Below are 57,671 nucleotides of genomic sequence, written 5' to 3'. Positions count from 1 at the left end.
GCCGCCTTCAGGCAGCTGCACTATGGTAATGTCACCTGACGGAATAGAGACCTCGCCTTTGATATCTAAGCTGTCATTGTCAAACACCAGATGCAGATCAGGAGAGAGATCGATGAGGGCGAGGGGCGGTTGAATGATGGCGAGTTTCTCACCTTTAATTTTGATATCGCCCTTAACCCCTTTATTGCGCCAATCAAGATCGCCGCTAAGGTTAGCGGTACCACCTCCCATTTTCCATGTGCCGGCCACCAGCGCTTGCTGCTGATCTAGCATCAGCTCAACATTAATGTCTTCAATTAGGGTCGGGTTTGCTGTGGCCATAAACTGGCCATGTTTTAGGCTAATGCTGCCTTCAACATCCGGGTCGTTAAGGTTGCCGCCAATGGACAGTTCACTGGAGATATGGCCGCGCAATGTTTCTAATTGCGGAGCCAGTTCAGATAGGGCATCTAAATTGACTTCGGTAATATTCAAGTAACCATCAAGCCTGCGCTCTGGATCAACACTGATACTGAGTTGGCTATCTATCGCTGCGATATCGGCAGATTCAAAGGTGAACTTACTGGCTAGCGCTTGCTCGTCAAGTAACATGGCCAGGTCTAATGCCTTGTAGTTGATATCAATATTACGCCCATTTTGGTTACGCAAAATTATTTCACCTGGGCTTAGCGTCAGTGTTAACTCGCCTTGAGGTTTTTGCTCTGGGCTCCATGCAAATTTAGCTTGCGCCGATGCAGGGCCGTGCCAATTTAAGGTTTCAGGCATGATGGGCGCGAGTAACGCCCCTATATCGGCATTTAGGCTTAATTGGGTATCGCCTAGTTTTGCCAGCTCAGTTTTGTCGGTGACACACAGCTCGGCATGTTGGTGAATCCAGCAAAAGGGCGTCACTTGACCTTGCTGTTGGAGGTTATCCCAGCTCAGCGCGATAGGATTATCTAACTGCCAAGGGCCTAGGCGCGAGTCTAAATTTAAGCGTAAGATCTGCGCATCTATGGTTTGCTTGTCTAAATCAGAAGTCGATTTTACGGATAAGTCGAGCTTAAAGTCGCCAAAGCTCTGTAAAGTTGCTTTTTGCTTAAATTGGTCACCTTTGGAGCCAAAGGTGACTGAACTCAGTGTTAACCCTGCTTGTTTAATCAGTGAAGATTTTAACGATAATGCATAACGATGTTCATCAAATGGGCTATAGAAGCCTTTGAGCTTGGATTTCTCAATATAAAGATCGTTAAAGTTCACTTCAATCACATCGGCCGTGACGGCGATATCTGGTTTTTCGTTATCACCAGAGACAAATATATCTGCCGAAATTGCTCCGCCAGCATCGGGATGCCAAAGGCTAATATCTGGCACGTCGAAATGGGCATTTAAGGTCCAATCTTCTTCAACATTCCCTGAGATCTGCAATTTAGATTGTAATGCATCAATGTTGAGGTTGTTGGCGTTGAGGTGCCAACTTTGGTTCACGCTAATATCGCCGCTTAAGGTGAAAGGGTAGTCATCAATATGACCGCTTAAATTAGACTGTTCAATAGCCACTTGCCAGTTGTCGCCAGCGACGCTGCCATGGCTGCTAATGTCACCGGTTATTGCAGATTGTGGTAACAGGTTATCGGCATCAAAAGTTAATTGTGACAGATCAAAAGATTGACTGCTAAATTGGGTTTGCCATTGCCAGTTATCACCATAACTAACCTTGCCTTGTGCATCTAGATTGCCAATTTCTCCGTTGATCACCAGCTGAGAAACATCAATGTTGTGTTGCTCACTTTGATGAACAAATTGGGTAATGATATCAATCGGCGTGTGGTAGGGCGTGTCAAAATGGCCGGTTAAATCAACTTGCTGCTGCTTTAGGCTGCCTTGACTCACTAGTTTGCTATTGTTAGCGAAATAGATAGGTTGCAGCAACGGCCAAAATAGTGTCTGGGCATTGAGGTTTAACTGATAATCTAAACTTGGTTTAGCGAGGCTAATGTCACCGCTAAGTGTAAATTCAAGTTGTTGTTTGGCATCGATGTCTACAGTGAGTTTGTTAAATCCACCGTTAAGTTTGATATCAATGTCTTGATTTTGCAGGCCGGGAACTTCAGTGACCTGCTGCAGTTGACTGCTTAAGTTTACCTGCATAGGGTAATCCTGTTGCAGCGCTAACTGGCCATTTAGCTGAGCTTTACCATAGTCATGGATGACATCAAGCTTGTTGACATTGATTAAGTAGCGATGATAACTACCAACTAACTCAATGTGCATAAATTGGTCTTGTCGCTGGCCAAGTTTAAGCAAACTTTGTGCCAGGGTAGATTGCTCTACAAATACCGGAATCGGCATGAACACTGTCGGTAAATTGGCCATGGCCCAATCTACATCGGAGTCGTTATTTTTCTGTATTGTACTGGTTTGGCTAGCTGTCTTGTTACCAGTCGTGTTAGCTGAGTTAGCGCTTATTTTATCGCTTGTCACTGCAGTGGTTTTAGGATCTGTATCATCAATTACTGGGTCACCTAAGGGGATATCAACATAGAGTCCATTGCTGGTAATATTATTGACTCTGATGCCCGTTTGTTGCCATTGTGCGGCTAACGTGAGGTTATCTGCATTGAAATGCATGTCATTGACCCGCACGGTAACGCCGCTTAAGTCGCCATCAAGTAATACAATACCAAAAGGTAAAGTAATTTCTGTTTCATCTTCAACGCTAAGTCGCTCGTCGGGTTCGACTTCATTGTCTGGTTGAGGTGATGTGGCCACTGTCGTTAGATTGGGGGGGATATCAGCGGTTTCGGTATTGGTGTCAAGGTTAGTGTCATCGTCATCGTCACTAAATGCTGCGGTATCCACCTCGACGTTGACTTTGCTGGTATGCAAAGCATTCACGCAAAGCTGTTTTTGTAGTAAACATACCGGGCGCCATTCAATCATTAAATCATCAACTTCGACCTTCACGCCATCCATTTGCCATGCCGCATAATTGAGACTCAGTCTTTTATTGAGCATGCCTGAGCGGTAATCCAGTTCAAGATCAGGTACAAACTGATTGGCCAGCATCACACCAACACGGCTTCCAAACGGAGTACCGATGACCAGTGCTAGGGCGACTAACACGACAATGGGTAAATACAGTGCGACCCTAATTAGGTTTTTGCAGGTGGTGATAATAGGTCGACGTGGCGCTGCCAGGTTATCTGCTTGCTGGGTGTCTGTGTGTGTAGAGGGGGATGCTTGATTCATATCTCAGCCCCCATAGTGACATGGATACGCCAAGACCGGTCAACGGTGTCAGTTTCTTTTAGGCCCACACCCAAATCGAGCTTAATTGGACCGATGGGGGAGATCCAGTGTATGCCGCCACCAACAGAGACTATTGGCTCAATTTGGTCAACATCAAAAGCATTACCTGCATCGACAAAGGTTCCTACTCGCCATGTTGGCGTTAAATAGTACTGATACTCGATGCTACCCACTAAAAGATAGCGCCCACCAACGACTTCTCTGGCAAGCTGACCGTCATCATTGATGTACTCAATATAAGGACCCAGCTCTTGGTAGCTATAACCCCTAATACTCTGGTCGCCACCGGCGAAATAGCGCAGTGAGGGCGGCACAAAAGGTAAGTCTTCTTCGGCGACGATGTTGGCAGCCATATCTAATCGGCTCACAATTCGGTGCTTCTTGAAAAATGTCTCAACGACTTTAAAGTTTGCGGCGAGCCTCGTTAAGCGTACCGACGATGACAGTTGCGGGTCAGCATATTCGATACTGTATTGCTGGAAAAAGCCTGATTTGGGGTCGAGGGTATTATCGCCACGCTTAGTTTTGGAAATACTGGTGCCCAGCAATAAGAATCGCGGATCATAATTAGTGTCCGATTGGGTGTAACTTTCATTCATGGCCTCTAAGGAATAGGTCCATACCCAATTACTCTTTAGCCGTTGTTGGCGAATCACCCCTAAGGCCATTTTGGTTGATTCCAGCTCGCCAGTTTTAGTGTAATCGCGCTTATCTGGATCATAAACTTGGGTTACACCGTATTTATCACGCAGCAAGCCCACCCGGAGCTTTAACTGATCGTCTAACGGATGTGATAACGGGATGGTATAGGTAGTTAAAAACTTTGGTCTGTCTGGTGACCATTCAATACTTGATTCTTGAGAGTGGCCGTATCGATTAATCTGCGGTGTTCGCAGATTAACTTTGATTCGAGGCTCAATGCCATCGTTGGTTGAATTCCCAATCTCGGCACCGACACCGAGCTCAAGTGAATGGCTAGGGCGATTGAGTAATTCAACTTTCACCGGTACATCAACGCCATTAATTTTGTCTAATTGCGGTAATACTTTAATGCTGGAGAAGTAGTTGGTGTCTAATAACTCGCGATTCAGCTCACCCAGTTTAGCCGTGCTGTAAGGGGTTTGGCTTTCAAAAGGAATAAGCTCAGATAATATATTATCGTTGAGCGTGTGGCCTTCAAATGAGACGTCGCCAATATGGTAGCGAATCCCTGAATTGTAGTGCAAAGAGATCTGTGCTCGCTTACGGTCGCGATTGATCACAATATTTGATTGGGTGTATTCACCATCAAAGTAGCCCCGTGCTAAGGCGAGGGTAACCAATTGTGATTTTACATTTTCATAAGTGCCATGGTTTAACACATCGCCGGGCTTTATGGTCAGCTGATTAAGCCAGTTGGTCACCATGACATCATTTAAGATCTCACCTTTAAGCTGGAGATCGACCCATTCAATGGTGGTTGGCTCCCCAGGGGTAATATCCACAACCAATGTCCACGGGCCCTTATCGGCACGTTCAATGCTTTGGTTGACCTTCGCATGATAGTAGCCAACGGAGTGCAGCGCTGAGCGGATATTATCTTCGGCATTAAAGATATAGGCACGGCGTTGGTTAGCCGATTTGGGTAGTTCGCCTAAATGGGCGTTGATATTACGCGTCAGTGATGGACTCGCGCCAGTGACAGAAACCTTAAGATAGTTATCAGCAATGGCGGGCAAGGTTATTAGCATGATGCTAACAAACAGGAAGACCAACATGATGATGCGCAAAAACGAGTTCAAAAATAATGCTCTATCTTATTATATTTCGGGGACAGTTTATTGTCGCAGATAATCAATTGCGTGCAAGAAGATGATTGTAATTATAGGTGAAAATGGTTACAAAGAGAGCAACTTCATGCATTAAGGATTCAATGTGAATTTTAATTTCCATAAAACTGCGTGTTTATTGGCCGCGAGCCTATTATTACCGCTGAGTGCACAAGCCAATGACAAACCCTTTAGTATCGCTATTCATGGTGGTGCTGGTACGATTTCAAAGGCAAAACTCAGCGATGAGCAGCAACAAGCCTACCGTGACAAATTAAAAGAAGCGATCGATGCGGGGTATAAAGTGCTAAATGATGGCGGTGACAGCGTCACTGCGGTCACTACCGCAATTAATATTTTAGAAGATAGCCCGTTGTTTAATGCTGGTAAAGGCGCGGTGTATACCTTTGATGGCGGTCATGAACTCGATGCATCCTTGATGGACGGTAATACGATGAATGCAGGCGCGGTAAGTGGGGTTAAACACATCAAAAACCCGATTGACCTCGCAAAAGCGGTAATGGATAAGTCGGTACACGTGATGTTGTCGGGTCAAGGAGCAGAGGAGTTCGCCCTTAATCAAGGCTTTACTCTAGTACCTAACCAGTATTTCGACACCAATGCGCGTTATCAACAATTGTTGGATGCGAAAGCCAAAATTTACAATCAGCAGCAAAAGGGCATGGACTACCAAGCTGCACATCAACAGTTAGATGATAATTACAAATTTGGTACTGTGGGTGCGGTAGCGTTAGATAAATCTGGTAATCTCGCTGCGGGCACCTCAACTGGCGGTATGACGGCCAAACGTTTCGGGCGTATTGGTGATTCGCCGGTTATTGGTGCGGGTAACTACGCCGAAAATGGGGTTTGCGCGGTATCTGCAACGGGTCATGGTGAGTACTTTATTCGTTACCACGTTGCTGGCGATATCTGTGCGCGGGCCAAATATGGACAAAAATCCTTATTACAAGCGGCTGATGAGGTGATCAATCAACGCCTGATCACTGCCGGTGGTACAGGTGGCGTGATTGCTATTGATCATTTAGGCAATATTGCCACACCGTTCAATACTGGCGGCATGTATCGTGCGACCCGTAAGAGCGGAGAGCCTGCACAAGTGATGATTTGGCGCGATAAATAAGCCTGAATTTTACCCCAAAAAAGGCAGCTAAAACGCTGCCTTTTTTTGTGGACGATTAGTCATCTTGAGCCCAAAAGTTAATCTGGGCGCGTGATTACTTGGCTCTGATGGCTTGCACACGTTGCCTTACTGCGGTGAACTGATCTAGCAGTTTTAATGCTGATTGCTTAAACACTGGCGCTAAGGTTTTTTCAATGCCGCGGTGAATTAAGTACGCTAAAACTAGCATGACCGCTGTGGTCAACAGCACTAAATAACCAATATTATTTTCATTGCCGAATGTGTTAAATACCATGTAGCCAATGTGCTGGTGAATGAGGTACAGCGGGTAGGTCAAAATACCAAGAAAATACGCCATCTTGGTTCTAAGCGGGTGACTTTTACAAAGCGACGTAATACAAAAGCTAAAGAAGAACAAGCTGTTGAGCACTGCCAATACGCCGCTGTCGAAATCAATCGCAAACCATTGGCTCATCAGTTCCCCAAACAGTATCGACTGTTTGACGACAAACAGATACCCCAGTACTAGCAAGGCGGCTGTGACAGGGTTAAGGCCATCGCGTTTGGTTAAGTAAAATAAGCAGCCCAGTGCAAAATAGCCGCTCCAATGGGGAAAGATACCGTGCCACATATCCACCGCTGCGGCCCAGTCGGTAAATAGCGCCACCGTTGAGCCGATAAGCGTTAATGCGATTAAGTGCAGAAAGTAACGGCTCAGCTTTAATTGCAGAATGAGTAAAACAACAAGATAGAACTGCAACTCAATAAATAGCGTCCAATAAGCACTATCAATGGCGCTGTGACCGAAAAGCGGGTTGATCATGGTGATGTTGGCGAAGAATTGCATAATGGTCACTGAAAAGGTGTCACCGCCAATGAGGATTGTCACAAAGGTAGTAAGCCACAGAGCAAACCAGTAGGCAGGAAACAGTCTGCTAAAGCGTGATGCAAGAAACCGATTAGCATTGTTATCGGCAATGCTCATAAAAATAACAAAACCACTAATGATAAAGAAAAAATTGATCCCTACGTAGCCGTATTTGGTGAACTCTCTTAGATGGGGAAAGTTGGCTATGGTAGCAAACCCTTCCATATAGCCTGTATAAGTATAGTGAAAAATCACCACTGCTAAAGCGGATAAAAATCGTAAAATGTCTATTTCGTAAAACCGAGTATCCATACTGCTATTAATCCATGTTTATCGGGCTAAAATCCTATTAATACAACCTGTTTTAACATGCCCAAAAAAGCATAGCTATGCGACTAATGACCGAGATTCTACCTGCTTTGTTGAGTTTTGAAGTAATGATGAGGTGTATGCAAGCTAGACTAGCTAAAGTAGTAGGATAGATACAATTATCTAGTTATTTCTGTTGATAATAATTTGTAGAAAATTGAATTTTAAAGGCAATACAATAACCCGCATTGCACGAGTATACAAACGGTCAAAATGGCGCTTTTGGGAGCAGAGCCTAGCGGTGACAATTTCGCTAGGCTCTAGCCAATTAGCTTAGTGATATTTCTTCCATAGCATGTAGCCACCCACAATGATCACCGCCAATACAATGGGCAGGATATCTTGCATATGATGGAACAAGCCTACGCCGTCATGACCTGGATGGGCCAGCGCAACCCCTGGCAGCATAGTGGCAAGTAATAGGGATAGTTTTTTCATTGTTAACTCCATTTTATGTCTATTATTTTTACATCAAACTGGTTATATGCCGTCGTTGGCTAAGCTTGTTCCATTTCTAATTGCATCAGTAACATCTCTTCGCCGGCAATAATTTGGGTGTCAAAGCTGTCACATTGAGGACATTTGACTGAACGCTCTGCTATTTCAACTTCGGCCTGGCAATGATGACATTGCAATATAATCGCCTGTTGCTGAATGACTAACTTGGCGTCATAGGCAACCCCTTCAAGTTTGAAGGTCTCAAAAGCCGTGGCAAATAAGCTTGGCTCTACGCCACTAAGTACGCCTATTTTCACCGTCACTTGAGTGATCTTATTGACCTTATTTTCAACAGCATATTCATGACATTGCTCAAGTAATGCTGACACTATCGAGTACTCATGCATTAGCAGATCCTAGGTAGTAGTTCTCCTTGGGGGAGGTCAACAAACCTTGAACTGCCCCAAGGGGTATTTAAGATAACTTTGCCTGGGTGACTTTCGTTTACGTGACCGATAATGGCAGCTTGTTCACAATGGCCATATCGTTGAATAATCTCTAATATGCCGTCGGCTTCGTGTTGCGGGACAGCCAATACAAACGTGCCTTCGTTGGCCAAGTCATGGGCTTCAAAGCCGTATAATTCACATAAACCTTTAACTTCGTCAGTAATGGGTAGCGCTTGCTCATCTACATGAATGGCCACATTCGAGGCTATCGCCCACTCATTGAGCACCGCCGCCAAGCCGCCGCGGGTTGCATCTCGCATAGCATGCAAGGTGACGTTTGATGCGATCAATTGCTCAACCACCGGCCACAAGTTGGCGCAGTCACTGATAAGCTCTGACTCTAGAGTGAGTCCTTCTCTGGCCATTAAAATGGCTGCGCCGTGACGGCCAATATCACCGGAGACGATAATGGCATCACCTTGCTGGATGTTTTTTACGGAAATATCAGGGTACAAGATACGGCCAACCCCAGTGGTGTTGATAAACACGCCGTCCGCACAGCCTTTGGGAACCACTTTAGTGTCACCACAAACGATACGCGTGCCACTCTTATGCAGTTCTTCAGCCATGGTTTGTGCAATGGTTTTTAAATCATCTAAGGGAAAGCCTTCTTCAATAATGAAGCTGCAACTTAAAAACTGTGGCTCAGCCGCCATCATGGCTAAATCGTTGACGGTACCAGCAATGGCCAATTTACCGATATTGCCACCGGCAAAAAAATGCGGCGCAACCGTAAATGAATCGGTAGTAAACGCACAATTGCCAGTAAGGCTAATGGTCGCGGCATCTTCTTCTTGGCGCAAAATAGGGTTATCGAACGCCTTAAAGAACACATCCTTAATCAAGCGGTTCATCTCTTTGCCACCGCCACCATGAGCCAGTTGTACTGCTTTGTTTAGATTTGCCATCGTTAGACTCCGTTATAACGGTAGTATGCGTTGCAAGCGCCCTCTGAGCTCACCATGCAGCTGCCTAAAGGGGTTTCTGGGGAGCAGCCGCGACCAAATACCTTACAATCTTTAGGCTTAGCTAACCCACGTAGAATATCGCCACATTGACAGGCTTTATGATCATCAATATCGGCTACAGATAACAGCGCCTGATAGACAACTTCTGCATCCAAATGGGCGTACTCAGATCTAAGCTGCAAGGCTGAGTCGGCTAACGGGCCAAGCCCGCGCCAGCGAAAGCTGTCGCGTACGTGGAGGTATTTATCAATTAACGCTTGGGCGCTAAGGTTACCTTGCTCGGTGACGGCGCGGCTGTACTGTACATCCAGCTGGGCAATGTTATCGACTTTTTGCTGCACAATACGCAGTATCGATTCCATGACATCGACCGGTTCAAACCCAGACACCACCACAGGCGTTTGATATTGTTCAACCGCAGGTCGATAAATCTTTGCGCCACTAATGACGCTCACATGGGCGGGACCAATAAAAGCATTAACCTTAGTTTGTGGGTCCGCCATGACCGCATCAATTGCCGGCGGCACCAACACGTGGTTGATGTGAAATAGCAGGTTGTCGATTTTCCTCGTAAGGCATTGTTCAATCAAAACAGCGGTCATTGGAGTGGACGTTTCAAAACCAATGGCGAAGAAGATCACCTGCTTATCTGGATTTTCTGCGGCAATTTCAAGTGTATCGAGCGGGTCATATATGGGGCGAATATCGCATCCTTGGGCGCGGTACTGCGCCAAGCTGCCTTTAGAACCAGGCACGCGGATCATATCGCCTAAGGTTACCAAAATTACGTCGCTTTGCTGGGCTAATAGGGCGGCATGATCGATACGCTCTTTCGGCATGATGCACACCGGACAGCCTGGGCCATGAACAAACTCAATGTTAGCGGGTAACAGCTGGTTCAAACCATATTTCATGATGGTGTGGGTATGGCCGCCACACACTTCCATCACATAAAGTGGCTGACTAAGCTTTTTGGCGGCAGCCTCAATCTGTTTGGCCAATCGAGCGATGGTTTTTGGGTCTCGAAATCCCTGATATAAGTCCTTTAGTTCAATCATGCAGTGGTTGCTCCGCTTGATTTAACTTAGCGACGATTTCCCGGTACAAGGCTAAACTTTGCTCGGCATCTTTTGGATCAATTTTATTCATCACAAAACCAATGTGGATCAGAACATAGTCACCAATGGCCAGTGGCTCAGCCATCAAATGACTACTGACTTTGCGTTTTACGCCCATAGTCTCTACTGTGACAGCTTGTTCATTAGTATGTAACTCAACGACTTGAGATGGAATTGAAAGGCACATAGCTAGCTCCTACAATGCTCAGATAACCACTCGGCAAACCGGCGCATGCTGTGACTGTCTTTGACAGATAAGGTGATAACTTGCGCTTTCGGGTTCAGTTTCTTGACCTGCTCTGTGGCCCCTTCAATACTGAAATCGAAGTGAGGCAGTAGATCGGCTTTAGTGATTAGTACCACATCGGCTTTACGAAACATCACCGGGTACTTTTCAATTTTGTCGTCACCTTCGGGAACCGAAACCAGCACCACATTAAAGTGGGTACCCACATCGTATGAAGCTGGGCAGACTAAATTGCCGACATTTTCCACAAAACAGATGTCAAGCGGGGCTAAATCCACATGATGCAGTGCACTATGAACCATAAAAGCATCAAGATGGCAGGCCGAACCGGTTTGAATTTGATAGGCATCGATACCTTTAGCAACCAGTCTGTCGGCGTCTCTTGAGGTTTCTAAGTCACCCTCAATTACGGCATATTTTAACGGGGTATATTCTTGTAAGTGCTCTAGCAGCGTGGTTTTACCGCTACCAGGGCTACTCATAAGATTGAAGGCTGTTACTTGTTGGCTTTCGAAATGCTGGCGGTTGTGCGCCGCTTCATGATCGTTTTTATCAAGAATCTTGTGAATGACGGACAAGGTTTTTTTATCATTCAGTTGGGGGTTAGCGTGTAGGTTGGCATCATTGTGCTCATGGCTATGCCCGACGTGATGATGGTGCTCATGGCAGTGGTCAGCGTTATGATGGTGCTCATGGCTGTGCCCGTCATGATGATCATGCCCATGGCTGTGAGGCCGGGTAATTGAGCAGCCGCAATCTTTACACATAGTCAAACTCCGTTTCCCTATCAGTTAACTTACTATGACCTAGCGGCACAGGTGCCGCTTTGATGCGGGTCATTTTTAGGTCAATTGATATTGGATAAATCAATATGGTTATAGGCGTCTTTTATTAAGTCTTAGTGCGCCAACAGCATAGTTATTGCCTTCAAGCTCTAACATCTGGTTCGTGATTAGCTTGAAATTTTTACCTACTCTCAATTGCACTCGCTGGGCTAACATGCTGTTTTGCCAATCGTTACCAGTAATGGCAACGTGTTTGACACCCACATTTTGATCTAAGTGCTCAATCCAGTTCGCTAAATAGTCGGCAAAAGAGTCATGGATACCAAAGGCCAATTTTTGTTGGCTATTTGGGGTGTCATCGGCCAACCGAAAACTGATCAAACTGCCTAGCATGCGACACCAGTTTAAACTGCGGTGCGCTTCGCCTCGGGTGAGCGAAAAATCTACCCGTGGTGCATTGGGACCGCGATGACTTAAGGCGGCTGCAATCAGTGCGTCACTTAGGGTTGTACTGTCGAGTGTGTCGGTCTCTAGGCCCAAAATAACCGCTGATACGGCCAGTAAGCTGCTAAAACTATTGCGCTTAGCGGTTAGTTTTAGATCGAGTAAACGCAAGTAATCGTGGGGGAATTGTTGCTTAAACTTGTGCAATACCGTTTGTTGAGGGCTTTGCTCTAACTGATGGTAAATCTCATAGCCTGACAGGGGCAGCTCCGGCACCGCAAAAAACAATTGTGACTGCTTTTTACTGTCTAAGGTGTGGATCTGTCCGCCGTAATCGCGACTAAAAAATACTTGGGCGGCATTTTTATCAATCTGATGTTCCAGTAGCACACTATTAAACGCACAGCGTGCCATCTCCTCATCATTGAGCTTTAATGAAGGTATGGTCGTTGCTCGGGCCACTTGATAACAATCGTGTTGATGTTTGGCGAGGTAATTTTTGCCAGCGGGCAGTGCAATACAGGCTTGGTCATGTAAAGGTTTGAGTTTACTGCAAACTTCAGTACTGTGGCTGGCGTTTTGATTAACTTCTACCCAATGGTTATCGATAAAAGCCATGGCCTCAGGCCGCTGCTTGTCATCAATAAATACCCAATCTAGACCTTGCTGCCTTAGCATTTCGGTAATGATCACTAACAGACGATCGCTGGCAAAACACAGATCATAAAGCGGCTGTTTAAGCTGGGGGTGTGCATCGATTGGGCGCGCGGTAATATAGGGTTTTTCTATGCTCGATAAAGCCAACACTTGGCGATCACTTAAATGAAACTGCGCGTTAATGGTGTTGGGGTTGCAAACCAGCAGTGCAGGGCGGTTATCGCTGTGAATAGGACGCATCGACAGACTAAGCTGCTCAGTTAATGCGATTTGCCCGTTGGTGATCAGTTGTTTACTTATCGCGGCTAAATCATCCGTCGTCATTGCCAGTAGGTGATCTGCTAGCTGCTGCTCGCCATGGCAGTGTGTACAAACAAGACCTATTTGGCCAAACTCGGCATGTTGGTTGTCGCCAAACCTCGGCATACAATGCTCACAAAATGGCATTTCAGCTGCTGGGCAAGGTATTGCAGTCTGGCTTCCTTCACGTTGCTCGATTAGCGCAATGCTAGAGTCCTGTAACCAGACCGACATAAGGAAATGTGTCGCAATGTCATCAGCAAGTTGTTCAAGGCACTGCTGCTCGCCACTGGCTTCAATAACATAACGATTGCAATCCACATTGATGGTGATATCGAGCTGCGGATAATCTAAATACTGGTTACATAAATAGGCGTATAGCGGCACTGGCCGCGAGCAGACAAATTCGAATTTAACGATGTTCATCAGCGGTAACTCCGCGTTTATAGGAACTGGGGATCAGTGAATCAATGCTGACTTGATTCACGCGCTCATTGTCAAAGCCTAATGCGGTTAGGTGATTGAGTAGTGTTTGCTCCATGAGCGGGACGGCATTTGCTACCCGCTCTGTTAAGCCTAAAGTCATTGGCTCTAATACTGTGGGTGTACAGCCTAGTACATAGGTTTTGGGGCGATCGCCCACCAGTTCCATCATCATCAGTGTTTGCAGCATTTCGACTTCATGGGCGCTGCCTTGCCAGTCTATCTCGCTAGGGGCTTTGTCGAAGTCAAAAAAATAGACTTCACCAGGTTCAACACCATGAGCATTGACCGTGTCGACGACAATCAGATAATCATATTGGCAGATTATGGGAATTAACCCTTGGGCAAGGGTACCGCCATCCATCATGGTGAGTTGGTGCTCTGGATGACGAAAACGATAATTTTCATTGAGGTAATTAACAAAATGTACGCCGATACCTTCATCGGCGTACAAGACATTACCAATACCAAGTAACAGTATTTTCATGTTGACCTTAAATCAGTGCTTTTTCGGGTGGTAGTCATAACCAGACACAATCGAATCAACCGAGTTGTGTTTGAATCGAATACCGGTCCAAACTGCCATATACACATGTACTACAACAAAGATGATGAACACCCACGTGAAGTAATGGTGCCAAAGCCTAACTTGCGCTAAGCCACCCATCTGTGCAGTAAGCCAGGCGGCGCTATCCCATAACATGCCACCAAGACCGAGGTGATATACATTGGCATAAAGCACCAGTCCTGTAATGCAGATCAGCGCGGCAATGACTGAAATCGCAAAGTAGGTCACGAACTGCAGTGGACCATAGACGCCTTTTTTGTCTAAATGTCCCATCCATAAATAGGACTTCAGTTGTGTGATCCAACTGTTAACGTTGGTGACGTCCTTAAATGAGCGACGTTCAATATCACTTTTACTGAAAAAGAACAGATAGGCACGGGCCAAGGTAATAGCGCAAAGCAAAAAGCCAAACACTAAATGGGCAAAGCGGATCCATCCTTGTACCAGTACATCTGAACTGCTTGGCGCGACCAAAAATGGCCAAGCAATGTAGAAGCCTGTTACAACGAGAACCAATATGGCCAGAGCGCGCAGCCAGTGGAAAATCCGTATCGCCGCGCTAAAAATAAAGGCTCTCTCATAGGGTACATGTTGTGTATCCATGAGTTACTCCTTAACTATTGCCGTTAGGGTCAATTCGAAACTCACTCAGCGACTGACCTTGATAATCCATCACGTGTACAGAACAGGCCATACAAGGGTCAAATGAGTGAATAATACGAATGACTTCGAGCGGTTTGGTTGGGTCTTCAAGTTTGAGTCCGACCAATGACGCTTCATAGGGACCCACTTTGCCGGCAGCATCAACAGGGCCAGCATTCCACGTGGTAGGTACCACAGCTTGATAGTTCTCTACCACGCCATTTTTGATACGGATCCAGTGGCTTAGCATTCCCCGCGGTGCTTCAATCATAGCGTGACCGACATATTCGCGGCTGGGGTCCAAATCTGGGGTGACATAGGTACTGTCATCAACTTGAATATTGGTGAGCAGCGCATCAAAGGTTTTTAAGCCTTCCTCGGCCACAATGACGGTTTGTAGCATCCGCGCCGCGGTGCGGCCTAATGTGGTAAATAGCGCCGCTACCGGCAAACCCGTCACAGATAGCAGCTCATTAACGGAGTCGACCACCACTTTGTTGCCTCTGGCATAGCTCACTAGCAAACTCGCTAATGGACCCACTTCCACAGGCTCACCATTGTAGCGCGGCGATTTAACCCAAGAGTACTTGCCATCACCGTCAAGGGTGGGCAGTTTGCCATACACGGTATCGCGTTCCACAAAGCCGGTGTAATTGGGTACAGTGGTACCATCATAAGGGTGCTGTGGCCCTTCGGCGTCGTACCAAGCATGGCTGACATCTTCTTTAATGAACTCAGGGTTTAGGTCGCTCACACCCGCTAAGTCGCCGTTCATGATCACGCCTTGATCGAACATGTATTGACCGTCAGCAAGTATAAAATCATTAGTGGCCAAGAAGTTACTTACATTGACACCACCTAACACGCTCGGTTCAGTGCCAAAGGCTTCAGCTGCCATGACAATATCGGCTTTATAAGCACGGTGAATAAAGTCAGTAACAATGGCATGCTTTTGCTTCCACTCTTGCAATCTTGCCGGGCTGAGCATATCGCGTACAGAGGTAACACCGCCGACAACCAGTGATTGTGGGTGCGGTGACTTACCACCAAATATCGCCAGCATCTCTGCGGCTATGCGCTGTACTTCTAGGGCTTTTAGATAATGTGACAGGGCAATCAAGTTTTGCTCTGGGGTAAACTTATAAGTGCCATTGCCCCAATAAGCATTGGCAAATGGACCGAGTTTACCGGTTTCAACAAAGCCTTTAACCCGCTCTTGTACCGCTCGCAGCTCACCTTCACCTGCGGCGATGGGTTTGTCACTGTATTGCATAGCAACTTGCGCCGCTTTGGCTGGATCGGCACTTAAAGCGGACACAACATCGACCCAATCTAAACCATGTAGATGGTAGAAGTGCACAATGTGGTCGTGCATATACAGCGATGTTTGCATTAACGATCTGAGGTATTTGGCATTCAGTGGAATATCAATACCGAGTGCATTCTCCACCGCTTCTGTACCGCAGCGGTAATGGGAGTAGGTACATACCCCACAAATACGCTGCACGATTAATCCCACATCCATGGGGGTACGGCCTTTAAGAATGACCTCAATACCGCGCCATAATGTAGAGGAAGACCAAGCTTTTTGAATGACATTGTTGTCATCCACTTCCACTTCAATGCGCAAATGGCCTTCAATTCGGGTAATAGGATCGATTACGACTCGTTTGCTCATTGACTTAGCTCTCCTCTGATTTTGCAAAAACGCTGGCAACAGCATGGGCACCAATACCGATAGCGGTGGCACCTAAAATGACAGCACCTATAGTGTCTGCGGTGGCATCAAGTCCATGAAGCAGTTGTCGTCCTAATGGTTTTTCAAAGTCAGCCATATCATCCCAGAAGTTTGGCTCCGAGCAGCCCATACATCCATGGCCGGCTAGTACTGGCCAACTGGTGTGATGATTAAAGCGCTCGGTGGGGCAGTTGTTATAGGTGTAAGGGCCTTTGCAACCGACCTTGTAAAGGCAGTAACCCTCTTTAGCACCGTGGTCGCCAAAGGTTTCAACAAACTCACCGGCATCAAAGCGGCCACGACGTTCACAATTGTCATGCACTCTGGCACCGTAGGCCCATTTAGGGCGATTAAACATATCTAAAGCGGGGAGTTTGCCAAACATGATGAAGTACATCAGTGTACCAACGATATTCTTTTCGCTGGGTGGGCAGCCACCGAGGTTGATGACGGTTTTGTTGACTACCTCAGCAACTCCTTTAGCACCGGTTGGGTTGGGCGCCGCGGCTTGTATTCCACCAAATGCTGCACAAGTACCCACGGAGATGATGGCCGCAGCCCCATCGGCAGCATGTTTCACAATATCTAGGCCGGTATGGCCTTTACAGCCAACGGTCAGGAAAGCGCCATTGTTGGCGGTAGGAATGGCGCCTTCTACTGCTAGTAGATAGTTGCCTTTGTAAGCTTCCATTGCATGCTCAAGATTTTCTTCAGCTTGCCAGCCTGAAGCGGCCATTAACGTTTCGTGGTATTCCAGTGATACGTGATCAAAAATCAAAGTATCGAGGTTAGGCGTATCAGCGCGCACTAATGACTCAGAACAACCGGTACATTCAGCCATGTGTAACCAAATCAGCGGAACGCGGTCTGCTAGTTCAGCAGCTTCGGCAACTAAGGTACTAAAAGGGAGGGGGAGTGCGAGCATGCTTGTGACCGCAGCACTCCATTTCATAAAGTCACGACGTGAAATGCCATGCTGTTCCATTTTATCTTTCAGCGAATCGACATGGCGTGGTTTCAAGCTACGCAGTTTCGCCAGGCGTGCTTGTCCCTGTTGGTATAGGGCTGCATGTGTGTCCATGGTTAAACCTTTGTTATAGTAATGATCGGATTTTGTTTTACTGCTCCACGTTTTAAAGTTTAAGCTCCAAGTTCTAGCTAATTATTGACGTATATCAAGCTTTACAATGCTTGTGATGTTGCGCGGAATCTAACCACTATCAACATGAGCTAGATCATAGTTTTTTGAGCAGTTGAGACAAAATGTCGCAAATGTAGAGTAAAAGTTGCTTGAGATCACAGTTTTAAGGCAGGCTTTAGCTGGGCTAAACAACGAACGCCGATTGGGGTAATCGGATAAACTCTGTAGCAAGTGTTAAATTTTGGTTTACACTCAAAGTGAAGCGGTTAAATAAATAAAGGCCTTTTATTTGAGGTCATTGGGAGGTGTTGCTATGGATTCTATTAAAGTTGCTGAACATATGGATCGTCATCCGGTGTTGCTAGAGGCAAACATGAGTCTCGCTACTGCGGTAGATAATCTGCTAAAAAATAAGAAACTCGGCGCGCCAGTTATCGACAATAGCGGCCAATTGGTAGGCTTTTTATCCCAACAAGATTGTTTAGCCGTTATGCTCAAAAGTAGTTATCACTGTGACTTAGTGGCTAACGTAAGCGACTGCATGAAATCCGAGGTATTAACGGTCACGACCGATGACAATGTGTTGCAACTGGCTGAACAAATGTTGCAAAACAAACCGAAGATCTATCCGGTTTTAGACAATAACAAAGTGGTCGGTACCATTGATCGCACCGCGGTACTGCAGGCCATCAATGTGTCGATGCAAGAGTGCTATTTGGCGCCAGTGTAATCTGCTTGGTTATAAAATTAGCGAATTGCCGTAGCACTTGCTAGCTGAGCTAATTTCTCGTATCAAAAATCGCCGTTCCTTGGTAGGATCGGCGTTTTCGTTTTTAATATCTGGGAAATGGATTTGAGTTCGCAACAGCATCCCCTCTCTAAAGCATTCTTAGCAACCTGTTACCAAGCTGATGCCTCCCGTATTCGACGTCGTTTATTTCGCCTCAATAAAGAGCCGGAGTCAGCTGAAAAAACAGCGACCTTAGCCAAGTTAGCCGAGCAAGCTGAGCGCGCGGCACAAAAGGCCGAGTTACGCCGCCAGAATCGTCCGACTATCAGTTACCCTGAGGCGCTGCCTATCTCGCAAAAGCGTGATGAGATTGCAGCGGCCATTGCCGCCAATCAAGTGGTGATTATTGCCGGTGAGACGGGATCAGGTAAAACCACCCAATTGCCTAAGATTTGTTTAGAACTTGGGCTTGGGTGTCGTGGACTTATAGGTCATACGCAGCCTCGACGCTTGGCGGCCCGAAGTGTGGCTACGCGCGTAGCAGAAGAATTGAATTCGCCCCTTGGTGAAGCCGTGGGCTTTAAGGTGCGTTTTGCCGATGCCATTAAGCCTGAGTCCTACGTCAAGCTGATGACCGACGGTATTTTGCTGGCGGAGTTAACCTCAGATAAATTTCTAGACCAATACGACACCATCATTATTGATGAAGCCCATGAGCGTAGCCTAAATATCGACTTTATCTTGGGCTATCTAAAAAATGTGCTTAAGAAGCGTCCTGATTTAAAAGTCATTATTACTTCGGCAACCATTGATTTAGACCGATTCTCTAAACATTTTAATAATGCACCTGTGATTGAGGTTTCAGGGCGAACCTATCCGGTAGAAACCCGCTATCGTCCGCTGCTGCGTGAAGAAGATGAAGATCTGGATCTTACCGAAGGTATTTTTGCTGCCGTTGAAGAGTTGATGCAAGCGGGCCCCGGTGACATTTTGATCTTTATGAACGGGGAGCGCGAGATCCGTGATGTTGCCGATCAACTCAATAAGCAGCAGTATCGTGATACTGAAGTTCTGCCGTTGTATGCAAGGTTATCTTACGGTGAGCAGTCGAAAGTGTTTAAGTCTCACCGAGGCCGGCGCATTGTGTTAGCCACTAACGTAGCAGAAACGTCATTGACTGTGCCGGGGATCCGATATGTTATCGATCCCGGTACCGCCAGGATCAGCCGTTATAGCTACCGCACTAAAGTGCAACGACTTCCCATTGAACCAGTGTCACAAGCAAGCGCTAATCAGCGCCAAGGGCGTTGTGGTCGTGTAGGTCCGGGGATCTGTATTAGGCTGTACGATGAAGATGATTTTAATAATCGTCCTGCATTTACCGATCCAGAGATATTACGTACCAACTTGGCATCGGTTATTTTGCAGATGCTGTCTATCGGCTTAGGCGACATTGCGGCGTTTCCATTTATTCAGCCGCCGGATCAGCGCTATATCAAAGATGGCTTTTTGCTACTTGAAGAGCTGCAATCAGTGCAGCAGCGCAAAGGTCGCTTACAACTCACGCCTATGGGGCGTCAGTTAGCGAGTATTCCGGTCGATCCACGTTTAGCCCGTATGGTGGTGCAAGCCAATGAATACGGCTGCTTACATGAAGTACTGGTCATTGTGGCGGGGTTGTCGATTCAAGATCCCCGCGAACGTCCAATGGACAAGAAACAAGCCAGCGATGAGTCCCATAAACGATTTGTTGATAAAAACTCGGACTTTTTGTCGTGGGTTAACCTGTGGGATCATATTAAAGCTAGCCAGAAGCAGCACAGTGCCAGTCAATTCCGCAAGATGTGTAAGCGTGAGTTTTTAGCCTATTTGCGCGTCAGAGAGTGGCAAGATCTCTATATGCAGCTGAAACAAGCGGTGCACGATCTTAAATGGAAGCTCAATAGCGAACCGGCCGACTATGAATTGCTGCATAAATCGCTGCTAACGGGCTTGCTGAGCCACATTGGTTTTAAAGATAAAGACAATGAATACCTCGGTGCCCGTAATCGACGCTTCTTTGTGTTTCCGGGATCGCCACTGGCGCGAAAAGGTCCTAAGTGGATTATGGCGGCAGAGTTGACCGAAACCTCACGCCTGTTTGCCCGTTGTTGTGCCAAAATCCAGCCTGAATGGATAGAACCGATGGCGCAGCATCTGGTGAAGCACAACTATTTTGAGCCTCATTTTGAGGCGAAACAGGGCAGTGTGGTCGCGCTGGAAAATCAGGTTTTGTATGGATTAACCATCGTTAATCGTCGTCGAGTGCAATATGGCCCTGTCAATGCGGTTGAAGCCAGAGAGATTTTTATTCGCAGCGCGCTCGCAGATGGCGAACTGCGTACCAATGAAGCGTTTTTTGTTAACAACCGCAAGCTGGTAGAAGATATTGAGGCGCTAGAACATAAGTCGCGTCGCCGCGATATCTTAGTTGATGAACAAGCGCTGGTGGATTTTTATGAGCCGCGGATCCCCGAGGGGATCTACAACGCGCCTAAGTTATTAAAGTGGTGGAAGCAGGCTAAACGTAAGCAACCTGATTTGCTTGATTTTAAACGCGAAAGCCTAATGCAGCGCGGCGATGAGCATATCTCTGCGCTGGACTTTCCCGACAACTGGCATCAAGGCAATTTAGTGTTGCCCATAAGCTATCACTTTGAACCCGGTAGCGAAGATGATGGCGTGTCGGTACACTTGCCGGTGGCATTATTAAATCAGGTTGATAACCAGGGGTTTGATTGGCTGGTACCTGGGTTACGCGAAGAAAAGTGCGTGGCGCTAATTAAGTCTTTGCCAAAAACCTTAAGGCGTAACTTTGTACCCGCGCCAGACTACGCCAAGGCCTGTCTACAGGCGATGAACGATCAAAGTGTGCCAATGCTTGAGGCGATGTGTAAGCAGTTGCTGCGTATGAGCGGCGTGCGGGTACAAGCTGAAGATTTTGATGTGGCGCAATTGACGCAACATCTTAAAATCAACTTCAAAGTGGAGAATGACAAAGGCAAACTGGCGGCGCAATCGCGAGATTTAGACGGCCTTAAAGACTCGCTACAAGGGCAGGTGACTCAGGCAATACGTAAGGTCGCCAAAAGCGGTATCGAGCAAGAAGATATTATAGAGTGGAGCTTTGGTGAGTTACCTAAGCAATATGAGCAGCGCAAAGGGAATTTTGAAGTCAAAGCCTATCCGGCGTTGGTGGATAACGATACTAGCGTGTCGATCAAGCTGTTTGACGACCATAACGAAGCCGACCGAATCCATCGTGCCGGTTTACAACGCTTGTTATTGCTAAACATTCCCTCTCCGGTTAAGCACTTGCAGCAATCGTTGCCCAATAAAGCCAAACTGGCGATGTATTTCAATCCATTCGGTCAAATTAACATCCTGATTGATGATATCTTGTCCGCGGCGGTGCAGCAGTTGCTGGATGAAAAACAGCTAGATGTGCGCAACGAGCAACAGTTTATTGCTGCAAAAGATTGGGTACGTCAGGAGCTTAATCCTACCGCGGCCAAGATTGCGTTAAAAGTAGAAGCAATTTTGACTTTATATCAAAAGGTTAAGAAACGCCTTAAAGGTAAAATTAGCCTCGATATCGCCTTTGCGATGAGTGATATTCAAACTCAGCTTGATAACTTGGTATTCAAGGGCTTTGTTGAGGCCTGTGGTTGGCAGCGGCTTGATGATCTAAGCCGTTACCTTAAAGCAATTGATACTCGCCTAGACAAGCTACCTATCGATCCTAATCGTGACCGATTACACATGCACAGTATCAGTAACGTACAAACTTTACTTGATAACCAACTCGCTAAAATTCCGCGTACTGCTACCGTGCCTGATGCGTTGTTAGAAGCCCGTTGGATGATAGAAGAGTATCGGGTATCGTGTTTTGCGCAAGTGTTGGGCACCGCTTATCCGATTTCTGAGAAACGCATTATCAACCGCATTAACGAAGTCTAAGTCGTAACTCTAGTCTCTCGCGTACCTCCTTTTGGGAGGTACGCAAAAATCTCTCTCTACCTCTAAGGGTATATTTTCCCTCTATTCACTTGTCTGTTGTCCGAAAAACCACCTATATTGGTTAATAAATTAGTACATTATGAATAGCTAAATAATTAATCTTGTTTAGTTCTTAATCGGAATACACACCTTAAATGGGTGATCTAGCTAATAATCATCTGAAAAGCATGATCTGGATCAACCGAGTATTAGGATTACCGATTTTGAGGTATACATAATGTTAACAAACCATTGATATCATATTGTCACAGGATAAGTCTTAGCGAATTGCTTGATTTATAAGCGCTAAGACTCTCACAGAATTTACCAAGAAAACATTGAAACAATTGCTCGACTCGCTGGAGGATGCATGAGTTCAACATCAAACGAAGAGAAAAGTCTGGAGTTAAAAATATTTATATTTTTAACGGTTTTTCTTGCGCCACTGCTGTCGGCACTACTGGTTTCGGCCTTGGGATTTGCAATTTGGTTTAGCCAAATCCTAACTGGACCACCTGGTGTCGGATAACAAAGATAATTAATTAAAAAATTAATAATTAGAGTAAATACATAATGAGCAATGAACTTCACGTAACCAGTCTTGTGGTGCAAGTCCAACCTGAGCAGATGGCTGAGGTAAGACAAACCATCATGAAAATGGAAAAGGCCGATTTATCCGTGAACAACGAAGTCAAATTGGTAGTGGTGCTCGAAGGCAGCAGTCAAAAAGAGTTAATGGATGGGATTGAAACCATTAATCGCTTACCTGGCGTGCTTTCAGCAGCAATGGTTTATCACCAAAGTGAAGTGCTTGAAGAGGGTGAAATATGAAGATGAACAGACGTGAGTTTATGAAGGCCAATGCAGCAATGACCGCTGCATCGGTGGCGGGCTTAGCGCTTCCTGCGACAGCAAGCAACCTAATCACAAGCTCTGAAGAAACAAAACTTGAGTGGAACAAAGCGCCTTGTCGTTTTTGCGGTACCGGTTGTTCAGTGATTGTGGCCACTCGCGATGGTAAAGTTGTCGCGACTCACGGTGATGCCGAAAGTGAGGTCAATAAAGGCCTTAACTGTATTAAAGGCTACTTCCTATCAAAAATTATGTACGGTAAAGACCGTCTACAAACCCCCATGCTGCGTATGACCGATGGTAAATACGACAAGCACGGCGAATTTACTCCAATCACTTGGGATCAAGCATTTGATACCATGGCTGATAAGTTCAAGAAAACCATTAAAGCTAAAGGTCCAACGGCCATTGGTATGTTTGGTTCAGGCCAATGGACTGTGTGGGAAGGCTATGCTGCTTCAAAATTAATGAAAGCAGGTTTTGGCTCAAACAATATTGACCCTAACGCTCGTCATTGTATGGCGTCTGCGGTAGGTGGCTTCATGCGTACCTTTGGTATTGATGAGCCAATGGGCTGTTACGACGATATGGAAGCGGCAGATGCGTTCGTATTGTGGGGCTCTAATATGGCTGAGATGCATCCAATTCTATGGACCCGTGTCACCGACCGTCGTTTAAGTGCACCGCATGTTAAAGTTAACGTGCTATCGACCTTTGAACATCGCTCATTTGACCTTGCCGACTCCGGTATGGTGTTTACGCCAAACACTGACTTGGCCATTCTCAATTACATCGCTAACTACATTATTGCTAACGATAAAGTGAATTGGGACTTTGTAAATAAACACGTTAATTTCCGCCGCGGCGAGACCGATATTGGTTATGGTTTACGTCCAACGCATCCATTGCAGAAGAAAGCTAAGCACGTTGATACAGCGGGCAAATCATACCCAATGGAGTTTGAAGAGTTTAAGAAATTTGTTGCTGATTACGATGTAGAATCGGTGAGTAAATTATCCGGTGTACCAGAAGATAAACTGATTGCACTAGCGGAAACCTATGCTAACCCAGAAACCAAAGTGACTTCTTTCTGGACCATGGGTGTTAACCAGCATACTCGTGGTGTGTGGTGTAACAACCTGATTTATAACATTCACTTGCTTACCGGTAAGATCTCAACGCCGGGCAACAGTCCGTTTTCACTGACAGGTCAGCCCTCAGCGTGTGGTACTGCACGTGAAGTTGGTACCTTCTCACACCGTTTACCTGCGGACATGGTGGTAGCGAATCCTAAGCACAGAAAGATCGCCCAAGATATCTGGCGTATTCCTGAAGGCATCATCCCACCAAAACCCGGCTATCACGCGGTAGAGCAAAACCGCCGCTTGAAAGACGGTGATATCAATGCCTATTGGGTGCAAGTAAACAACAATATGCAAGCTGCACCTAACATGAATGAAGAGGGCTTACCGGGTTACCGTAACCCAGACAACTTCATTGTGGTATCTGATGCCTATCCAACGGTAACGACGCAAGCTGCTGATTTGATTTTACCGACAGCGATGTGGGTAGAAAAAGAGGGCGCTTACGGTAACGCTGAACGTCGTACTCAGTTCTGGCATCAAATGGTGAAAGCACCGGGCGAGTCTAAGTCTGACTTATGGCAGTTAATGGAGTTCTCTAAGCGTTTCACAACTGACGAAGTATGGCCAAAAGATGTATTGGCGGCTAATCCGCAATACAAGGGTAAAACCTTGTTTGAAGTGTTGTACGAAAATGGCAACGTCAATAAGTTCCCACTAGAACAAGCCGACCCTAAATACCTCAATGACGAAGCTAAGCACTTTGGTTTCTACATTCAAAAAGGTCTGTTTGAAGAGTACGCCCAGTTTGGTCGCGGACACGGTCATGACTTAGCTGACTTTGACACTTACCATGAAGTACATGGTCTGCGCTGGCCTGTGGTTGACGGTAAAGAAACCAAATGGCGTTACAGAGAAGGTGCAGATCCGTATGTGAAACCAGGTAAAGGTTTCGAGTTTTATGGTAAGCCAGATGGCCGCGCGATTATTTTTGCACTGCCATATGAAGCGCCGCCCGAGTCGCCAGATGAAGAATACGATATGTGGCTATCGACTGGTCGCGTATTGGAACACTGGCATTCAGGTTCTATGACCCAGCGCGTACCAGAACTATATAAAGCTTTCCCTGATGCCGTGTGCTTCATGCATCCAGAAGATGCCAAGAAACGTGGCCTGCGCCGCGGTGATGAAGTGAAAGTGATTTCAAGACGGGGTGAGATCAAAACCCGTATTGAAACCCGCGGTCGTAACAAGCCGCCAGTTGGCTTGGTCTTTGTGCCTTGGTTTGACGCCAGTCAGTTAATTAACAAAGTGACCTTGGATGCAACGGATCCACTGTCTAAACAGACTGACTTTAAGAAGTGCGCCATCAAAGTGGTTAAGGCATAAGGGGAATGACTATGAATATCGCTAAGCTAGTTTCACTGACTGCTGTGATTGGTTTAAGCCTAACTACAGCCTTTATCGCCCAAGCGGAAAGTGTTTCTGATGAAAAGATCGCTACTTTAAGGCTGGCTCCGTTAGATGTTGAACCTACGCCACCTGTGATGCAAAAAGTGCTCAATACTGACATCAAGCAGGTACGTAACTATCCTATGCAGCCACCGGTTATCCCGCATAAGATTGATGGGTATCAGGTAGATTTAAAGGTTAACAAGTGTATGTCGTGCCATGCGCGTAAGCGTACAGGAGAATCTCAAGCGCCTATGGTGAGTGTGACTCACTACATGGACAGAGAAAATAACTTCCTGGCGGATCTGTCACCACGTCGTTACTTCTGTACCCAATGCCATGTACCGCAATTGGATGCGAAAGAGTTAGTGGGTAACGATTTTGTCGACATTGACCACTTAATTAAAGTGAAAGCCAAGCAGCACTAGGAGTTAACCTATGTTAGATAAGTTAAAAAAGATCTGGCAGGTCCTAAGAAAGCCCAGTGTGCATTACAGTTTAGGCTTTCTGACGTTAGGTGGGTTTGTGGCAGGGGTTATTTTCTGGGGTGGATTTAACACCGCCTTAGAAGTGACTAACCAAGAAGCCTTCTGTATTGGTTGCCATGAAATGGAAAATAATGTGTATGAAGAGTTGAAAACAACGATTCACTTTACTAACCGCAGTGGTGTCCGTGCAACTTGCCCAGACTGTCACGTTCCACACAATTGGACTGATAAGATTGCACGTAAGATGCAGGCATCAAAAGAGGTGTGGGGTAAAGTCTTTGGTACCATTAACACCAGAGAGAAGTTTGAAGCTAAGCGCCGTGAACTGGCTGAGCATGAGTGGGATAGGCTCAAAGCTAACGACTCACTAGAGTGCCGTAACTGCCACAACTTCGACTACATGGACTTTACTCGTCAATCGACTCGCGCAGCGAAGATGCACTCAACTTCATTGGCGAGTGGTGAAAAGACCTGTATTGATTGCCACAAAGGTATTGCTCACCAATTACCTGACATGGCAGGAGTCGAAGGCTTCTAAGCCCAAACGCTCAACCACTATCTCCAAACCCGCGCCGATGCTCTCCACATCGGCGCTTTTTATTACCTGAACCCAGTGCGATTCCTCTCATCTTGTACCTTAGTCTAATGGGCTGTTTAACTAAATATTTGCTTGAGTAACAGCGAGATAAACCAGCCGATAGTGTTTTAGTAGCGTGTTTTTGCTGCTGCTCAAAAAAACACCTTGTAGGTAAACATTAGTGCTGGCGTAAGCCGTTGTTTTATACCATAGTTAGCTAATGCTCTATATTTGTGTTGCCATGTTCGAGGGAGCGAATTGCAGACAAGAAAACTCAGTAAGTACCTGCTTGCTATCTTAGGCTATTTCAGTATGTATTCGACTTGCTATAGCGATATTGCAAGTGCGCAGTGGTGGCTGAAAAATGAACTGACACCGTCAACCCTATCTTATCCGCAACAACTAGAAGAAATGCAATGGTTTATCGATGCTGCTAAACCCTATCAGGGACTGCAGATTCGTGTGGTATCTGAGCGCATTGCAACTCATCAATATGAAGCTACTGTATTAGCTAAAGCGTTTTATGAGATCACGGGCATTCATGTGGTGCATGAGCTAACCGGTGAAGATGATGTGATTAAGAAACTGTCTGCGCAAATTATGACAGGGCAAAACCTTTATGATGCTTACGTAAATGACAGTGATTTAATTGGTACTCATTTTCGTTCAGGTAATGTGGTGGCGTTATCTGATTTTATTCAGAACCAAGGCAAGTCAGTTACCTTACCGAGCTTAGACTTAGCCGACTTTATTGGCTTACAGTTTACCACCGCGCCGGATGGCAAATTATACCAATTACCCGATCAACAATTTGCCAATTTATACTGGTATCGCCATGACTGGTTTAGCAATGTCCAGTTTCGCACTGAGTTCAAGCGCCTTTATGGTTATGAACTGGGCGTACCGCAAAACTGGCAAGCCTACGAAGATATTGCCGAGTTTTTTTCGGTCCATGTTCGCCGCATAGACGGTCGTAAAGTCTATGGCCATATGGACTATGCTAAAACGGATCCGTCTCTGGGCTGGCGCATGTCTGATGCGTGGTTGTCGATGGCGGGGGTGGGTGACAAAGGCTTGCCCAACGGACTGCCAGTAGATGAGTGGGGCATTAGAGTAGAGCAGTGTAAACCGGTAGGTGCCAGTGTCAGTCGTGGTGGGGCGCTTAATGGGCCTGCTGCCGTATATGCAATAGATAAATACGTTGATTGGCTGAATCGGTTTGCACCGGCTGAATCGAAGCAGCTGAATTTTACCCAAGCAGGAGAGTGGCCGGGCAAAGGCGTGATTGCCCAGCAAATCTTTTGGTATACCGCGTTTGTGGCGGACTTAAGCCAGCCAGGCTTACCGGTAGTGAATAGTGACGGCACGCCAAAGTGGCGAGTGGCTCCATCACCTGTGGGTAAATATTGGCAGAGCGGCATGAAATCGGGTTATCAAGACACGGGCGCATGGACATTACTTAACAACACCCCGATAGATCGCCAAAAGGCCGCTTGGTTGTATGCCCAATTTGTGGTGTCTAAAACGGTCTCTTTAAAGAAAACCTTGGTAGGCCTAACGCCAATCCGCCGCTCAGATATCGACTCTGAGGCTATGACTCAGCAAGCGCCTTATTTAGGAGGCTTGGTTGAATTCTACCGTAGCCGGGGCCGTGACGTTTGGACACCCACGGGCACCAATGTGCCAGACTATCCTCATTTAGCCAATTTTTGGTGGCGGCATATTTCGCAAATTGTTGAAGGCAAAATTACCACTCAACAAGGGCTCGATGCATTTGCCGCCGATGTCGACAAGCACCTGCTTGCGTTAAGCCAGCACCCTCATCCCTGTAGTCCCAAATTAAACCCAGAAAAATCTGCGGATTATTGGTTAGCACAACCTGGAGCACCCAAAAATAAAATAACCAGTGCAGAGAAAGGTCGCACTTTACCTTATCAAGAGGCCATCAATGTTTGGCGTTAACCGCCATTGGGCGACGCGGCTTATCGCGGCCTGTGGCTTGCTGAGCTGTTTTGCAGTGCATGGGGCAGATATAGAGCTTTACACCTACGAAGTAGCACCTTTTGCAGTGTATGAAAATGGTAAGCCCAGTGGTTTACTTATTGAGGTATTAGATGAGCTATTTAAACGCAGTGACTTAAGTTATCAAATACAGTTTGTGCCGTTAAAACGGGCGATGATCACTGTGCAGCGCCAAGCGCATAAATGTGTATTACCCGTTGCTCGTAGTCAGGAGCGAGAGGTGCAATTTCAATGGATAAGTCCGGTATTGATCACCCGATTTGGCTTATATAGCAAACCCGAGCAATCGTTTCCGCTGACAACGTTAATTGATGCTAAGCCCTATCGAATTGGCAGTTTTTTGGGCAGTGGTATTGGTGAGTATTTAGCTAACTTAGGCTTTACCGTTGAGTTAAGTAGTACCACCCAGCAAAATTTTGCCAAGTTAAATCGCGACCGTATCGATTTATGGGCCGCAGAGCTTATTAGTGCCAAACATATCGCCCAGGCCAATGGCGTGTCGCTGGAGCCACAATTGGTGTTTTACACCGCGTTAGGAGCAATGGCTTGCAATCACAATATGCCACAAGCGCAGATCCAGTTATTACAAACCCAGCTTAATATGATGTATCAGGACGGCTTTATGGGTAGGCTTTATCACAGTTACGGTGTTGATATTTAGACTCGTTTTAATCGGTTTATATATTGCGGAAATATAAAAGGCAGCCATAGAGCTGCCTTTTTTGTGCCGTGTTATTGCTGGTTATCTGCTATTGGGGCTAGCGGCCTGAGGTTGTATTTTAAATACCCCGCGACCATCAATACCAATATAAAGATAGCCGTCTTGGCCTTGATGTAAGCTACGTACGCGGCCAAGGTTTTGCATTAAATCTTGTTGCGAGGCGATGTTATCACCATCAAGGCTAACACTAATTAGCTTGGCAAATTTTAATGAACCTATAAGCAGCTGATTGGCGAGCTCGGGATAGCGCTCACTGGTGACAAATACCATTGCCGATGGCGCAATGGATGGCACCCAGTAGGTAATTGGCTGCGCCATGCCATCTTTTTCGGTTAAATCAGTGAAGCTCGTACCACTGTAGTTAACTCCATAGCTGATCACTGGCCAGCCGTAGTTAGTGCCTTTTTTGATGATGTTGAGCTCATCGCCGCCTTTAGGGCCGTGTTCATGGGCCCAAATGGCTTGGGTATGGGGGTTAAGCGCCATGCCCTGTGGGTTACGATGGCCGTAACTGTAGATGGCAGTTTTTGCGCCTTTGGTATCAACAAACGGATTGTCTGCCGGTACCGTGCCGTCATCGTTTAGGCGATAAATTTTGCCCGAGTCGCGACTAATATCTTGCGGGTTCACATCGCGCTGGCCACGATCGCCAATTGAAAAATACAGGTAGCCTTGTTTATCAAACGCAATACGGCTGCCATAGTGCACCGCACCACTGGCATAAGCGTCTGCCATATAGAGAATTTGAGTTTGGCTTAAGCTTAACGCATCACCTTGCAGCTTAAGCTTCGCGCGCATAATCGCAGTGTTAGATGCATCTTCAGTACCTGCGCTGTAGCTGATATATACCCAGCCATTTTGCGCATATTGAGGATGCAACACTACATCAAGTAATCCACCTTGACGCTGAACCACAATATTAGGCAAGCCGCTTACTGAAGTTGATTTTCCTTTAGCATCGACGTGATATAGCGCGCCTTGGCGATCGGTGATCAGTAGGGCGTTATCCGGTAATTGAGTGATCCCCCAAGGAATGGTGATCTGCTCGTTAATCGGTTCAAGTTCATAGTTGGCTGCATGAAGCGGCAGACTTAATGCTAAATAAGTGACAGCACTAATAAGCACTCTAAACATGATGGTAATTCCTTTAATTATAGTGTGGCAGCAAGGGTAAACATAAACAGTCTTTCTGGCCCTGGCTCGTAATAACGACCGCCAAAGGCGTTGATTCTTATATTGTCATCATAGTATTGATTAAACAGGTTGTTGACCGTTAATGATAAAGATACTGACAGCGGCGCTAGTTCAAACGCTTGGCTAATTCCCGCATTGGTCAGCCAATAGCTCGGCGCTGACTCGGTATTACTGTTGTTGGTGTACCGTTGTCCAACATAAAGCAGTTCAAGGTTGAATGAAAGGTCGTTATCATTTTGATACACCAACTGACTTGCACCTTTATGGCGAGCGACGCCGGGTTGAGTTTTACCACTGTAATCTCCTTGTGGCGTATCAAATTGATCGTAACTAAAGTCGGAAAAACTGTACTGATTAAGCCAAGAAAAATCACCGCCTAGCCTATGCTCAGTGCTAACCTCTACGCCTTGGCGAGTCGCAGCGCCGGCATTGCGGTAGTAGGTGACCTCGTCATTGCTGTCGGTATTAAAGTAAGGCGTGATGGCATCGGTGATATCAATATAAAACAAGGCGATGTCATAGTTATGTTCCTCAAACAAGCTGCCTCTAAACCCAAGCTCGTAGTTAACCGCAGTCTCTGCCTCTAAATCAGGGTTAAAGCCACCGGCGAGGGAGCTGATACCAACGTTGGGGTTGGCTAGCTCTGTTGTGGTCGGAATTTGAAACGACTGACTCACCGTTGCGTACGCTACTGTCGATGCGTCTATCTGGTAACTGCTACCAATATTGGCGCTGCTGTTGTCCCAATTGCGGTGCCCAGATTGGTCGTCATCTTGTAAATACTGATCGTTAACTTCAACTCGATTATGCTCATACCGTAAGCCTAAATCGATAAGCCAGTTTTGACTGGGCTGAGCGGATATTTGTGCATACAAGGCACTAGAATCGATTAGTTCTTGTTGCGCGAGTGCTAAGTCGCCGCGCACGCCACCTTCAAGGTTATCAAATCGTCGACGCTCATCGTCTTGGTACTGTATATTTGCCCCCAACAACACTTGGCTGTTGTAGTGGCTCAGCCAGTTGGTGGTGGCATATTGCACATTAGCGCCGTAAAACTGCCGTGCTAGTTCAACTTGGCCACCAGACTCAAAGGGCAGGCGGTTATCAAAGTCTTTATCAAAATAATAAAACTGGCCATTCAACTGGCTACTGTCGGCAAACTGATACCGACTAGCGAGGGTATGCTTTTGCTGTTTAACAGATTCACCCGCTTGATAGATGACATTACGATCTCGCGCTGCTTCTGGGTTGGCCTCCGCTTGTTCGCGGGTTAAGCCGCCAGCATCTTGTGCAGTTGGGCTGTCGATGTACTGACTGTTAAAACGCAGTAACCATTGCGGCATCACCTGCCAATCAAGGTGGCCATTTATCGCGCTTTTTTCATACTCGCTATGTTCTCGATAGCCTTGCTTGTGAGTTTGACTTGCACTCACGCCAACATTAACCGTGTCAAAATGCTTATTGGCGTATAAGTAGGCTTGTTCGGTATCAAAGGAGCCCTTGGTTAGCTTAAGCGCGACTTTATCGGCATCAGGCACCTTAGTGTGGATTTTTATCACACCGCCAGCACTGTTGCCATAAAGTGCCGATTGAGGGCCTCGGAGTACTTCAATGCTGCTGAGGTTTTGTAGTTCAAGTCCATCTAATTGGCTTTGACCATCGGGCAGGGTGTGGGGCACATCATCAACCAATATCTGAATACCACGAATACCAAAGCTGGATTGAGCGCCGAAGCCTCGAATAGAAATCCGCTCATCTTGGGAAAAGTTTTGACTGGCTTGCACATACACACTGGGAAGCTTATTGAGGTATTCGCTTAAGGTGAGTGGTGCAGCTATCAAGTTGAGCTGGGCTTCATCGAGATAGCTATAGGCCTTTGGTTGCTGATTTGCGCTATAAGGCAAAGCCTCACCAAAAACGCTAATGCGCTCATCGATTTGCGCTTGTGTGGCTGAGCTATCAGCCAGCGCTGTAATAGGCAATAATGCCATGAACATACCGAAGCTACGCTTCGGACGATAATTTGCTGATGATAGCCATCTCAACACAAGGTTAACCCATTGATAACATATTAATGGCTTAGCATTATGCCGAGCTGAAAGTTAAGTTCAATGGCTAATACTGTAACAGCTTATGTAATGCTGATAACGGGGATAATTGGCAGAGCGTACTAAACGTATAAACAGCTACAAACGGATCACTTATCGTGTTGTTATGTCAGAAATGAGCGTGATATTAGCACAATAATAGGCCATCAGGGCATTGGGCATGCCCTGATAATTTAGTGTGCGCTTATTATGATTTTATACCCGCTTGAATCGCTTGGTCGAGGTAGTTGGCAAAACTGTCACCGTGGTTGGCCAACATCTTTGGAAACATTGAAATAGGGGTTAGCCCTGGGAAGGTATTAATTTCATTTAGCAAAATTTCGCCTTCGTCGGTTAAGAAAAAATCAATGCGGGACAAATGCCGGAGTTTCATGCCTTCAAAAACTTTGATCGCATATTCACGAATGCTATCGCTAACGGCTAGTGGCACATCTGCTACCACCTCTGTGGTGGCCTGACTGTTAGCGGCATATTTTTCATCAAAGGTGTAAAAGTTATTTGATGAGCAAATGACCTCACCGGGCACGGTCGCTACGGTTTTACCATCAAGTTGGTAGACTGCCACCTCTAATTCACGAGCGCGGATGGTTTTCTCCACTACCACATAGGGTGAATACTGAAACGCTTGGCGCAAGGTATCGGCGACTTGCTCCGCACTGTCAACTCGGTAACAACCTACCGATGAACCTTGTGAGGCCGCTTTTACAAATACCGACCCCCACTCAGCTAATGCTTGCTGGGTAGTATCTATCGCGCTTTGATTAAGTTCACTTAAAAAGCGGTAAGGGGTATTAGGAATGCCTAAGGCGCTAAACCACATCTTGGCGGTAATTTTATTAAAGCAGTTACGTGAGCTTTCAGAGTCACAGCCAAAATAGGGCAGATTAATCAATTCAAAAAATGATTGAATATCGCCGGTTTCACCCGGGTAACCATGAATACAAGGGATGGCATAATCTACCGGCCAGTTATCCCGTTTAGCATGGGTATAGCGGACTTCGCGGCTACTAGTGATCTCGCAGCGTTCACCGTCTTCGGTGTGATATTGACCCTGTGCATTTAACTCAACTTTGAGTACGTTAACATGCGGTAAAGTCTGTAATGTCGACTCGAAATATTTGGCTGACATCAGCGAAATATCATGTTCATCGGCGCCACCACCACATATCAATAGCAGATTGTTTTGGATCATTATTACTCCATCTTTAGGGTCAATAGGCTAGCGTGTTAACTATGCCTTACCGATAAGATTATGCAACCGCATAATGGTGAGATTATGACGAGATAAGGGCTAACTGCAGATTTTATCTCCAGTAGTAGGGGCTTGGGGGCTGTTGGCTGGGTAGAGTATTGATGGCGTAAAGAGCCATAGCTGAACTTATTCTGATGCTAAGTTTGTTGATTAATCTGCAGCTGAGTCACTGAATTAACGACAGGGGTTCTGTGCTTATAGGCACCCTTAGTTAATGACGTAAATGACAACCTTCGACTGTGTTTGGTTTGCGCATATAACAAGGAGGTTGCATGCCAAGGGCTAGACGAACCCTCAATAGTCTCGAACTCTTATCAATAAGATGTTCCTACGACCACAGTTGTAGCCGATCTATACGACGCGCTGTTTTTTTACAATATTGAATAACCGATGATGAGCAATACATCGGTAAAATTATGATCATCGCTAAGGTTGAGTAGAAGCTCAAATCTTAAAGCCTACCGAAGTATTTGCCATTAACGTGGCGGCCTATGAAGTGATGTGCAACAGATTCAATAAGTCGTCAGCCATTACTAATATCATGAGAATTTAACACGTATGGGCGATTCGACTTAGAAAGAATCAATTTATAATGGCCATATGAGATTTTGAAGTGAGTTTTTAATCAGTATTGTTAAAGGATTTTTCAACCTGAATATTTTAAGGTTGTAAAGGAAAAGGATTTTATGACTTGGGATGCTGTTGGTAATTTTTTATTGTGTTTTGCCATTATTCTTGCCTGGGAGGCTTTTAGGCGTTATGTGGGATTACCCATTACTTTTATGGATCTCATAGGCTCTCTTTTTTCTTGTGTGTTGTTGTACTGTATTCGTTTCTACAAATCTATTTTTACGGTTAAGGAAACGAATGAAACTAGAAAAAACCTATCGAACCCTTTTAAGGTTTTATCTTACTTGGTTTTTATCTTTGGGCTCTCAATGCTGGGTATTTACCTGTTCATTAAAGGTGTGCAAGGTCCATTAACTTATTATGAAGGGTATAGAGGTGCTGGTCATGGGTATTCTTCTTTATTACTAGGCCTTACGGTAACGATATATTGTATAGGTTTTAGTGTGGCAATAATCTATCGATTTATATTGCTTAAAAGGAATGTAAATAAAAACACATAGACAGTCATAGTTAATGGCGTAAATGACAACCACCGGCGATGCTTGATTTACGCATATCACAAGGACGTTGCATGCAAAGGCCTAGACGAACCCTCATTAGTCTCGAACTCTTATCAATAAGATGATCTTACGACCACAGGGGCAGTCGAGCGGTAGGACCTGCAGTCTTTTACAATATTGAATAACCGATGATGACCAATACATCGGTAAAATTATGATCATCGCTAAGGTTGAGTAGAAGCTCAAATCTTAAAGCCTACCGAAGTATTTGCCATTGACGTGGTGGCCTATGCACTGTTGTTGATAGACAGGGAGCAACCACCTTTATGTCGTCCTACATATTGATGTTGAACAAGTTAATACCAGGCCGGATAGGGATGTGGTACTGCAATGGCATAGATTGTTTAAAGGAACAGGGTTAACGCAGAAATTTGCCAAAGGTGATTAATAATGCCTGGCTTGTTTTTCTAAAAGAAAGGCCGAATGACCTATTCGGCAGTGCGCTGTTTAACGTTATCACATGCAAGGCAAACGAGGACTAAGCAAAGTGTATAAAACCCAATCATTCCTAGCGCCATCGCACTATTTTTGTTCCACAACATGTCAAGAAACACTTCTACTTCGCTCATTTTTACCTCTTCATAATGCCAATAGGAGTTAGTGATATTTATTCGCTTTTAGTGATGCATATAACTTTTAGTATGCATATAAATAGTCACCTGATATCAACTACCAACAATCATATTGAGTGGTTAGCTGATTTAGGGTCGCGAATACTAGCAGAAAAAGAGTAATAAACCACCAATAATTAGAATTTAAGCTCTAATTTTTGTGCTTACAAGATGATACTTAACAATGCTGTGGTCAGTTATTTATAAGTGCTTATGATTATTAACAAATGAGCTAATTATGTTACTAGGTGAGATACCATCGAAGGCTTGGTAAGTCTTAAACATAAAACATATAGACACCAACATAAAACATATAGACAGCCACAGTTAACGCCGTAAATGACAAGCTGCGACTATGCTTGATTTACAGACATAACAAGGTGGTTGCGAGCTAAATCTGCAAAGCGCCATGAGCTAGCGTGCAGCCCAATTCAAGTAGGGTGTAACTCTTTTTGTGGCTCCCTAGACACTCCCATCACAACGACGCCCATAACAAGTCACTCGCAACTCGCTATGAGCAATTGCCAATTTTGTAGGAACAATGACAACCTAACCCTAATCACTATTTTCCCAATTGAGTTTTCCGCTTGAGCTTTCCCGATTAAATGCGGTGGATTTTTCACTGCAAAAGTAGCTTGATGACAATTGTCATAATCTATTGATGACTTTTGTCTCTGATGTTGTTTTGCCTTTGCATCAATAATATATCCAGACATTAAAAATTAAACACTAAACATTAGACACTAGACTTTAAATATTAAACAAGGGACAAATGGACATGGCCAAATCACTTGAGCAGTATCGCGAAGAATATAAACAAAAGAAGTTAATCACTATGCCTATTGCAGGCGCGATTGTTTGGCTGCTACTCGGGATTACCGCGCTAGTAGTGCCTGCTAAGAATATGGTGTTACCTGTGTATATTGGTACGGGTTGTATCTTTTATCTCGCACTTTTTATTTCTCGTTTTACCGGTGAAAAATTACTGGTTAAAAAAGATCAGCGCAATCCATTCGATACGCTATTTCTGTATACCTTAGGTATGTCATGGTGTGCTTTTGCAGTCGCTATCCCGTTTGGGTTAGAGAACTATACCGCAGTGCCAATGGCAATTGGTATTGTGTCTGGGCTCATGTGGCTACCTATATCATGGTCGTTAGAGCACAACGTTGGTATTATTCATACTTTGCTTCGTACCGTACTTATCGTCATCGCTTGGTATCTCTTTCCTGAGCAGCGCTTTATCTTGATTCCATTTGTCATCGTGTTTGTTTACGCTATTAGTTTGTATCAGTTGCTAAGCCGTTATCAGCAAGTCAAGGCGCAGAATATGCCAGAAATGCAGACAGCAGAATGCAGTGAACAAGCATAGATGATGGTATCAATGAACTGCACCTATGCTTTGTCTGAGTATTGATAACGATGTTGCATGCCCCGTAAATTTAAGCCGAGTTCACAATGCCGATACACAGTAATATTCATAGTTTAGGGTGATATTGGGGAATCTAATTGATTTTATGATTAATAATGGCAGGTTATTTTTAAGTTTACGGCAAGCTGAGTTATGAAATGACTAGCTATTGAGAGGCGCTATGTAAATTTGCTATGTTGTTGATTAATAATGGCTGGATGTTTTTATCTCATAGTCAGTTATGTGAACGTTTAAAATTTTTAGGGAGTTTAGTTTGGCTGAGGTTTTTGCGATTTTTACATCTATTTTCATATTCGTTAAATTTTCTCCGGTGCTATCTGCGGCAGTAATCGTTTTAATTCAATGGAGAGCTATTAAAAGTAGTTTTTTGTTTTTTATTTTTCTTACTTTAGTTGGACTAGGTTTATTTAGCTTGGTCGAGAATTTATCTTTTTTTGCACTTTATGTTCATGCAATGCTTGGCGGTGCTGTAGATTTAGGTTCAATCGAGCGCTTCTTTTTGGGCACGCCTGTTTCTGTAACGTTATCTATCATTTTACAAATAAAGCTTGTAAAACACTGGAAGGTATACGAAGAAAATAACGTATCAGTAAGTATTTGAAATCGTAACCTATCTTGGAAAATTTACTCGCTAGGTATATGGAAACGCCTTTTGCTTAGTTGTGACATACTAATATCAGAGAATCTATTCTCCGCTTTACATTCAGGCTTTAATTAGCTTGTAGAAAGTAACGATAGCTAGCCATTGTTAAGTATTATTTAGACTGATTTATTGAGTTTGTATTACCTTGGTCATCGACATCGTAAATGTTAGAAACCGATTTCCAGAATCGAAGTCAATTGCTTTAATTTAGGATATATAGACTCCACTTGATCAAATTTGCAATTTTTATGTGGCACATATCGACCATTTGGTAAGAGGAGTCTATACCATTGGTCAACAAGCTAGGAGATACTGCAGGGATGTTTAAAGTGATTGGAAATACTGAGATTCAGCTGAAACATAAGGCTAGCTGCCATTGTGGGGCTGTCGTGTTGGAGCTTACTTTACCCAAAGGGGTAGAAAACCCTAGGCGCTGTGATTGCTCTATTTGCCGAAGAAAAGGCGCAATTGTTGGCTCTGTAGCACTCAGTGGATTACGTGTCGTCAAGGGCGCTGATGTGCTGAAGTTATATCAGTTCAATACCAATACGGCTGAGCACTATTTTTGCTCCAACTGTGGTATTTATACTCATCATCGTCGCCGTTCAAATCCTAATTTATTTGGTTTTAATATTGGTTGCCTAGAGGGCGTTAACCCTTTTGATTTGGGCGACATTGTTACTGTAGATGGCGTGCATCACCCAGCTGACAGGTAATCGTCATCACAGCTACTGGTAAACTGAATTGGCAAGCAGATGCAGTGCTTAGCATTGTGTATAAAATTCTCATTAACACAGAGGTCAGTTGTGAATAATTTGCAAAGAATAGGCGGTATTGCAGCGCTTTTAGAATCGGTTATTTACGTATCCGCTTTTCTTTTTTTTGGCCTGTTTTGGCATTATCCAGCCGGTGCGGATACAGCGATGCAATTTGCCTATCTAGCAGAAAATCAGCTGGCGTTTTCTATTGTCAATCTGGTCATGTATGTCATGTTTGGCGTGCTTTTAGCCGTATTAGTGTTGGCGCTTTATCATCGCTTGAATGAGCGTAGTCCAATCCTGTCACAGCTAGCTGCCATATTTGGCATAATTTGGGTGGCTTTAGTAATTGCCAGTGGCATGATTGCAAATATTGGCCTAGCGACGGCCTTGGATTTGTCGACTGAGGATGCTGAGCAGGCGATGATAATATGGCGCGCCATATACTCAGTGGTAGAAGGCCTAGGCGGGGGCAACGAGGTTGTGGGTGGTCTTTGGGTGGTGTTGTTGAGCTTTGCTGCACTAAAAGGTTCGCAGTTACCGAAACTGCTTAACTATTTTGGTATTTTTGTTGGCAGTGCAGGGATTGCGACTATGTACCCTGCCCAAGTGCTCACTGAAATATTTGGTATAAGCCAGATCATTTGGTTTGCATGGCTTGGCATGGTTATGTTGAAACCGAGTAAACCCTGACAAGAGGTAAACACCGCTCGATAAGGGGAGGGGGTGGCTAATATTGCACATGCTGTAGCACTCTGTTCAGTAACTTGTATCAGTACTTTGCATTAGGAGACTGTTTTAGTACCTTGTATTAGCGCGTTTATTCAGTGGTTTTTTTAGCAAAATGATTCAGCATATTAGTGATAACTCACAAGTAAAATCATTACGCTTTCAATCGACACGCGGTTAAAGTTTAGCCAAGTTAGTAGCGAATCATGACCAATTTAGATCGGTTTAATAGCTTCACATCAAAAATAATTTCTCACCATCTATATTAGTAACTGCTTATCACCAAAGGCTTTCCATCTTTTTAACGTCTCTTGTGTAATAAAATTGTAAATAAAGTGATTGATCTTTGTTATTTGGTCATTTAGATTCGAATGTAAGCGCTTACATTTGGAGTTGGCGCTTTTTGTGTGGATTTGATGTAAGCGCTTACAGGTGTTTGGGGTCATCAAACCTTTTGAATTTAAGTACCCAATTGAGGCTCAAATAATGAAAAAAAGTTCGTGCGCACTCAAATACTTCACCGCTAGCGCGATAGTGATAGCGCTAGCTGGGTGTAATGACTCCGATTCGGTTACCGAACAAGCTACTGATACGCCGCCAGTTTCTACACCAGCCCCTACGCCAGGCTGGACGTTAGCATGGAGCGATGAATTTGATGGTAGCAGCATCGACGATAGTAAATGGACTCATGAAGTGAATTGTGATGGCGGCGGTAATAACGAAGCCCAATGTTATACCGCAGAAGCTGAAAATTCTTTTGTTACCGATGGCATGCTAAATATTGTTGCGCTTAACGCAGCTGCTGGGGCCGACAAGCCGTTTACCTCGGCAAGGCTAGTGACTAAAGATAAGGCTGATTTTAAATATGGTCGCTTTGAAATGCGCGCTAAATTACCCAGTGGACAGGGCAGTTGGCCAGCGTTTTGGTTGTTACCCACTGACAATGTGTATGGTACCTGGCCACTATCGGGTGAAATCGATGTGATGGAAGCGGTTAACCTCAAAGTTACCGATGCTGATGGTATTGAAGAGGCGCACTTGCACGGCACGCTTCATTACGGTCGTCCATGGCCAAACAATGAATATTCAGGCAAAGAATACCTATTAGATAACAACGCTAATCCGGCAGATGATTTTCACACCTATGCAGTAGAGTGGCAAGAAGGCGAGATCCGTTGGTATGTTGACGATTATTTGTATGCTACCCAAAGAAAAACCCAAGTTGTTTACAATGAAGATGAGCAAGCAGTGGGGCTTGCGCACAAAGGCTGGTTTACCGAACTACTTGATACGGCCACAGGTGACAGAAATGTGGTGCTAGGCAATGAGCCATTCGATCAAAAGTTTCATATTCTGATTAACTTTGCTGTGGGTGGTAATTGGCCCGAAGCTGTTAACCAAACCGGCATAGACGCGAGCGCTTTTAATGAAAACAATGCCTACCAAATCGATTATGTTCGAGTGTATCAGTGTGAAGCCGACTTAGAGACCGGCGCAGGCTGTGAAACGCTACGGGATGGGTACGATAGCCTTGATGATGCGCTCGTAGAAGGCAAAGCGCCAGCCGCTATTGCACCATCCGACGGTATTGCACGGGATTTAGCCATTTTTGACGGCTCAGCTAACCCTGATTGGCCAGCATGGGATTGCTGTGGTGGCTCGACGCCTGAGCTGGTTGACGATGCAGACAAGGGCGCGGTGTACAAATTCATGGTTGGCGCAGAGCCCACAGTTAACGGTTTTATTAGCCGCACTGAATTTATCACTGATCCACAAGGCGTGGCTTCACCTTTTGATGCGTCGCCTTTGGTTAGTAGTGGTACGTTAAGCTTTGATTTAAAAGTTGTATCTCAACCTATCGATGCGAGCTCAACATGGCTGGTAAAAGTTGAAAGCAATGGCGGAGCGACTGCCGTTGAACTGGCGCTAACAGCGAGCCAAGAAGGCGCGGCACCTGCGGCTGGTCAGTGGCAGACTTATACCTTTGCGTTAAGTGATTTAGCCGCGGCAGGGCTAGATTTAAATGGCATTGATGTGGTGATGTTTTTCCCTGCATGGGGCACCGGCGAAGGGGCTGAGTATCTTGTGGGCAATGTTAATATTGCCGATGCGGAAGCCACAACTGAGCCAGTGTCATTGACGATTTTTGCCGATGATATTAACCCTAATTGGCCGCTGTGGGATTGCTGTGGTGGCACTAGCCCTGAAACCGTATCAGATGATGCTGAGCATGGGGTTGTATCGCAATTTAGTATTGGTGCAACGCCAACGGTGATGGGGTTTATCAATCGTCCCGAATTTGGTGGCAGTGGATTGCCATTTGATGCCAGTAGCTTGCTAGATAATGGCGTGCTGCAATTTGATTTGAAAATTGTTAATGCTACCCAAAATGCGACCACACCATGGATGCTAAAGGTTGAATCTAATAATGCTGCAACAGCAGTTGAGCTTGAATTAACCTCATCTAATGAAGGCATGGCACCAACAACTGAATGGCAGACTTTCACCTATGGGATTCAAGGATTGGCCGAAGCCGGCTTAGATGTGTCGGCGATAGATGTGGTGATGGTGTTTCCTAAGTGGGGCGAAGGAGAAGGAGCTGTTTATCGTATTGATAATGTCACTATGAGTGAGGCCCATGAGTAACAGCACTTTCTACAGGTAAGATTGATACTTGAGAAACTACAGGCCAGTAGGTACAGGGCAGTACTTACCGGGCTGTATGCTACGGCGTTAATCGCTAGCCATTAGGCGCTATCCATTAAATTTTACCAACACCACCAAGGCTAGTTTTCAGGCCGGTATAGTTGCATCAGCCGCTTATAGCAAGCTCAATTGTAACAATTATGCCGATTGCCGATGCTATAGCAAGTAGATTGGTTTAAGTTGGCATTAGTAAGCGTAAGTTGCTCGTACTTACCGTCAATTAATGTAACTAACGGAATCAATTAATGTTAAAGATGACCTTCAGTATTATCATCATATTTTTACTGACGTTGGCATTTTGGTTAGCAGAACCCTTCGGTCTAAACCCTTTTCATCAGTTGGCTGCGACAACGGTGAGTAGTGTCGATAGTTTTGATTGCCAGGTCGCAGAAAGCGACCTGACTCAACAAGTCGAGCTGGCAGTAGAGAGGTATATGCTATCGGCAGACTTTGTTGGGGTGAGTACCGGGTTCTATCGGCAAGGCTGTGGTACGGTTGTAGCGTCATCAGGCTACCGCGATAAACGCGATTTAATCCCGTTTGCGCCAAATACGATCAGTCGCATCGCGTCTGTGACTAAGCCGATGACTGCTATCGCAATAATGCAGCTGAAAGAGCAGGGTCTACTGGGACTTGATGATCCTATAGGTCGGTATCTACCTCAGCTAAATACAAGTTATGCGGCTATTACCATTAGGCAGTTACTGAACCACACTGCTGGCGTGCCTCATTATTCCTCCAAACTAGACGCACTGTCGCTGCGCCATTATGCAAGCCTTGACGAAGCGGTAGAGCGCATTACACAGCGCAAATTGGTTTTCGAACCTGGCAGTCAATATCTTTACAGCTCTTTTGGTTACACCTTGCTTGGGAGTGTGATAGAAAATGTCAGCAATACTCACTTTGATGACTATCTTAAACGCCATATTTGGCAAGTTGCGGACATGCAGCACACCTCTTTGGAGCATGAACCTTTGGCAAGTCAATCTCGACTTTACATAAAGATAAGCGACTATTATTTGCGCGGCCCTTATAACGATCTTAGTGTGATTTACCCTGCAGGTGGCGTGCGAAGTAGCGCTCAGGATCTACTAAAATTTGGTCAAGCCATTGTCAATAATCAGCTGATATCACGGTCGTCACTTGAGCAAATGATAGATGTTACTCAAGCGCTTAGCCCCGATGATGGCAGCGATCTATATGGCTTAGGTTGGTTTGTCTATCACAGTGCTGATCATGGCACCGTCATTTCACATGGCGGAGCGCAACCGGGCGCCAGTGTCCACTTTCAGATTTTACTTGATAAACAGATAGTCAGTGTCGCGATGTCTAACGCGTTCGGGACTAAAAATCGTGCCTTTTCTTTAGCCAACGATATGGCTAATCTAGTGCTTTAAATTAGCGACCTAATCAACGGAGATCACCGATGCGTACTATTGGCCTTATTGGCGGGATGAGTTGGGAGTCGACCCAAACGTACTATCAGTTGATTAATCAGCAAGTTAAACACCAGTTAGGTGGCTTACACAGTGCTAAAGTTCATTTAGTCAGTGTTGATTTTGCCGAGATAGCTAAGTTGCAACACCAAGATGATTGGCAAGGCGCAGCTAAAATCTTAGCCGCTGCGGCGCACTCGCTGGAAAAAAGTGGTGCTGAGGTATTGCTGATTTGTACGAACACCATGCATAAAGTTGCCAACGAGGTGGTTGAAAATGTGGCGCTGCCACTATTGCACATTGCTGATGCCACCGCTGAGCAGCTGCTAGCTGACGGTATCGATTGTGTTGGCTTACTGGGTACACGCTTTACCATGGAACAAGACTTTTATAAGTCGCGGCTTGTTGAGGGTTATGCAATGGAGGTGCTAATACCTAACGAGGCACAAATAGATCAAGTTCATAACGTTATTTATGACTCACTGTGCCAAGGGCAAGTTAAAGCAGAAGACAGGCGAGCTTATTTGGCGATTATTGATGATTTAGTTAAGCGCGGTGCTCAGGCAATTATTTTAGGCTGTACTGAAATTGGTTTATTGGTGGCTCAGTCCGATACATCCATTCCCCTTTACGATACCACGGCAATTCACGCCAAAAGTGCCGTGGCATGGGCGCTGAGTAAAGGGACTAATTAACTGAATTATAAAAATAAAAAATACTTGTTCAATTTTCGGTTGCCACAAAATTGTTGTACACGTTACCGTGGCTTTAACCCTTAGTGTTGATGGCAAAAACTATGTTAATTACCGAGCAGCAAACTATTTCCACCTATTATGATGCCCTCATTAATCGTGAACCTAGCTATGTAGGCACTTTTTATGTCGGGGTGAAAACCACCTCAATCTTTTGCATTGCGACCTGCCGTGCTCGCAAGCCCAAATTACAAAATGTTGAGTTTTATACGCAGTTTAAAGAAGCGTTAGATGCAGGTTATCGTCCTTGTAAAATCTGCAAACCCACAGAAAATGCGCAGGCTGCACCTAAACAAGTTGAACAAGCGATTATGCTGGTAAAAGCTGATTTAAAGCATAAAGTGACCGATCAGCATTTGCGTGAACAGGGCATTGCCCCAGAATTTGTTAGGCGGTGGTTTAAGCAGCATTACGGTATGACATTTCAAACCTATCAGCGTATGTACCGCATCAATACCGCCTTTGAAGAGCTCAAAAAGGGCAACACGGCCACTGATACCGCTTTTAATGCAGGGTTTAATTCACTCAGTGGCTTTGGCTATACCTACAAGCAAGTGGTAGGGCACTCACCTAAAACCAAAGCGGATAAACAGATTATATTAATCAGCCGCTTAACCACACCCATTGGGCCTATGTTTGTGTGCGCGACAGACAAGGGGGTGTGTTTACTCGAGTTTGTTGACAGACGCATGTTGGAAACCGAGTTTAAAGACCTGCAAAAGCGCCTAAATGCACAAATTCTGATGGGTGAAAATCAACATATAAAACAGCTTAAACAACAGCTCAGCGAGTACTTTGCTGGCAAACGGTGTCAGTTTAGCGTGCCACTCGACACGCCAGGTACAGAGTTTCAGCAGCAAGTATGGCAGTGTTTACAGACAATTGACTATGGCACCACGGCATCCTATCAACAGCAGGCTGAAAAGATAAACAATCCTAAGGCAGTTCGCGCCGTCGCTTCGGCGAATGGTTTAAACCGCATCTCTATCGTGATCCCTTGCCATAGGGTGATAGGTAAGGATGGGTCATTAACAGGATATGGCGGCGGCTTGCCGCGTAAAAAGTGGTTACTGGAACATGAAGCGCGTTTTGCCGCTGAGCTCAATGGTGCTAACTAAGGCTAAAATACATCATTAAAGTCACTGTCTTGCTAAATCAGCCGCCTGCCGTATTACGCGGCAGGCTTGATGTGAATCAGCGTTAGTTTGACCATAAACGCATTGCTAATCCAGATGATCGTTTGGTGGCTTGCAGGCAAGCACGTTCAAACACTTGTTGGCTACCTAGACAGGTAAAATGTTGTTTAGCCCGGGTAATGGCGGTGTAGATAAGCTCTTTGGTTAACAAGCTTTGCTGGGCTACGCTTGGCTTTGGCGGCAATACTAGCGCCACCTGCTGAAATTCACTACCTTGGCTTTTATGCACGGTCATCGCAAAACAGGTATCGTGTTTTGGTAACCTTGCTGGCAGCACTTTCAACACACTGCCATCTGCTTGAACAAAATGCGCCATAAGGCGATGTTCGCTGTGGGCACTGTCGGCAATGATTAATCCAATATCACCATTAAATAATCCCAAGTTGTAATCATTACTTTGAATGATCACAGGTCGGCCTGCATAGAACTCTTGATTGGGCTCAATTAATTTGGCCTGTTTTAGTGCCTGGGTAATGGTTTGGTTGATGCCTTCGACACCGTATTCACCGACGCGCATGGCACATAGCAACCGATATTGGTTATAGCTATCGATAATTTCACTGACATCAACCCCATTATCTTCACCGCCAGTGGCTTGTTGTATCTGCTGCAAGTAGTGGCCATATTGCGCTACTGCCTGAGATTGGATCTGCTGTAAGCCTAAGTTGATATCATTTTGCTGTTGATGCTCAATCCACAATAGCTCAGCATAGCCGCGCTGCCATACTTGCATAATCGCTGCTAAATTGGCTTGGTTAACCGCGCCCGCGAGTTGACCAATACCAGCATCGCCTTTAAATCGATGGCTGTGCATTAACATACACAGGCTGTCTCCTAGTTTGGGCTCATCATGGACAAAATCATTGAGGTTGGTTTCAGTGACATGGGATAAATATTGCGCCTGTTCACTGCTGTATCGCATCTGCCAATAATTATGCTGCTGACCTTGTTCATCGGTGTAGGATTGTTTTAAACCTGCACAAATATCTGCGAGTACCGCGCCAGCTTCCACCGAGGCTAATTGGTCTTGATCGCCAAGTAAAATTAGCCTTGCATGGGCTGGCAGGGCTTGCAGCACTTTGTGCATCATAGGAAGATCCACCATAGATGCTTCATCAATCACCAGTAAATCAAGACGCAGGTGATTGTCTTTATGGTGGCGATATTGATGTGAGTTGGGAATTACCCCTAATAGCCGATGTAAAGTGGCTGCATCTTCGGGTACCGCGGCCATCTTTTCCAGTTCGAATAGGTGGCCGTAACTGGCCAACTCAGTCAGTAAGCGTGCTTTTGATGCTTTTATCGACTCGCTTAACCTTGCTGCTGCTTTGCCTGTGGGGGCGACCAATTTGATATCGATATCTTGATGCTGAGCCAATAAAAACAGCAGTTTAGTGACGGTAGTGGTCTTACCGGTTCCCGGTCCACCCGTAATAACCGCCAGTTGTCGGTTAAAAGCGGTGGCGGTAGCAATTTTTTGCCAGTCGTATTGTTGATCGCTAGCAGCAAACAGTAATCCTAGTTGCGTGCGCAGTTGTGCTTGGTTTTCCACTGCTACTGGCGCAGATGCCAACCGATTGAGGGTGTGGCTGACATCCATTTCAAACTGATAATAACGCTGCAGGTACAAATATTGACCATCGAGCACCAATGGCGTTTGCTGATTGTCGCTGGCCAAACTCACCGCTTGGTAGCGGCTCAGCTGCTCGGTTAACTCAGCTAAGTTAACCTGTATTTGGCATTGACTACGCTGCTCTGCAAATGGGTTGGCAAAGTCAATAAAAGCGAGCGGTAAACAGGTGTGTTGCTGAGATAGCTGCCGGCTTAGTAGCGCGCAAATGACTTCAAACAATGGGTCGCTGTCATCATGTAGCGCCCGCATTTGCAGCGCGAAGTGGCGGTCTAATGCGGTGAGCAAACGCTCCGATTCCCATTGTTTCAATAAACTGTCTAGCGGTGCTTGTAGGGTTATCATAAAGGCAGCTCCGTTTGTGCTTGCTCTAACTGAGCTTGCCCGTTGTTAGTGTCATTGGGGGCGGTATCACTATTTGAATTATGTGGGTCGTTCGCGTGATCGCCGACTTCAAAAAGTTGGTCAATGGCTAAGATTAACTGGCGATCAGGCCTGTCAAAAAATACCCCAGCTTGGGGCTGCTGACACGACATGCCGCGTAAAAATAGATAATAACAGCCGCCGATATGCGTATCGTACTGGTAGCCAGGCACCCTAAGCTTTAGGTAGCGGTGCAGGGCAACGGTGTAGATGATGTACTGCAAGTCATAGCGGTGTGAAGCAATCGCCGCGCCCATGTATTGGTGCTGGTAGTGACTAAACTGACTGCCTAAGTGGTTAGACTTATAATCGGCGATATAGAACTGACCTTGGTATTCAAAAGTTAAATCGATAAAGCCTTTTAGCATGCCAGTTAAGTCATCAAAGTTAAGTTGCTCGCTATAACCGTATTGCTTAAGCAACCGATTGAGCGCTGTCGCGGTGAGTCGCGACAGCGGCAGATAAAATTCCATCTCAACAATACGTTGTGAATCGCTAATATCGGCAAGGCGCGGGCTGACCGTTGAGTGCGCACTGATAAGCGGTGTGTGAATAATATCGTTATACCAATTGAGCAATGGCGTATACCACTGCTCTGCAATGCCGTAGCGCTGCATGGCTATGGGCAGCTGCTCAGGTAACTGCTGTTGCGTTTGGGTAAAGTCAATAAGCTCTAGCACTAAGTGCATGAAGCTACCAGCGTTAGCGCCACGCTCAAAACTGAATCTATCTAAACAATCGTCTTGACGGTCTTCAATGATTTCAGTTTCTGGAAATTGTTCATCGCCGGCACCGACACTAATGTGTTCGTGGGGGAGGTTTTTCACTAATCCTGAATAGCTGCCTACTCGCCACGGGGTGCCAATTTGATAACTAACAGCTACCGGTTGAAGCTGCGTTGGGCTTAGGTCAGTTTCAATTAATACCTGCGGCTGGCTAAAAGCATCTACAAGCTGAAGCGGCGCAACACTGATAGCATCGCTTGCCAGCGTTTGTACAGCGGTATCAAGCTGTAAAGCATCACAGTTTTTATCGTTGATACCTAACAAGTATCCGATTGCTGTTTGATGTAACTGACTATTGATGCCTGCCCGTTTGGTCACTCTGCTGTGGTTTGCAATATACAGGTAACAACCCAGTACTGGGCGGGTGAGGGCAACATACAGCAAGCGTAGATCTTCGGCTAAGGCTTCCTGTTTATTCAATGCCCAGCCATCGTCTGTTTGCTCAATATCCCAAATTAACTGGTTATCTTGGTGATACAACATGGGCGAGGGTTTACGGCGGCTGTCACGACTGAGGCTGACAAAGGGCACAAAGCACAGCGGGTATTCCAGCCCCTTACTTTTATGAATGGTGACGATTTGTACTAAGTTTTGTTCGCTCTCTAAACGCAGTTGCGCTTCTTCATTGCCATTATTTTCAAGCAGGGCTTGTTCATACCAGTTGAGTAACGCACTAATTCCGTCTATTTCGGTGGATTTTTGCTGCAATAATTCACCTAAGTGACGAAAATCCGTTAAACGCCGTTCACCATCGGGGCTTTGTAGTACCCGCTCGATAAGCTTAGTGATACTCGCCATGCTCAGTAGTGCAGGCATAACACCGCGCTTTAACCACAGTTGGTGCAGGTCGGCAAATTGACTCAGTAAAGTCTGCCTGACTTCTTCATCTTGATTAAAATTATGGATTGCTTGTGCATCATAACCCAGCAATGACGTCGCTAAGGCGCTGCGCAGTGCGCGTTCATCTTTAGGATTGGCCATGGCGGTGAGCAGTAACGCCAGCTCTTTGGCTTCAACGGTGTCAAATACACTATCGCGGCTTAAAAACACCGAGCCAATATTACGCTTGCGCAGTGCATCCCTAATGACCTGGGCTTCATGACGATCACGCACTAAAACCGCAATATCTTTGGCAACCAGCGCGCGTTTGTTCGCAGCATCGCTGTGGCCATGATAGCAGGCGCCTTGGGCTGCTTCGTTGAGCAAACGGGTAATTTCATCGGCGACATCATTACCGATATGCTGTCTTGCCGTGGTTTTGTTAAGCCCGACTTCCTCATCTTCACTTAGCACTCTCACCCTTAATGCACTTTGCAGACCGCTTGAATCGGTTAAGCATTTGCTGGCCGCGTTGGGAGCTGATTTAACCGAATCGAACGGAATAGCTTGGTTAATAAACGGGTCGTCGCGCAAACTAAATAACTGATTGACCGCTTGAACCATACGCGCGCTTGAGCGGTAGTTGGTGTCTAAGCTATAACGCTCGGCAGTTTGCTGACGGGCATTAATATAGGTGTGGATATCTGCGCCGCGAAATGCATAAATGGCTTGTTTGGGATCGCCAATCATTAGCAAACTGAGCTTGCCGGTTTGGCTGTTTTCTATGCTGTTGTCGCTGCTACCGCCTTGGCTTGGCTGAGCTTCTATCACAGCGGTTTGGCTGTATATGCTGTTAAAAATATTAAACTGCAGCGGATCGGTATCTTGGAATTCATCAATTAACCCCACCGGAAAACGCTTAGCGATGCTTTGAGCTAACCGATTGCTCCCGCTTGCCTCGCTTGACTGAGTTAACGCACCCGATAGCGTGAGGAGGAGATCATCCGGCGACATAAGGTTACGCTGCTGTTTATCTGCATAAAAACGCTGGGATATTCCGGCTCTGGCAGCGTATAAAAAACTGGGGATTAGCCCATTGATGTAACCCAATAGATTGTCAATATGTGCCAGCAGTGGCGCATCATTGACACTTGGGATTTCGCCACCTTTATTGAGCTTTAATCCAGATAGTGCCAGTCCTTCTAAGGTTTTAGTGGCGGGCAGGCTGAGCTGACCAGCGGCTTGAGTATTGGCAACCCAGTTGTCCATATTGTCAAACATGGCGGCTAACTTAGGATAGTTATCGGCTTTTTTACCAAAGCGAGTACCGTTAAGCGGCAAGCTGTGGAGTAAGGCTTCGGTGGCAGCTTTCTCTCGCGGCCAAATCAGTTGCAGGCGGCTTAAACATTGACTGAGCTGTTCGCTGGCTTTAGTAAAGCTTACCGGCTTAGGTTTTGCTTGCGCCTGATTGGCGCCAATCAGTGCCCGTAGCTGTTTACTTAACGCATCGGGATCGGCAAATTGCTTTTGAATTACCGCTGCAATGTATTTAGGTAGCGGATAGCAGGCTTCTCGCCAGAAATCACGTACGGCATGATGCAGATACTCGCCATCATCTAAGACAAATTCAGACTCAAACAGCAAAGAAGACTCGAAGGCCATATCAGCCAAGATACGCTGACAAAACCCATGGATGGTATAGATGGCGGCTTCATCGAGGGATTTGAGTGCTAAATCTAAATAACGCAAGCTGTTGGCACGGTGCTCTGGTAGGGTAGCGTCGTACAATTGGTTAATGAGTTCATCTTGTACCGTTAAACCGATAAAGCGTCGATAGGCGAGCTGAATCTTACTGCGAATACGATCGCGTAACTCGCCCGTTGCCGCATTGGTAAAGGTCACCACCAATATCTGCTCACAGCTCAGTGGCTGTTCTATATCATGACCGAGCAACAGGCGCAGGTATAACCCCGAAATGGTGTAGGTTTTTCCTGTACCGGCACTGGCTTCAATCAGCCGATTGCCGCCAAACGGTAAGGTTAGGGTATCGAGTGTTTGCACCGTTTGCGCATCGCCTATTTGAGGATGTGACATTAGCGCGCCTCCTGCGCTGTGGCTGCAGTTTCAGCTAAAGCGTTATCACTGGCAGCTTCAACAAAATCGGCAAGTTCATCAAGTTTACCTTTGTGATAAAGGCTTAGCAGTGGTTGCAGCAGTTGCTGCGCAGTGGTGCCAAATTCAGTTTCAGTAAAATCATCGGGGAAAGTAAACAGTCGCTGAAAATGCGGCTCGTATCCTTCACCTAGGCCAGTTTGTTCATCTTGCCACTGACTTTGGGCACTCAGCAGTTTTTCTTGGTGATCGCCTTCTGCTTCAACATAGGCTAAAGCCGTACGTGGCATAAACAGTAAAGGTGCTGCCTGCCCATCAATAAAGTACTGCAGCCACAGGGTTAACTGTTGCTGAGCTTGGGCTGCAGTGATAGTTGCGAAGCTATGGAAATGACCAATATCAAGCAAGTAACTGGCTTTAGCACTGGCTTGGCTGCCCATGGCACAAATGCAAAGATGACGCAGGTATACTCGAATAAGATCGCGGCCATTGGCGGTACCGGGCCTATGATTGACTAGCCCTTTAGCACTGATGTCATCGATGCGACCCACTAAGGTGACCGCTGGCTGCGTGGCCAAAGGCAGGCTAATGGTCAGGTTATGACTTTGCTCGCCCTTTAAATACAAGGTGCGGCCGATTAGCGGCTTAATGTCGTGCAGGTATTTATCTAACAACAACTCATCAAAAGGGGCTAAGGGCAGGTGTCCAGCCTTTTTAAGCTGTGCTAGCAAGCTGGCATTGGGCTGGGGTTCGCTACGGGCGATGGCATCTTCGATTAAAGTAGATTGGATTTGATAGCGACCCAATGGATTAATATCAAACGGCTCATCGTTATCGTCTTGCTGGATATTGAGGTTAAGATCTAACTTTAAGGCGCGATTAAAGAAGTACTGAGCAGGATTGCGGAAAAAACGTATAAGGGCTGAAAGCTCGACTTCAATTTGATCGGCGGTCACATCGCCGGCAAGTGGGCTTTGCATCTCTTGCCAGGTTAACGCCTTAGTTATAAATTTGCCTTTGGTACTGGTACTGGTACTGGGATCGCTTGTCCCGTCTGAGTAGTTATTGATTGCTGCTGGGCACCACTGATTAGAGTGGCTTAATTGCACCTCTTTGGCAGCTGAGTGGGCCTGGTTGTCGCGGCTGTCAGTATTTAAAAATAACCGCTCATCAAAGGGTTGCAGTGGTTGGTGCTTAATAAGTTTGGTTTTGATTGCGGCTTCAATGGCATCAATATCTTGCGGTGTCACACTGTCGTCGGTCAAAGCTGCAAAGGCTTGGGGTAGGTAACAAAGCTGACAATACTCAATCAGCTCAGAAACCAACATTGACGCGATACGTTCTGAATTGTCGCGCTCGCTATTACCTATGTAGCTAATATAAAGTTGTTGCCGGGCACTAAGAAGGGCTTCTAAAAATAGGTATCTGTCGTCTAATCGGCGCGAACGATCGCCTTTGCGTGGGCCATGTTGCGCCACAAGATCAAACCCCACCGGATGCTGTGTTCTGGGGTAAACACCATCGTTCATACCCAGTAAGCAGACCAGTTTGAAGGGAATAGAGCGCATTGGCATTAGGGTACAAAAGTTAACGCTACCTGCAAGGTATCGCTGGCCTACACGGGACTCACTTAACGTGCGTTTAAACCAGTTTTGTACAATCTCGATCGGTAACGGACTGGTATGCCCAGCGTCTTCTATTTCTTGCTCTAACTTACTGATCGCCTCGCGAATGGTTTGCAGCTGAATTAACTCTTGCTCATCGACATCATAAAGTGCGTCAAGCAACTCGGTGAGTTGGCTGACCCTAGTGGATATCATGCATTGTTCGGCCAAGGCTTCTTTATAGTGATCAATAGTTTCAATGAAGTTGAGCAATTTCCCCAGCGCTTGGGCGGATTGGCCTTCGATACCATCAAAGGGCAAGCTATCTTGATAAATATCGCTGCTATCACTGAAGCTGTAGCCTAGAATCAGCCGTTTAATACCAAAGGTCCATGAGTTTTGTTCAAACTCCGGTAGGGTATATTCGCGGCGGCTTTGACTGTCGCGCCCCCAACGTACGCCCGCTTCTTCTAACCAGCGGCGCAGTAATGCTAGCTCATCAATATCGATATCAAAGCGGCGCAACACGGCGGGGACTTCTAAAATACCCAGCAGTTCGCTCAACGAGAATCGACTTTGATTGATGGCAAGCAAATGCAAGAAGCTGTTAATGAGTGGTGATTCCTGCGCGGCGCCTCTGTCTGCAATTGCATAGGGGATATAATGCTGCCCTTGTTTTGCGCCAAATACCGCGTCGATGTATGGGGCGTAACTCGCCACATCAGGCATCATGATCACAATGTCTTTTGGCCGCAGAGGCTGTTCATCATTAGCATGTCGAGACAACATATCGAGTAGATGGTCGTGCAGTGTTTCTACTTCTCGCAGTGGGCTATGACAGCTGCGTAGAGTTAAGGAATCATCGGTGTCGGTGAGTATACGACGACCTGATACGCTGAGGTAGAGTTTGGTATCGGGTCCTAAGGTTTCACCGCGAGTGGATAGCTGTAATATATCATCTTGAATCCCACTGAGTAGGCTGTCACCAGCGGGTGCTTGGTAGGATTCAAAATTAAAATTGGTATGCGCTTCAGGTAGCTCTAAAATAAGATCGAGTAGTTCACGTCCCATTTTACCGTTATTGGCTAAAATAGGGTTGCCCACCTCCAATTTTTCTTCCCAGCGTTCACTTAACTGATATTTATTTGCGAAGGTCACCGCCATGCGTGCGCGTACTTTAGGGTCGACAATATCCCCCCAGTAGTGCTGACACGGGCTGAGATTAAACATCACAACATCGATACGTTTAGCCAGATGATAAAGTACGTCCAATGTTTGCGGTGCCATCGATGAGATACCAAACACAAATAGCCGTTTGGGAAGTCCAGCAAGTGACTGAGCTGGATCGTCTAATGCATCAAACAGCGCTTGGTGCAAATTGGCGCGGTGATATTGGCTTTGGCCTAAAGTGTGCTGATTAAAATCGATGAGCGCCCGCCATAGGATTGGTTGCCATGCTTGGGCAGCGGACAGCTTAATTGTCTGTTCATCTTGTTGCTCCCAGGCCGATATCCAGTCAGGTCGGTAAACGAGATACTGGTCAAAAATATCAGCAATTTGGCCGCACAATTGATAAGACTTAAGCGCCGCTAACTGCTGTTGCCGGTTGCGCTCGGCATTGCTTGTGGGTTCGGCTTGTTGGCTGGCTAAGTAGTCAGCCAATGGGGCGAATTCGGGCTTATCCAATAGTTGCGGCAATAGCTCCATTAATTTCCAGGTCATGGCCGCTTTGGTAAAAGCATTCTCTTTTGGTACATCATGTAATAGTTGATGACAAAGCTGCCAAATAAAGCTTGATGGCAGTGGGAACTCAACTCCAGCCGCAATGCCATTATGCGCAGCAATTTGAAGACGTAACCATGTCGACATCCCGGGACTTTGTACCAAAATTTGCTCTTGCATCAGTGTTGGCATATCAGGGTGCCGGGTTTGCAAGGCTGCAGAGAGCTGCTTTGCTAGCTGCTCCATCTGGTTCGATTGTACGAGATATAGCATGGTTGTCCTTTTTACGGCGCGGAATAAATACTGCGCTGAATGTACGCGAAACGAGTGCTTTAACCTATTGTATGGGTTTAGTTTATGAAGTCTATTGTCTAATCAGTAAATCTATTGATTTGCTGATTATTGCGGCGTTCTGTTGCAATCTACAATGGCATATTAATCGTTTTTAGCGACAGACTTACTCTTAACTATGGCTAATTTGAGGAGTCGGTGTTGCTTTTTTAAACGCTGGCTTAAGTGCTTGCGGGCATTGGCGGATAAAGGTTTATATTTAAGCGCCGTGTAAGTTTGAGTAAATTCAGACAGTGGGCTGGCTAAACTAGGCATTGTTTGCGCGACACGTTGCATATATTGGTTGGGCGCTTCACTGGTTTGTCGCGGCAAACCACGTTTTTGCAGCATATTGCAGATTTGAGTATAACGCTGCGTGACTGGGTCTTTACTACGGGTAAAATTGATTAAGCCAATGTTATAGGCAATGATGAGCCCGGTAAAACCGATGACCGCTAAGATAAATAGTGCTAGTTTCACAGGGGTTATATTACCGAGCAGGTCTTTTAATAGTTGCTGCTGGGCGTCATTGTCAAAGCCTAGTACCCATTTGCTCCAATAATAATCAATGCTTGCCAAAGACATACGCAGATTGTCCAGCAACGGAAACTGCCTTAAACGTAGTGGGGTAAAGGGACTATCAAGTAAGTAACTTTCCTGAGGATTAAAAAACGCATCAAAGCCATCTTCTACTCGCTCTGGGGCGATCATTGCCGTTGGGTCAACTCGCACCCAACCTTTGTCTTGCAGCCAAACCTCAACCCAAGCGTGAGCCATATATTGGTACACGCTTACATAACCCGCACTGCGGTTATACTCGCCGCCTTGATAGCCAGTGACCATGCGGGCAGGAATACCCGTGGCACGGGCCATAAAAGTCAGCGCACTGGCGTAATGGACACAAAATCCGGCTTTATTTTCCAATAAAAAGTCATCTATCTGCTGGGGGCCGACGGCAGGGGGACGCAAGGTATAAAAATATTGTTGTTGATTGAACATGGCCATCATGGCATCGATACGCTCAGCTGGCTTAGGATAGTTGTCTTTAAACTGCTGAGCTAACTGCCAAGTTCGCGGGTTACTTGACTCTGGCAGTGCAAGGTTGGTTTGTCTTACAGGCTTAGGCAGTGAAGCGTCCATTGTTAATGCTGGATAACTACGGACTGCGTACTGAAATTTCTGATCGACGGATTGGAAATTGTACAGCCGGTAGTCAGGCATGTTAATGATTTGACTATTGTCACTGTAAGCGACATCTAAGCCATAGAGCCAATGCTGTTTACTGGGTTCCGCGATGATACTGTAGCTTAGGAAGTCTCCTTGAGGAGCCTTACGGTAGTTATTACCGTACATTGCGGCATCTTGCAGCGATTTGATACTCGTGTCTTGAGTCCACGTGGCGCCATCATAATTTTCTAACACGATGGCGCGCCAATAAAGCTCGGCATTGCTGGGGCGTTGGCCGTCGAAGGTTACCCTAAATGCCAGCTTAGCAGAGCGTGTTAGCTCCTCAATATTGCCAAATGCGACTTGGTCAGATAGCCCAGTGGTAGCGGTGTTGAGTTTAGGCACCATCCAAATGGGTGGCAAACGCGGCAGGACGATAAACAGTAAAATGGCGACTGGAATACTTTGTAATATGATCTTAAACCCAAGCTTAGTTGCGGGTTTTACCGATGAGTTAGCGCGGTATAAGCTGACCAAAACAGCGGTGTTAATGCCAGTCACAAAGGTTAAGTGCAGTGCAAACCACAGGCTTTGCTTCTCAACAAATGTCATCGCAATCAAAAAATAGCCGACCAACACCACCACTCGGACATCGCGGCGTTGCCGCATTTCAATGAACTTAAGCGCGTAACCTAGCGTCAGTAAATTGATTAAGGTATCGAGCATACCGATTTGGCTGCTGACCAGAATTAAAGTTGATGCCGAGCCTAGGGCGAGTATGGTGACTAAATATTTAGGTGGCTTGGCCACTTTGCCCAAATAGATGCCAAGCTGCCATAAAAAACAGATGCCGCAAATTGCCAGACTCCAAGGGGTCATCTCGCCATATAGCGGGCTAAGTACGGCTATATTAACAATTAATAACAGCAGTTGACTGTTACGGGTGATCAGTTCCTGTTGCATCTTCATGACGCACCGCCGCTTGATTGTTGACCGTAGGTCGCTAAGGCGGTTAAACATCGTAGGCGGTGATTTTCGCCGCTATCAGGGTTAATTGTCTGCGCTGTTAGTTTTAAGCCAAATATCTGCTTCTTACGGCTTAGTTGGTCGACACACCAAGTTAACTCTCCGAGTTGTGTTTCAATATCTTTGCTGGTGTCGGTTGTTAATGCCAGCCATAATGGGGCGCCTTGAGGTTGTTGAAATTGCTTAGTCAACATGCCTTTACCTTGTGCCCATTGTTTCCATGCGACTTGCCTGAGGGATTCCCCAACCACATACTCTTTCAAACCATGGTATTCATCAACGCCTATGATTTGTTTGCCTTGCAGCTTCTCACTTTGTTGGCTTTCTTCATCTAATGCACGCAGACTTGCTTCGGTTTTAATGGGTTTTGGGAAAACAATTTGTTGATTATCTAGATCTAAATGAGACCAGGTTCGGCATAAACCCAATGGATAGCGAGAACAAACTTTCAGCCTGCCGGGGTGCACATAACCGCGCTTCTCATTTGCCAAAGGCACCAAGGTTTGCATGGTGGTGGCATTAACCTCTGATAGGGTAACTGTCGTGTTTTCTGGGTAGTTTACTTG

General features: G+C 45.8%; 41 protein-coding genes and 1 pseudogene (2 of these 42 cut by a window edge). 20 read left to right on the top strand and 22 right to left on the bottom strand.

Annotated features, from left to right (window positions below; translation table 11 throughout):
* On the bottom strand, positions 1–3,231 hold the 5' portion of the coding sequence (locus FLM48_RS12160) for a translocation/assembly module TamB domain-containing protein (RefSeq protein ID WP_179024819.1). Its footprint begins 798 nt before the window's first position; the window shows 3,231 of its 4,029 coding nt (coding positions 1–3,231); the start codon lies at positions 3,229–3,231; its stop codon lies beyond the left edge, outside the window.
* A complete protein-coding gene (locus FLM48_RS12155) occupies positions 3,228–5,021 on the bottom strand; it encodes an autotransporter assembly complex family protein (RefSeq protein ID WP_372847481.1) in 1,794 nt (597 codons plus the stop codon). Before FLM48_RS12155 ends, FLM48_RS12160 begins: the two co-directional genes overlap by 4 nt.
* 217 nt (positions 5,022–5,238) lie before the next feature.
* Here FLM48_RS12155 and FLM48_RS12150 point away from each other — a divergent pair, with 217 nt between their 5' ends.
* On the top strand, positions 5,239–6,243 hold the full coding sequence (locus FLM48_RS12150; protein WP_256871137.1) for an isoaspartyl peptidase/L-asparaginase family protein: 1,005 nt from the start codon (positions 5,239–5,241) through the stop codon (positions 6,241–6,243).
* Positions 6,244–6,337: 94 nt separating this feature from the next.
* Here FLM48_RS12150 and FLM48_RS12145 read toward each other — a convergent pair whose 3' ends face one another.
* From FLM48_RS12145 to hyaA, 12 genes are all read right to left on the bottom strand, one after another.
* Positions 6,338–7,423 carry an acyltransferase gene (locus FLM48_RS12145; protein ID WP_179024817.1) on the bottom strand — a complete coding sequence of 362 codons (1,086 nt, stop codon included), beginning with the start codon at positions 7,421–7,423 and terminating at the stop codon, positions 6,338–6,340.
* Positions 7,424–7,753: 330 nt separating this feature from the next.
* Complete coding sequence (locus FLM48_RS12140) at positions 7,754–7,918, bottom strand: hypothetical protein (protein ID WP_169732706.1); 165 nt, start codon at positions 7,916–7,918, stop codon at positions 7,754–7,756.
* A gap of 59 nt (positions 7,919–7,977) precedes the next feature.
* Complete coding sequence (gene hypA / locus FLM48_RS12135) at positions 7,978–8,325, bottom strand: hydrogenase maturation nickel metallochaperone HypA (RefSeq protein WP_028774229.1); 348 nt, start codon at positions 8,323–8,325, stop codon at positions 7,978–7,980.
* The gene (gene hypE, locus FLM48_RS12130; protein ID WP_179024816.1) at positions 8,325–9,335 is read right to left on the bottom strand and encodes a hydrogenase expression/formation protein HypE; all 1,011 of its coding nucleotides are present in this window, start codon (positions 9,333–9,335) and stop codon (positions 8,325–8,327) included. Before hypE ends, hypA begins: the two co-directional genes overlap by 1 nt.
* A 2-nt stretch (positions 9,336–9,337) precedes the next feature.
* Positions 9,338–10,453, bottom strand: a complete 1,116-nt coding sequence (gene hypD / locus FLM48_RS12125) for a hydrogenase formation protein HypD (RefSeq protein ID WP_179024815.1) — start codon at positions 10,451–10,453, stop codon at positions 9,338–9,340.
* Entirely contained in the window at positions 10,446–10,700 is a 255-nt protein-coding gene (locus FLM48_RS12120; protein ID WP_179024814.1) for a HypC/HybG/HupF family hydrogenase formation chaperone, read from the bottom strand. The genes hypD and FLM48_RS12120 overlap by 8 nt, the downstream gene beginning before the upstream one ends.
* A gap of 2 nt (positions 10,701–10,702) precedes the next feature.
* A complete protein-coding gene (gene hypB / locus FLM48_RS12115; protein ID WP_179024813.1) occupies positions 10,703–11,527 on the bottom strand; it encodes a hydrogenase nickel incorporation protein HypB in 825 nt (274 codons plus the stop codon).
* A gap of 108 nt (positions 11,528–11,635) precedes the next feature.
* The gene (locus FLM48_RS12110) at positions 11,636–13,372 is read right to left on the bottom strand and encodes a NiFe hydrogenase (protein WP_179024812.1); all 1,737 of its coding nucleotides are present in this window, start codon (positions 13,370–13,372) and stop codon (positions 11,636–11,638) included.
* The gene (locus tag FLM48_RS12105; protein ID WP_179024811.1) at positions 13,359–13,916 is read right to left on the bottom strand and encodes a HyaD/HybD family hydrogenase maturation endopeptidase; all 558 of its coding nucleotides are present in this window, start codon (positions 13,914–13,916) and stop codon (positions 13,359–13,361) included. Before FLM48_RS12105 ends, FLM48_RS12110 begins: the two co-directional genes overlap by 14 nt.
* Before the next feature lie 12 nt (positions 13,917–13,928).
* On the bottom strand, positions 13,929–14,600 hold the full coding sequence (cybH, locus tag FLM48_RS12100) for a Ni/Fe-hydrogenase, b-type cytochrome subunit (protein ID WP_037471400.1): 672 nt from the start codon (positions 14,598–14,600) through the stop codon (positions 13,929–13,931).
* A gap of 10 nt (positions 14,601–14,610) precedes the next feature.
* On the bottom strand, positions 14,611–16,317 hold the full coding sequence (hyaB, locus tag FLM48_RS12095) for a nickel-dependent hydrogenase large subunit (RefSeq protein ID WP_028774221.1): 1,707 nt from the start codon (positions 16,315–16,317) through the stop codon (positions 14,611–14,613).
* A gap of 4 nt (positions 16,318–16,321) precedes the next feature.
* On the bottom strand, positions 16,322–17,458 hold the full coding sequence (gene hyaA / locus FLM48_RS12090) for a nickel-dependent hydrogenase small subunit (protein ID WP_179024810.1): 1,137 nt from the start codon (positions 17,456–17,458) through the stop codon (positions 16,322–16,324).
* Positions 17,459–17,831: 373 nt separating this feature from the next.
* On the opposite strand from hyaA, the gene FLM48_RS12085 reads away from it, so the two are divergent.
* The 9 genes from FLM48_RS12085 (at position 17,832) to FLM48_RS12045 (ending at position 29,420) form a co-directional block, all read left to right on the top strand.
* A complete protein-coding gene (locus FLM48_RS12085; protein ID WP_028774219.1) occupies positions 17,832–18,248 on the top strand; it encodes a CBS domain-containing protein in 417 nt (138 codons plus the stop codon).
* A gap of 117 nt (positions 18,249–18,365) precedes the next feature.
* Complete coding sequence (gene hrpA / locus FLM48_RS12080; RefSeq protein ID WP_179024809.1) at positions 18,366–22,247, top strand: ATP-dependent RNA helicase HrpA; 3,882 nt, start codon at positions 18,366–18,368, stop codon at positions 22,245–22,247.
* A gap of 409 nt (positions 22,248–22,656) precedes the next feature.
* On the top strand, positions 22,657–22,815 hold the full coding sequence (locus FLM48_RS12075) for a periplasmic nitrate reductase, NapE protein (protein WP_028774217.1): 159 nt from the start codon (positions 22,657–22,659) through the stop codon (positions 22,813–22,815).
* Positions 22,816–22,859: 44 nt separating this feature from the next.
* A complete protein-coding gene (locus FLM48_RS12070) occupies positions 22,860–23,117 on the top strand; it encodes a chaperone NapD (protein WP_028774216.1) in 258 nt (85 codons plus the stop codon).
* 2 nt (positions 23,118–23,119) lie between these two features.
* Complete coding sequence (napA, locus tag FLM48_RS12065) at positions 23,120–25,609, top strand: nitrate reductase catalytic subunit NapA (protein ID WP_179026358.1); 2,490 nt, start codon at positions 23,120–23,122, stop codon at positions 25,607–25,609.
* Between the two features lie 11 nt (positions 25,610–25,620).
* Positions 25,621–26,100: a nitrate reductase cytochrome c-type subunit gene (locus FLM48_RS12060; RefSeq protein WP_028774214.1), complete on the top strand. Its 480-nt coding sequence runs from the start codon at positions 25,621–25,623 to the stop codon at positions 26,098–26,100.
* Positions 26,101–26,110: 10 nt separating this feature from the next.
* On the top strand, positions 26,111–26,698 hold the full coding sequence (locus FLM48_RS12055; protein ID WP_028774213.1) for a cytochrome c3 family protein: 588 nt from the start codon (positions 26,111–26,113) through the stop codon (positions 26,696–26,698).
* 351 nt (positions 26,699–27,049) lie between these two features.
* Complete coding sequence (locus FLM48_RS12050) at positions 27,050–28,699, top strand: ABC transporter substrate-binding protein (RefSeq protein ID WP_256871136.1); 1,650 nt, start codon at positions 27,050–27,052, stop codon at positions 28,697–28,699.
* Positions 28,686–29,420: an ABC transporter substrate-binding protein gene (locus tag FLM48_RS12045; protein ID WP_179024807.1), complete on the top strand. Its 735-nt coding sequence runs from the start codon at positions 28,686–28,688 to the stop codon at positions 29,418–29,420. Before FLM48_RS12050 ends, FLM48_RS12045 begins: the two co-directional genes overlap by 14 nt.
* A gap of 81 nt (positions 29,421–29,501) precedes the next feature.
* On the opposite strand, the gene FLM48_RS12040 is transcribed toward FLM48_RS12045, so the two are convergent.
* The 3 genes from FLM48_RS12040 to FLM48_RS12030 all read right to left on the bottom strand — a co-directional run bounded on the left by FLM48_RS12040 (position 29,502) and on the right by FLM48_RS12030 (position 33,974).
* Positions 29,502–30,614 (bottom strand): PQQ-dependent sugar dehydrogenase, encoded by a 1,113-nt coding sequence (locus tag FLM48_RS12040; RefSeq protein WP_179024806.1) that lies wholly within the window; start codon positions 30,612–30,614, stop codon positions 29,502–29,504.
* 17 nt (positions 30,615–30,631) lie between these two features.
* Entirely contained in the window at positions 30,632–32,665 is a 2,034-nt protein-coding gene (locus FLM48_RS12035) for a TonB-dependent receptor (protein ID WP_179024805.1), read from the bottom strand.
* A 304-nt stretch (positions 32,666–32,969) separates the two neighbouring features.
* Positions 32,970–33,974, bottom strand: a complete 1,005-nt coding sequence (locus FLM48_RS12030; RefSeq protein ID WP_179024804.1) for a D-alanine--D-alanine ligase — start codon at positions 33,972–33,974, stop codon at positions 32,970–32,972.
* Positions 33,975–34,720: 746 nt separating this feature from the next.
* On the opposite strand from FLM48_RS12030, the gene FLM48_RS12025 reads away from it, so the two are divergent.
* The 10 genes and pseudogenes from FLM48_RS12025 to FLM48_RS11985 all read left to right on the top strand — a co-directional run bounded on the left by FLM48_RS12025 (position 34,721) and on the right by FLM48_RS11985 (position 45,409).
* The gene (locus tag FLM48_RS12025; RefSeq protein WP_179024803.1) at positions 34,721–35,164 is read left to right on the top strand and encodes a hypothetical protein; all 444 of its coding nucleotides are present in this window, start codon (positions 34,721–34,723) and stop codon (positions 35,162–35,164) included.
* Positions 35,165–35,398: 234 nt separating this feature from the next.
* Positions 35,399–35,609, top strand: a pseudogene (locus tag FLM48_RS22770) (Mobile element protein); the annotation flags it as partial.
* 1,004 nt (positions 35,610–36,613) lie between these two features.
* Positions 36,614–37,207 (top strand): hypothetical protein, encoded by a 594-nt coding sequence (locus tag FLM48_RS12020; protein ID WP_179024802.1) that lies wholly within the window; start codon positions 36,614–36,616, stop codon positions 37,205–37,207.
* A gap of 313 nt (positions 37,208–37,520) precedes the next feature.
* Positions 37,521–37,868 (top strand): hypothetical protein, encoded by a 348-nt coding sequence (locus FLM48_RS12015; RefSeq protein WP_179024801.1) that lies wholly within the window; start codon positions 37,521–37,523, stop codon positions 37,866–37,868.
* Positions 37,869–38,230: 362 nt separating this feature from the next.
* A complete protein-coding gene (locus tag FLM48_RS12010) occupies positions 38,231–38,626 on the top strand; it encodes a GFA family protein (protein ID WP_179024800.1) in 396 nt (131 codons plus the stop codon).
* A 90-nt stretch (positions 38,627–38,716) separates the two neighbouring features.
* The gene (locus FLM48_RS12005) at positions 38,717–39,361 is read left to right on the top strand and encodes a DUF4386 family protein (protein ID WP_179024799.1); all 645 of its coding nucleotides are present in this window, start codon (positions 38,717–38,719) and stop codon (positions 39,359–39,361) included.
* A gap of 522 nt (positions 39,362–39,883) precedes the next feature.
* The gene (locus tag FLM48_RS12000; RefSeq protein WP_179024798.1) at positions 39,884–42,043 is read left to right on the top strand and encodes a glycoside hydrolase family 16 protein; all 2,160 of its coding nucleotides are present in this window, start codon (positions 39,884–39,886) and stop codon (positions 42,041–42,043) included.
* Between the two features lie 305 nt (positions 42,044–42,348).
* Positions 42,349–43,500, top strand: a complete 1,152-nt coding sequence (locus FLM48_RS11995; protein ID WP_179024797.1) for a serine hydrolase — start codon at positions 42,349–42,351, stop codon at positions 43,498–43,500.
* A gap of 29 nt (positions 43,501–43,529) precedes the next feature.
* Positions 43,530–44,234 (top strand): aspartate/glutamate racemase family protein, encoded by a 705-nt coding sequence (locus FLM48_RS11990; RefSeq protein WP_179024796.1) that lies wholly within the window; start codon positions 43,530–43,532, stop codon positions 44,232–44,234.
* A gap of 101 nt (positions 44,235–44,335) precedes the next feature.
* On the top strand, positions 44,336–45,409 hold the full coding sequence (locus FLM48_RS11985) for a bifunctional transcriptional activator/DNA repair enzyme AdaA (RefSeq protein ID WP_179024795.1): 1,074 nt from the start codon (positions 44,336–44,338) through the stop codon (positions 45,407–45,409).
* Positions 45,410–45,491: 82 nt separating this feature from the next.
* Here FLM48_RS11985 and recD read toward each other — a convergent pair whose 3' ends face one another.
* The 5 genes from recD to FLM48_RS11960 form a co-directional block, all read right to left on the bottom strand.
* On the bottom strand, positions 45,492–47,462 hold the full coding sequence (gene recD / locus FLM48_RS11980; protein ID WP_179024794.1) for an exodeoxyribonuclease V subunit alpha: 1,971 nt from the start codon (positions 47,460–47,462) through the stop codon (positions 45,492–45,494).
* On the bottom strand, positions 47,459–51,238 hold the full coding sequence (recB, locus tag FLM48_RS11975) for an exodeoxyribonuclease V subunit beta (RefSeq protein WP_179024793.1): 3,780 nt from the start codon (positions 51,236–51,238) through the stop codon (positions 47,459–47,461). Before recB ends, recD begins: the two co-directional genes overlap by 4 nt.
* Positions 51,238–54,855: an exodeoxyribonuclease V subunit gamma gene (gene recC, locus FLM48_RS11970; protein WP_179024792.1), complete on the bottom strand. Its 3,618-nt coding sequence runs from the start codon at positions 54,853–54,855 to the stop codon at positions 51,238–51,240. Before recC ends, recB begins: the two co-directional genes overlap by 1 nt.
* Positions 54,856–55,017: 162 nt before the next feature.
* Positions 55,018–57,048 carry a DUF3488 and transglutaminase-like domain-containing protein gene (locus FLM48_RS11965; RefSeq protein WP_179024791.1) on the bottom strand — a complete coding sequence of 677 codons (2,031 nt, stop codon included), beginning with the start codon at positions 57,046–57,048 and terminating at the stop codon, positions 55,018–55,020.
* Positions 57,045–57,671: the 3' portion of a DUF58 domain-containing protein gene (locus FLM48_RS11960; RefSeq protein WP_179024790.1), read on the bottom strand. It continues 366 nt past the right edge of the window; only the last 627 of its 993 coding nucleotides appear in the window; its start codon lies beyond the right edge, outside the window; the stop codon is at positions 57,045–57,047. Before FLM48_RS11960 ends, FLM48_RS11965 begins: the two co-directional genes overlap by 4 nt.

It is taken from the genome of Shewanella sp. Scap07 (assembly GCF_013394145.1).
Taxonomy (GTDB): Bacteria; Pseudomonadota; Gammaproteobacteria; order Enterobacterales; family Shewanellaceae; genus Shewanella; species Shewanella waksmanii.
Note: the sequence above shows the minus strand (reverse complement) of the source record. Positions and strands in the feature narration are given on the sequence as shown.

What these genes read in the sequence shown, in the direction of transcription:
- FLM48_RS12145 (WP_179024817.1), bottom strand. Translation starts at nt 7,423, where the DNA reads ATGGATACTCGGTTTTACGAAATAGACATTTTACGATTTTTATCCGCT.
- FLM48_RS12120 (WP_179024814.1), bottom strand. Translation starts at nt 10,700, where the DNA reads ATGTGCCTTTCAATTCCATCTCAAGTCGTTGAGTTACATACTAATGAA.
- FLM48_RS12105 (WP_179024811.1), bottom strand. Translation starts at nt 13,916, where the DNA reads ATGAAAATACTGTTACTTGGTATTGGTAATGTCTTGTACGCCGATGAA.
- FLM48_RS12020 (WP_179024802.1), top strand. Translation starts at nt 36,614, where the DNA reads ATGGCCAAATCACTTGAGCAGTATCGCGAAGAATATAAACAAAAGAAG.
- FLM48_RS12000 (WP_179024798.1), top strand. Translation starts at nt 39,884, where the DNA reads ATGAAAAAAAGTTCGTGCGCACTCAAATACTTCACCGCTAGCGCGATA.
- recC (WP_179024792.1), bottom strand. Translation starts at nt 54,855, where the DNA reads ATGCTATATCTCGTACAATCGAACCAGATGGAGCAGCTAGCAAAGCAG.
- FLM48_RS11965 (WP_179024791.1), bottom strand. Translation starts at nt 57,048, where the DNA reads ATGAAGATGCAACAGGAACTGATCACCCGTAACAGTCAACTGCTGTTA.
- FLM48_RS12030 (WP_179024804.1), bottom strand. Translation starts at nt 33,974, where the DNA reads ATGATCCAAAACAATCTGCTATTGATATGTGGTGGTGGCGCCGATGAA.
- FLM48_RS12040 (WP_179024806.1), bottom strand. Translation starts at nt 30,614, where the DNA reads ATGTTTAGAGTGCTTATTAGTGCTGTCACTTATTTAGCATTAAGTCTG.
- cybH (WP_037471400.1), bottom strand. Translation starts at nt 14,600, where the DNA reads ATGGATACACAACATGTACCCTATGAGAGAGCCTTTATTTTTAGCGCG.
- FLM48_RS12025 (WP_179024803.1), top strand. Translation starts at nt 34,721, where the DNA reads ATGACTTGGGATGCTGTTGGTAATTTTTTATTGTGTTTTGCCATTATT.
- FLM48_RS11990 (WP_179024796.1), top strand. Translation starts at nt 43,530, where the DNA reads ATGCGTACTATTGGCCTTATTGGCGGGATGAGTTGGGAGTCGACCCAA.
- FLM48_RS12045 (WP_179024807.1), top strand. Translation starts at nt 28,686, where the DNA reads ATGTTTGGCGTTAACCGCCATTGGGCGACGCGGCTTATCGCGGCCTGT.
- recB (WP_179024793.1), bottom strand. Translation starts at nt 51,238, where the DNA reads ATGTCACATCCTCAAATAGGCGATGCGCAAACGGTGCAAACACTCGAT.
- FLM48_RS12110 (WP_179024812.1), bottom strand. Translation starts at nt 13,372, where the DNA reads ATGAACATCGTTAAATTCGAATTTGTCTGCTCGCGGCCAGTGCCGCTA.
- hyaB (WP_028774221.1), bottom strand. Translation starts at nt 16,317, where the DNA reads ATGAGCAAACGAGTCGTAATCGATCCTATTACCCGAATTGAAGGCCAT.
- FLM48_RS12140 (WP_169732706.1), bottom strand. Translation starts at nt 7,918, where the DNA reads ATGAAAAAACTATCCCTATTACTTGCCACTATGCTGCCAGGGGTTGCG.
- FLM48_RS11985 (WP_179024795.1), top strand. Translation starts at nt 44,336, where the DNA reads ATGTTAATTACCGAGCAGCAAACTATTTCCACCTATTATGATGCCCTC.
- napA (WP_179026358.1), top strand. Translation starts at nt 23,120, where the DNA reads ATGAACAGACGTGAGTTTATGAAGGCCAATGCAGCAATGACCGCTGCA.
- hypE (WP_179024816.1), bottom strand. Translation starts at nt 9,335, where the DNA reads ATGGCAAATCTAAACAAAGCAGTACAACTGGCTCATGGTGGCGGTGGC.
- FLM48_RS12075 (WP_028774217.1), top strand. Translation starts at nt 22,657, where the DNA reads ATGAGTTCAACATCAAACGAAGAGAAAAGTCTGGAGTTAAAAATATTT.
- FLM48_RS12085 (WP_028774219.1), top strand. Translation starts at nt 17,832, where the DNA reads ATGGATTCTATTAAAGTTGCTGAACATATGGATCGTCATCCGGTGTTG.
- FLM48_RS12055 (WP_028774213.1), top strand. Translation starts at nt 26,111, where the DNA reads ATGTTAGATAAGTTAAAAAAGATCTGGCAGGTCCTAAGAAAGCCCAGT.
- FLM48_RS12010 (WP_179024800.1), top strand. Translation starts at nt 38,231, where the DNA reads ATGTTTAAAGTGATTGGAAATACTGAGATTCAGCTGAAACATAAGGCT.
- hyaA (WP_179024810.1), bottom strand. Translation starts at nt 17,458, where the DNA reads ATGGACACACATGCAGCCCTATACCAACAGGGACAAGCACGCCTGGCG.
- FLM48_RS12050 (WP_256871136.1), top strand. Translation starts at nt 27,050, where the DNA reads ATGTATTCGACTTGCTATAGCGATATTGCAAGTGCGCAGTGGTGGCTG.
- hrpA (WP_179024809.1), top strand. Translation starts at nt 18,366, where the DNA reads ATGGATTTGAGTTCGCAACAGCATCCCCTCTCTAAAGCATTCTTAGCA.
- recD (WP_179024794.1), bottom strand. Translation starts at nt 47,462, where the DNA reads ATGATAACCCTACAAGCACCGCTAGACAGTTTATTGAAACAATGGGAA.
- FLM48_RS12060 (WP_028774214.1), top strand. Translation starts at nt 25,621, where the DNA reads ATGAATATCGCTAAGCTAGTTTCACTGACTGCTGTGATTGGTTTAAGC.
- hypD (WP_179024815.1), bottom strand. Translation starts at nt 10,453, where the DNA reads ATGATTGAACTAAAGGACTTATATCAGGGATTTCGAGACCCAAAAACC.
- FLM48_RS12035 (WP_179024805.1), bottom strand. Translation starts at nt 32,665, where the DNA reads ATGGCATTATTGCCTATTACAGCGCTGGCTGATAGCTCAGCCACACAA.
- FLM48_RS12155 (WP_372847481.1), bottom strand. Translation starts at nt 5,021, where the DNA reads ATGCTAATAACCTTGCCCGCCATTGCTGATAACTATCTTAAGGTTTCT.
- hypB (WP_179024813.1), bottom strand. Translation starts at nt 11,527, where the DNA reads ATGTGTAAAGATTGCGGCTGCTCAATTACCCGGCCTCACAGCCATGGG.
- FLM48_RS12070 (WP_028774216.1), top strand. Translation starts at nt 22,860, where the DNA reads ATGAGCAATGAACTTCACGTAACCAGTCTTGTGGTGCAAGTCCAACCT.
- FLM48_RS11995 (WP_179024797.1), top strand. Translation starts at nt 42,349, where the DNA reads ATGTTAAAGATGACCTTCAGTATTATCATCATATTTTTACTGACGTTG.
- hypA (WP_028774229.1), bottom strand. Translation starts at nt 8,325, where the DNA reads ATGCATGAGTACTCGATAGTGTCAGCATTACTTGAGCAATGTCATGAA.